The 57,671-nt window shown below is 32.9% G+C and carries 50 protein-coding genes and 1 other RNA gene (1 of these 51 running past the window's edge); 26 read left to right on the top strand and 25 right to left on the bottom strand.

The genetic code is table 11. The features are described from left to right. A protein-coding gene (locus tag GKZ86_RS16430) for a gliding motility-associated C-terminal domain-containing protein (RefSeq protein ID WP_154784162.1) crosses the window boundary here: on the bottom strand, positions 1 to 2,134 show its start. 5,108 nt of this gene lie to the left of the window's left edge; only the first 2,134 of its 7,242 coding nucleotides appear in the window; the start codon lies at positions 2,132 to 2,134; its stop codon lies off the left edge, out of view. Between the two features lie 35 nt (positions 2,135 to 2,169). Next, positions 2,170 to 2,718 carry a hypothetical protein gene (locus GKZ86_RS16425; protein ID WP_154784161.1) on the bottom strand — a complete coding sequence of 183 codons (549 nt, stop codon included), beginning with the start codon at positions 2,716 to 2,718 and terminating at the stop codon, positions 2,170 to 2,172. A gap of 498 nt (positions 2,719 to 3,216) precedes the next feature. Between GKZ86_RS16425 and GKZ86_RS16420 the strand changes: the two genes are divergently transcribed. The 4 genes from GKZ86_RS16420 to GKZ86_RS16405 all read left to right on the top strand — a co-directional run bounded on the left by GKZ86_RS16420 (position 3,217) and on the right by GKZ86_RS16405 (position 7,411). Next, a complete protein-coding gene (locus GKZ86_RS16420; protein WP_154784160.1) occupies positions 3,217 to 3,702 on the top strand; it encodes a histidine phosphatase family protein in 486 nt (161 codons plus the stop codon). A 5-nt stretch (positions 3,703 to 3,707) separates the two neighbouring features. Then, a complete protein-coding gene (gene ppk1, locus GKZ86_RS16415) occupies positions 3,708 to 5,789 on the top strand; it encodes a polyphosphate kinase 1 (protein WP_194632569.1) in 2,082 nt (693 codons plus the stop codon). 37 nt (positions 5,790 to 5,826) lie between these two features. Then, complete coding sequence (locus GKZ86_RS16410) at positions 5,827 to 6,717, top strand: Ppx/GppA phosphatase family protein (protein WP_154784159.1); 891 nt, start codon at positions 5,827 to 5,829, stop codon at positions 6,715 to 6,717. 112 nt (positions 6,718 to 6,829) lie between these two features. Then, complete coding sequence (locus GKZ86_RS16405; RefSeq protein ID WP_154784158.1) at positions 6,830 to 7,411, top strand: TMEM175 family protein; 582 nt, start codon at positions 6,830 to 6,832, stop codon at positions 7,409 to 7,411. A gap of 44 nt (positions 7,412 to 7,455) precedes the next feature. Here the strand turns inward: GKZ86_RS16405 and GKZ86_RS16400 are convergent, their stop codons facing one another. Then, entirely contained in the window at positions 7,456 to 7,872 is a 417-nt protein-coding gene (locus GKZ86_RS16400; RefSeq protein WP_228526607.1) for a DNA polymerase III subunit gamma/tau, read from the bottom strand. Positions 7,873 to 8,144: 272 nt separating this feature from the next. Next, positions 8,145 to 9,230, bottom strand: coding sequence for a DNA polymerase III subunit gamma/tau (gene dnaX, locus GKZ86_RS16395; protein ID WP_154784157.1), 1,086 nt, complete (start codon positions 9,228 to 9,230; stop codon positions 8,145 to 8,147). Positions 9,231 to 9,609: 379 nt separating this feature from the next. On the opposite strand from dnaX, the gene GKZ86_RS16390 reads away from it, so the two are divergent. From GKZ86_RS16390 to GKZ86_RS16355, 8 genes are all read left to right on the top strand, one after another. After that, a complete protein-coding gene (locus GKZ86_RS16390) occupies positions 9,610 to 10,008 on the top strand; it encodes an NIPSNAP family protein (protein ID WP_154784156.1) in 399 nt (132 codons plus the stop codon). 77 nt (positions 10,009 to 10,085) lie between these two features. Next, the gene (locus tag GKZ86_RS16385) at positions 10,086 to 10,337 is read left to right on the top strand and encodes a type II toxin-antitoxin system ParD family antitoxin (protein WP_154784155.1); all 252 of its coding nucleotides are present in this window, start codon (positions 10,086 to 10,088) and stop codon (positions 10,335 to 10,337) included. Then, complete coding sequence (locus GKZ86_RS16380; protein ID WP_154784154.1) at positions 10,330 to 10,623, top strand: type II toxin-antitoxin system RelE/ParE family toxin; 294 nt, start codon at positions 10,330 to 10,332, stop codon at positions 10,621 to 10,623. Before GKZ86_RS16385 ends, GKZ86_RS16380 begins: the two co-directional genes overlap by 8 nt. A 29-nt stretch (positions 10,624 to 10,652) precedes the next feature. Beyond that, a complete protein-coding gene (locus tag GKZ86_RS16375) occupies positions 10,653 to 11,279 on the top strand; it encodes a hypothetical protein (RefSeq protein WP_154784153.1) in 627 nt (208 codons plus the stop codon). Between the two features lie 81 nt (positions 11,280 to 11,360). Next, positions 11,361 to 12,053: a hypothetical protein gene (locus GKZ86_RS16370; protein ID WP_154784152.1), complete on the top strand. Its 693-nt coding sequence runs from the start codon at positions 11,361 to 11,363 to the stop codon at positions 12,051 to 12,053. A 120-nt stretch (positions 12,054 to 12,173) separates the two neighbouring features. After that, the gene (locus GKZ86_RS16365) at positions 12,174 to 12,656 is read left to right on the top strand and encodes a cupin domain-containing protein (protein WP_154784151.1); all 483 of its coding nucleotides are present in this window, start codon (positions 12,174 to 12,176) and stop codon (positions 12,654 to 12,656) included. Between the two features lie 148 nt (positions 12,657 to 12,804). Then, entirely contained in the window at positions 12,805 to 13,284 is a 480-nt protein-coding gene (locus GKZ86_RS16360; protein WP_154784150.1) for a BON domain-containing protein, read from the top strand. 6 nt (positions 13,285 to 13,290) lie between these two features. Beyond that, positions 13,291 to 13,662, top strand: coding sequence for a LysM peptidoglycan-binding domain-containing protein (locus GKZ86_RS16355; protein WP_154784149.1), 372 nt, complete (start codon positions 13,291 to 13,293; stop codon positions 13,660 to 13,662). 171 nt (positions 13,663 to 13,833) lie between these two features. Here the strand turns inward: GKZ86_RS16355 and GKZ86_RS16350 are convergent, their stop codons facing one another. Further along, positions 13,834 to 14,127, bottom strand: coding sequence for a hypothetical protein (locus tag GKZ86_RS16350; protein WP_154784148.1), 294 nt, complete (start codon positions 14,125 to 14,127; stop codon positions 13,834 to 13,836). A 123-nt stretch (positions 14,128 to 14,250) separates the two neighbouring features. Between GKZ86_RS16350 and rnpB the strand changes: the two genes are divergently transcribed. The 3 genes from rnpB to GKZ86_RS16335 all read left to right on the top strand — a co-directional run bounded on the left by rnpB (position 14,251) and on the right by GKZ86_RS16335 (position 16,942). Further along, positions 14,251 to 14,572: RNase P RNA component class A (rnpB, locus tag GKZ86_RS16345), an RNA gene on the top strand. A 27-nt stretch (positions 14,573 to 14,599) separates the two neighbouring features. Continuing rightward, on the top strand, positions 14,600 to 15,853 hold the full coding sequence (locus tag GKZ86_RS16340) for a cation:dicarboxylate symporter family transporter (RefSeq protein ID WP_154784147.1): 1,254 nt from the start codon (positions 14,600 to 14,602) through the stop codon (positions 15,851 to 15,853). Positions 15,854 to 16,024: 171 nt separating this feature from the next. Next, on the top strand, positions 16,025 to 16,942 hold the full coding sequence (locus GKZ86_RS16335) for a ketopantoate reductase family protein (protein ID WP_154784146.1): 918 nt from the start codon (positions 16,025 to 16,027) through the stop codon (positions 16,940 to 16,942). 4 nt (positions 16,943 to 16,946) lie between these two features. On the opposite strand, the gene GKZ86_RS16330 is transcribed toward GKZ86_RS16335, so the two are convergent. Then, positions 16,947 to 17,141, bottom strand: a complete 195-nt coding sequence (locus GKZ86_RS16330; protein WP_154784145.1) for a hypothetical protein — start codon at positions 17,139 to 17,141, stop codon at positions 16,947 to 16,949. A gap of 188 nt (positions 17,142 to 17,329) precedes the next feature. Between GKZ86_RS16330 and GKZ86_RS16325 the strand changes: the two genes are divergently transcribed. Then, positions 17,330 to 17,992 (top strand): hypothetical protein, encoded by a 663-nt coding sequence (locus GKZ86_RS16325; protein WP_154784144.1) that lies wholly within the window; start codon positions 17,330 to 17,332, stop codon positions 17,990 to 17,992. A 3-nt stretch (positions 17,993 to 17,995) separates the two neighbouring features. Here the strand turns inward: GKZ86_RS16325 and GKZ86_RS16320 are convergent, their stop codons facing one another. Both GKZ86_RS16320 and GKZ86_RS16315 read right to left on the bottom strand, forming a co-directional pair. Beyond that, the gene (locus GKZ86_RS16320; protein ID WP_154784143.1) at positions 17,996 to 18,691 is read right to left on the bottom strand and encodes a response regulator transcription factor; all 696 of its coding nucleotides are present in this window, start codon (positions 18,689 to 18,691) and stop codon (positions 17,996 to 17,998) included. Positions 18,692 to 18,703: 12 nt separating this feature from the next. Further along, the gene (locus GKZ86_RS16315; protein ID WP_154784142.1) at positions 18,704 to 20,062 is read right to left on the bottom strand and encodes a sensor histidine kinase KdpD; all 1,359 of its coding nucleotides are present in this window, start codon (positions 20,060 to 20,062) and stop codon (positions 18,704 to 18,706) included. A 137-nt stretch (positions 20,063 to 20,199) separates the two neighbouring features. Between GKZ86_RS16315 and GKZ86_RS16310 the strand changes: the two genes are divergently transcribed. Beyond that, positions 20,200 to 22,314 (top strand): TonB-dependent receptor domain-containing protein, encoded by a 2,115-nt coding sequence (locus GKZ86_RS16310; RefSeq protein WP_154784141.1) that lies wholly within the window; start codon positions 20,200 to 20,202, stop codon positions 22,312 to 22,314. 52 nt (positions 22,315 to 22,366) lie between these two features. Here GKZ86_RS16310 and GKZ86_RS16305 read toward each other — a convergent pair whose 3' ends face one another. Beyond that, on the bottom strand, positions 22,367 to 22,969 hold the full coding sequence (locus GKZ86_RS16305; RefSeq protein WP_154784140.1) for an RsmD family RNA methyltransferase: 603 nt from the start codon (positions 22,967 to 22,969) through the stop codon (positions 22,367 to 22,369). Beyond that, a complete protein-coding gene (locus GKZ86_RS16300) occupies positions 22,966 to 23,787 on the bottom strand; it encodes a DUF3822 family protein (protein WP_154784139.1) in 822 nt (273 codons plus the stop codon). The genes GKZ86_RS16305 and GKZ86_RS16300 overlap by 4 nt, the downstream gene beginning before the upstream one ends. Positions 23,788 to 24,122: 335 nt before the next feature. Here GKZ86_RS16300 and GKZ86_RS16295 point away from each other — a divergent pair, with 335 nt between their 5' ends. From GKZ86_RS16295 to kdsB, 3 genes are all read left to right on the top strand, one after another. Beyond that, positions 24,123 to 25,547, top strand: coding sequence for an ATP-dependent RecD-like DNA helicase (locus GKZ86_RS16295; RefSeq protein ID WP_154784138.1), 1,425 nt, complete (start codon positions 24,123 to 24,125; stop codon positions 25,545 to 25,547). 70 nt (positions 25,548 to 25,617) lie between these two features. Beyond that, entirely contained in the window at positions 25,618 to 26,448 is an 831-nt protein-coding gene (ygiD, locus tag GKZ86_RS16290) for a 4,5-DOPA dioxygenase extradiol (protein WP_154784137.1), read from the top strand. A gap of 116 nt (positions 26,449 to 26,564) precedes the next feature. Further along, positions 26,565 to 27,299, top strand: a complete 735-nt coding sequence (gene kdsB, locus GKZ86_RS16285; protein ID WP_154784136.1) for a 3-deoxy-manno-octulosonate cytidylyltransferase — start codon at positions 26,565 to 26,567, stop codon at positions 27,297 to 27,299. 231 nt (positions 27,300 to 27,530) lie between these two features. Here the strand turns inward: kdsB and GKZ86_RS16280 are convergent, their stop codons facing one another. From GKZ86_RS16280 to GKZ86_RS16225, 12 genes are all read right to left on the bottom strand, one after another. Next, positions 27,531 to 29,942 carry a thiamine pyrophosphate-dependent enzyme gene (locus GKZ86_RS16280; RefSeq protein ID WP_154784135.1) on the bottom strand — a complete coding sequence of 804 codons (2,412 nt, stop codon included), beginning with the start codon at positions 29,940 to 29,942 and terminating at the stop codon, positions 27,531 to 27,533. 188 nt (positions 29,943 to 30,130) lie between these two features. Continuing rightward, on the bottom strand, positions 30,131 to 32,878 hold the full coding sequence (locus GKZ86_RS16275) for an aminopeptidase (protein WP_154784360.1): 2,748 nt from the start codon (positions 32,876 to 32,878) through the stop codon (positions 30,131 to 30,133). A gap of 301 nt (positions 32,879 to 33,179) precedes the next feature. After that, a complete protein-coding gene (locus GKZ86_RS16270) occupies positions 33,180 to 33,908 on the bottom strand; it encodes a TIGR00730 family Rossman fold protein (RefSeq protein ID WP_042564981.1) in 729 nt (242 codons plus the stop codon). Positions 33,909 to 33,918: 10 nt separating this feature from the next. After that, a complete protein-coding gene (locus GKZ86_RS16265) occupies positions 33,919 to 34,056 on the bottom strand; it encodes a hypothetical protein (protein WP_154784134.1) in 138 nt (45 codons plus the stop codon). 60 nt (positions 34,057 to 34,116) lie between these two features. Beyond that, a complete protein-coding gene (locus GKZ86_RS16260; RefSeq protein WP_154784133.1) occupies positions 34,117 to 34,476 on the bottom strand; it encodes a cupin domain-containing protein in 360 nt (119 codons plus the stop codon). 246 nt (positions 34,477 to 34,722) lie between these two features. Next, complete coding sequence (locus GKZ86_RS16255; RefSeq protein ID WP_154784132.1) at positions 34,723 to 35,079, bottom strand: hypothetical protein; 357 nt, start codon at positions 35,077 to 35,079, stop codon at positions 34,723 to 34,725. Positions 35,080 to 35,132: 53 nt separating this feature from the next. Beyond that, the gene (gene uvrA, locus GKZ86_RS16250) at positions 35,133 to 37,964 is read right to left on the bottom strand and encodes an excinuclease ABC subunit UvrA (protein ID WP_154784131.1); all 2,832 of its coding nucleotides are present in this window, start codon (positions 37,962 to 37,964) and stop codon (positions 35,133 to 35,135) included. Positions 37,965 to 38,052: 88 nt separating this feature from the next. Beyond that, on the bottom strand, positions 38,053 to 39,009 hold the full coding sequence (locus tag GKZ86_RS16245; protein WP_154784130.1) for a tetratricopeptide repeat protein: 957 nt from the start codon (positions 39,007 to 39,009) through the stop codon (positions 38,053 to 38,055). 24 nt (positions 39,010 to 39,033) lie between these two features. Further along, entirely contained in the window at positions 39,034 to 39,987 is a 954-nt protein-coding gene (locus GKZ86_RS16240; RefSeq protein ID WP_154784129.1) for a Fic family protein, read from the bottom strand. A 64-nt stretch (positions 39,988 to 40,051) separates the two neighbouring features. Further along, positions 40,052 to 41,836: a chloride channel protein gene (locus GKZ86_RS16235; RefSeq protein ID WP_154784128.1), complete on the bottom strand. Its 1,785-nt coding sequence runs from the start codon at positions 41,834 to 41,836 to the stop codon at positions 40,052 to 40,054. Between the two features lie 84 nt (positions 41,837 to 41,920). Beyond that, positions 41,921 to 43,606: a gamma-glutamyltransferase gene (ggt, locus tag GKZ86_RS16230; protein ID WP_154784127.1), complete on the bottom strand. Its 1,686-nt coding sequence runs from the start codon at positions 43,604 to 43,606 to the stop codon at positions 41,921 to 41,923. Beyond that, positions 43,603 to 44,187 carry an ACP phosphodiesterase gene (locus GKZ86_RS16225; RefSeq protein WP_154784126.1) on the bottom strand — a complete coding sequence of 195 codons (585 nt, stop codon included), beginning with the start codon at positions 44,185 to 44,187 and terminating at the stop codon, positions 43,603 to 43,605. Before GKZ86_RS16225 ends, ggt begins: the two co-directional genes overlap by 4 nt. 273 nt (positions 44,188 to 44,460) lie before the next feature. On the opposite strand from GKZ86_RS16225, the gene glmM reads away from it, so the two are divergent. Next, positions 44,461 to 45,849, top strand: coding sequence for a phosphoglucosamine mutase (gene glmM, locus GKZ86_RS16220; RefSeq protein WP_154784125.1), 1,389 nt, complete (start codon positions 44,461 to 44,463; stop codon positions 45,847 to 45,849). Between the two features lie 80 nt (positions 45,850 to 45,929). On the opposite strand, the gene GKZ86_RS16215 is transcribed toward glmM, so the two are convergent. Both GKZ86_RS16215 and GKZ86_RS16210 read right to left on the bottom strand, forming a co-directional pair. Beyond that, the gene (locus GKZ86_RS16215; protein ID WP_154784124.1) at positions 45,930 to 47,414 is read right to left on the bottom strand and encodes a cellulase family glycosylhydrolase; all 1,485 of its coding nucleotides are present in this window, start codon (positions 47,412 to 47,414) and stop codon (positions 45,930 to 45,932) included. A 179-nt stretch (positions 47,415 to 47,593) separates the two neighbouring features. Next, a complete protein-coding gene (locus GKZ86_RS16210; RefSeq protein WP_154784123.1) occupies positions 47,594 to 48,475 on the bottom strand; it encodes a lysophospholipid acyltransferase family protein in 882 nt (293 codons plus the stop codon). A gap of 111 nt (positions 48,476 to 48,586) precedes the next feature. Here GKZ86_RS16210 and GKZ86_RS16205 point away from each other — a divergent pair, with 111 nt between their 5' ends. After that, positions 48,587 to 49,225 carry a rhomboid family intramembrane serine protease gene (locus GKZ86_RS16205; RefSeq protein ID WP_154784122.1) on the top strand — a complete coding sequence of 213 codons (639 nt, stop codon included), beginning with the start codon at positions 48,587 to 48,589 and terminating at the stop codon, positions 49,223 to 49,225. A gap of 52 nt (positions 49,226 to 49,277) precedes the next feature. Beyond that, positions 49,278 to 49,967 (top strand): SIMPL domain-containing protein, encoded by a 690-nt coding sequence (locus GKZ86_RS16200; RefSeq protein WP_154784121.1) that lies wholly within the window; start codon positions 49,278 to 49,280, stop codon positions 49,965 to 49,967. Positions 49,968 to 50,059: 92 nt separating this feature from the next. Here GKZ86_RS16200 and GKZ86_RS16195 read toward each other — a convergent pair whose 3' ends face one another. After that, positions 50,060 to 51,517 (bottom strand): sialate O-acetylesterase, encoded by a 1,458-nt coding sequence (locus GKZ86_RS16195; RefSeq protein ID WP_228526608.1) that lies wholly within the window; start codon positions 51,515 to 51,517, stop codon positions 50,060 to 50,062. A gap of 366 nt (positions 51,518 to 51,883) precedes the next feature. Here GKZ86_RS16195 and GKZ86_RS16190 point away from each other — a divergent pair, with 366 nt between their 5' ends. From GKZ86_RS16190 to GKZ86_RS16180, 3 genes are all read left to right on the top strand, one after another. Next, complete coding sequence (locus GKZ86_RS16190; protein WP_154784120.1) at positions 51,884 to 52,852, top strand: YheT family hydrolase; 969 nt, start codon at positions 51,884 to 51,886, stop codon at positions 52,850 to 52,852. A gap of 556 nt (positions 52,853 to 53,408) precedes the next feature. Then, positions 53,409 to 54,230, top strand: coding sequence for an alpha/beta fold hydrolase (locus GKZ86_RS16185; RefSeq protein ID WP_154784119.1), 822 nt, complete (start codon positions 53,409 to 53,411; stop codon positions 54,228 to 54,230). A 90-nt stretch (positions 54,231 to 54,320) separates the two neighbouring features. Next, positions 54,321 to 57,332 (top strand): hypothetical protein, encoded by a 3,012-nt coding sequence (locus tag GKZ86_RS16180; protein WP_154784118.1) that lies wholly within the window; start codon positions 54,321 to 54,323, stop codon positions 57,330 to 57,332. The last annotated feature ends 339 nt before the right edge of the window (positions 57,333 to 57,671 follow it).

Below are 57,671 nucleotides of genomic sequence, written 5' to 3'. Positions count from 1 at the left end.
ACACATCTTTCGCAATCCATGTATTGGTATAAGTTCCAGAATTGGCACAAGAACCTGTAACAAATATTCCACTGGTTTTAGTATAAGTTACTGTTCCTCCACAATTATCGGTGGCAACCGGCACTTGATTTTGAGCAGTTGAAAGTCCTGCAGTATCACTACATTGTAAAGTTGTGTTTAGAGAATTTGCAGTCGTTGTCCATGTTGGCGCACTTGTATCCTGAATAGTTATTACTTGTGTGAAAGAAGTAGAAGTATTCAAACACACATCTTTCGCAATCCACGTATTGGTATACGTTCCTGAATTGGCACAAGAACCTGCAACAAATATTCCGCTGGTTTTAGTATAAGTTACCGTTCCTCCACAATTATCAGTTGCAACTGGCGCTTGGTTTTGAGCTGTTGAAAGTCCTGCCGAATCACTACATTGTAAAGTTACGTTTAGGACAGTCGCAGCTGTTGTCCACGTTGGTGCAGAAGTATCTTGAATAGTTATAGTCTGACTTTTGGTAATTGTGCCACAGCCAGTTGTAACTTTAAATGTTCTGTTTACAACAATCGGACATGTTCCGGAAGCAGTATCAGAATATGATATTGTATAAGTTCCGATACTGGCACTATTCGCAAGAGAACCTCCGGCAGCATTTAATTGCGCTAAAGTAATCGTAGTATCTGTTGTTTTGTAAATCAATCCGGTAATTGAAGCCGTACTACATCCCGAAATTGTAGCATTATCTGGCGCAACAAGAGCCGCTGCCGGGCTAATGGTTACGGTAGATGCAGCAGATGTTAATTCGCAATTTGTACTTCCATTTTTCACTTTTACTTTATAAGCTCCGCTTGCAGTTACTAAAAGCGTTGCAGCAGTTTGTCCGGTTATTACAATATCATCTTTATACCAAACATAAGTTGGCGATGCCGCATTTGTAGACGCCGTTAATGTTGTCGATCCGCATGCATTTAATACTCCCGTCACTAAAGGCAAACAAGGAACAAAATAACTCGGGCTTGTAATTGTTTTCGAATCGTTGGTGCAAGATGCATTTTGATAATTAAAAGTGGATGTGCTAACCGTTTGATTTCCACAAGCACTTCCTGTTGGTGTTAATTGATAATTTAATGTAATCGTTTCTGAATTTAAGAAATCGGTATTCCACGTAATTACTTGTCCGGATAAAGAAGTTGTTCCTTTACTTACCGAAATTGAACCTATTGTAAAACCTGGAATAACAGTTTCTTTTTCAATTAAACTTTGAGCAACCCACGAAATTTGAGTTGCAATCTGATTATAAATAGCAGTCAGGTTAGCACCACTTTGGGTAATATACGCAGGACTTCCCTGAATACCGTCTAAAGTATATTTAGCTACGTATTGATCACTTCCCACAGTACTAATATTACCTGAAATTCCGCCAAATAAACCAACAGAAAAAATTTGATTATTATAAGTAACGCTTGATTTTACAGTAGTTTTTGCATTCGTTGCAGCAGTAATAGCAGAAGTAACACATGAAGATGAAGTACTAACGGTACTGCAACTCGAAGTACTTCCAACACTTCCGGTTCGGTTTGCAACTCCATCGGTTAGTAAAATAATACTTCTTCCTGTAGCACAATCAAAACGCCCGTTCGTTTCCAATTCCGTTTCCGCTTTTACGATTCCATCCTGAATGTTGGTATTGTTAGTCGCAGTCAATGCATCAATTTTTGCGTTCAAAGCAGTAACACCCACAGCATTCAAGAAGGTTAATCCAATTTCAAGTTTTGCATTTGTGGTATAAGATACAATTGCAATTCGATTATTAGTATTGGAAGATGCCTGTGTTATAAATGATTTTGCGGCAAGTTTGGCATAATCCATAGATGTTTTTGTATCACCTGAGATTGTATTTCCCATACTTCCCGATACATCAATAACCAAAATTATATCTGAGTTTCGTGTGATTGGGTTAGCGCCGGTAATATCAACTTTTACATTTACAATGCCGCAATTGCTGGTATTTGCAGTAACTGTTTTGTTAGTTGTTACCGTTTGCGCATAGCCTAACGAAGTCAGTAGAAGAAGTAATACACCAAAAGATATTCTTTTTATATCACATAAATAATTGCTGAAAGAGAGTACAGTTATTTCCATTTTAAATTATTTTAAGATAATACTCGATATAAATTTTAATCATTAACCGGGTTAATGACGTAAGTGTGCAAAACAGTATCAGCAGAATAATTGGTACAGTTTTTTGAGGTAGCAGTAATTTGATTGCAAGACCATTTTTCTACAGCCGTACCAACAGGCACGGTAATGTGTACATAAAAATTTATGGTTTGTCCTGCACTCAAAGTGATTTGATCAATAGCCGTTTTTTCAGAATCGATGAAATCAGCAGTAATAATTACATTCGACGTTGCAGTACTATCATCTGTGTTGGTGCACGAAGAATTAATGTTCTTTGAAGTAAGTAGATAAGTATCAGTCGACAAACCATTATTAGTCAGAACCATAGCGTAGTAAGTTCCATCGAGAGGTGTGCTTCTAATATTTCCATTATTCTCAACAATCAAAGTGGCATTACAACCGGATTGCGCAAATGAAATATTTAAGGCTAAACAAAACAGTATAGGGAAAATGTTTTTTTGAAAGATCGCTTTTTTGAAAGAAAAAATAGACTTACAATTTTTTAAAAATTTTAGCGCTTTTCTAAGAGTAGATTTTGTTCTCATAACTTAAGATTTTATTTTGCATTATTTTTAAAATTTTAACATAATCAAAGTTATATAGTCAGTTTAAATTTGATTTTTTTTATCTGTAACTAACCTGAAAAATCGTTGAAATGTCTTTTTTTGTTAAAAATGAGTCTAAAAATTAATTTTTTATGTCATTTATAACAATTAAAAAATCGTCACTTTTTTAATTTTTTTAATGAAAAACAGATTTTATCAAATATTATAAATATTTGATAATCAGTTATTTATATGTTTTTTAATTGATTTATCTAAATCGACAAAGTGATTGTTTTAATGGATGAAGTACATAAAATGTTAAAAAAATGAATTTTTATGAGTTTAAATTTTCTAATAATAGACTTTTCATATTCTTGTTAAAATTCTTTTAATGTTAACAGAATTAAAAAATGGAGAACTATTAGAATTTCTTTTGTAAATTAGAACTTCAATAAATAGAAACTTCTTCTTTTTTGAAGTTTCTAAATCCTTCTGTTTATGAAAAATCTAATTTTAATACGTCATGCAAAATCAAGTTGGGAAGCGCCTTTAAAAGACTTTGACAGGCCTTTAATGAAGAGAGGAATTTTAGATGCACATGAAGTATCAACCAATATTTCAAAATTTCTTCCTAAAACCTATATAATATGGAGCAGTACTGCAGCACGTGCCTCTGAAACGGCAGTTATTTTTGCTCAAAATATTTCCTATCCTATAGAAAGTATCGTTTACAAAGACGATCTTTATACTTTTGATGAAAAACAACTCGAAAAAGTTATCAAATCATGTGATAATAGTTTCGAAAGCGTTATTCTTTTTGGACATAACGAGGCTATTACAAATTTTGTTAATAAATTTGGGGATGTTTTTATCGACAATGTGCCTACTTCCGGATTCGTTTCGCTTAAATTTGACAGCGATGCCTGGAATACAATCGATAATGGCAAAACCCAAAAAACAATTTTCCCCAAAGATTTAAAATAAATAAAGTGTACGAGCAGAAATATATCGATAGAGAGAAAAGTTGGTTAGCGTTTAATGCAAGAGTGCTTCAGGAAGCTGGAGACAATACGGTACCACTTTTAGACAGATTGCGTTTTGTTGGAATTTTTTCGAACAATTTAGATGAATTTTTTAGAGTTCGTTATGCCGCAATCCGGAGACTAAGCCTTTCTGGAATTTCTGGTGAAAAATATTTAGGAGGTGTCTCTGCACATCAATTAATTAAAGATATTACCGAAATCGTAATTCAGCAGCAATCTGAAAGTTTACGAATTTTAGGCAATATAGAGTCTGAGTTAGAAGCTGAGAATATCTTTATTATCAACGAAAATCAAATTACAAAAGAGCAGGAAATATTTCTGAAAGACTTTTTTGTTCAAAGGTTAAGTCCGGAATTAGTGACTATCATTTTGAATGATTTGGCAGAATTTCCGGTTCTAAAAGATACTTTAGGATATCTCGCGATTCGTTTAGAAATGAATACAAACGATGAGGTTCGATATGCAGTTATCGAAATACCTAAAACCATAAACAGATTTGTCGTGCTGCCATCGCACGATGAAAAACAATATGTTATATTAATAGATGATGTTATTCGTCATAACTTAAAAAACATCTTTAATATTTTTGATTATAAAAGCGTTTCAGCGCACATGATCAAAATTACGAGAGATGCCCAGCTGGATATTGACAGCGATTTGAGTAAAAGTATGCTCGAAAAAATTGCAACATCAGTAAAAGACAGAAGAATAGGCGAGCCCGTTCGTTTTATATATGATAGTTTAATCGAAGAAGATACATTACGTTTCTTTTTAGATAAAATGAAAATCGTTGCCACAGACAGTATAATTCCGGGAGGAAGATACCATAATCGTCGTGATTATATGAGTTTTCCAAATTTAGGAAGATACGATTTACTGTATAAAACAAACGATCCGTTACCAATTCCGGGGTTAAGTTTAGGGGGAAGTATTTTGGAGAAAATCAGTAAAAAAGATTATTTATTACATGCTCCATATCAGTCATTTTCATACTTAACCAAGTTTTTGCGTGAAGCAGCTTTAGATCCAAAAGTAACAAGCATAAAAATTACTTTATATCGTTTGGCAAAGAATTCACAAATCATTAGTTCTTTGATTAATGCTGCGAAAAATGGAAAAAAAGTAACCGTACAAATCGAACTTCAGGCGCGTTTTGATGAAGCATCCAATATTTCGTATGCCGAGCAAATGCAAACCGAAGGAATTGAACTTATTTTTGGAATTAAAGGCCTGAAAGTTCACAGTAAAATTTGCGTTATCGAAAGGGCAGAAGAAGGTAAAACCCGTCGTTACGGATTTATTTCTACCGGAAACTTCAACGAAGCAACGGCTAAAATTTATACCGATGTTACGCTGTTTACCTGCAATCAGGGAATTTTGAAAGACATTTCGAAAATATTCGAATTTTTCGATATCAATTACAGAGTACACAGATACAAACATTTAATAGTATCGCCACATTATACAAGAACTAAATTTATTAAGCTGATAGATCGTGAAATTCTGCATGCTTTAGCCGGTAGAAAAACGCATATCAAACTTAAAATGAATAGTTTATCAGATTTTAAAATGATCGATAAATTATATGAAGCCAGTAATGCCGGAGTAAAAATTCAGCTTCAGGTAAGAGGAATTTGCTCTTTGATTCCAGGAATTCCGGGAATGAGCGAAAATATCGAAGCCATAAGTATAGTCGATAATTATCTGGAACATACAAGAGTTTATATTTTTGGAAACGCCGGTTTAACCGAAGTGTATATTTCATCTGCCGATTTTATGACCAGAAACCTGGATGGCAGAGTTGAGGTAACATGCCCGATTTATGATCTTGAAATCAAAAAAGAGTTAATAGATAATTTTAATATTGCATGGAAAGGGAATGTTAAAGTGAGATATCATTCCTATAAATTAGACAATAAATATAAGCCTAGAAATCATCATGCCCCATTTAGAGCTCAATTGGAAACCTACAAATATTATCAAAACAAGATTTCGATGTTAGAAGAGGTTCCGCAGAAAATAGAGTAATAAAAACCAAAAAATCAATTTCAAATCATAAGTGAGCATGATTAATATAAAGAAATTTGCAGCAATAGATATCGGTTCAAATGCCATGAGGCTTCTGATATCCAATGTTGTAGAACAAGACGGCAAAGAGCCGCAATTTAATAAAAGTTCACTTGTTCGTGTACCGATTCGTTTGGGACAAGATGCCTTTACGGTTGGTGAAATTTCAGAAGAAAATATAGAACGAATGGTTGATGCCATGAAAGCATTCAACCTTTTGATGAAAGTACATAAAGTAGAACGCTACATGGCGTTTGCAACTTCGGCAATGCGTGAAGCCTATAATGCAAAAGAAGTTGTGGCTTTGATTAAGAAAAAGGCCGACATAAAAATCGAAATTATTGATGGTAAAAAAGAAGCAGCTATTATTGCTTCGACAGATTTACATCATTTATTAAAATCAGACGAAACCTATCTTTTTGTAGATGTGGGCGGTGGAAGTACCGAATTCACATTGTTTTCTGATGGGAAAATGATCAATTCAAGATCGTTTAAAGCAGGAACCGTTCGTTTATTAAATAACATGGTTCATGACGTAGTTTGGGATGAAATCGAAAAATGGATTAAAACCAACACGGCAGATTATGATGAAGTTACATTAATTGGTTCTGGTGGAAACATTAATAAATTGTTTAAAATGTCAGGAAAGCAACAGGAAAAACCACTTTCATACATTTATATCAATTCACAATATGCATTTTTAAATTCTTTAACTTACGAACAAAGAATTGCCGAGTTAGGTTTGAACTCTGACCGTGCCGACGTTATTATTCCTGCAACCAGAATTTACCTGAATGCAATGAAATGGAGTGGTGCGCGTCAAATTTACGTTCCAAAAATCGGACTTTCTGATGGAATCGTAAAAGCAATGTATTACGGTAAAATTTAATTTTTTTGCCAGGAATTTCACGAATTAATACTAATTTTTTATGTGCAAAAACAGAAAAAATAATTCGTGTAAATTAGTGAAATTTGTGGCAAACTCTATAACTACGCAATAAATGAATAAAACAAGACTTGAAGCTTTTAGTGATGGTGTATTAGCAATTATAATAACCATTATGATTTTAGAAATTAAAGTACCTCATGGAGTTGAGTTTGCTGATTTAAAACCATTAATTCCTAAGTTTTTAAGTTATATCTTAAGTTTTATTTACGTTGGAATTTACTGGAACAACCACCACTATTTAATTCATGGTTTAAGCAAAGTCAATGGAAAAATCCTTTGGGCAAATTTGCATTTGCTTTTTTGGTTGTCTTTAGTTCCCGTTTCAACAGGCTGGATGGGAGAACATAATTTCTCAAAAGCAGCTATGGCTTGCTACGGAATCATTTTGTTGCTTTGTGCAATTGCCTACGTGATTCTTCAAAAAACCGTTCTTGATGTAGAAGGAAAAAATTCAGTTCTAGCAAAAGCTTTAGGAAGGGATTTAAAAGGAAAAGTATCTGCCGTTTTATATATTGTTGGAATCGTTACTTCGTTTTTTAATGAATGGGTTTCCGGAGCTTCTTATTTTACGGTAGCCTTATTATGGCTTATTCCGGATAAAAGAATTGAAAGAGCTTTTACATCAAAAAAGTAATATTTGCAATAAAGTTTGCCGTGATTTTTTTGAAGAAAAAAAAATTATCCTTGTAAATCCAATCCAAAAGTAGAACGTAAAAGTTCAATATTTGGGTTGATTTCTAATAAACGATTGTATCGGTCTTGGTCGTTAAAACTTCTTTTAGCCTCAATTGTTTCATTTACTATAACTTCAATTGTGATATCATGATTATGTAAATGTCCTTTTAAATGACCTAAAAGCCCATTAATCTGACTTTCAAAATCTAGTTTAGAACCTTCGTTTGGTAACTCAAGCGTAATTACAGTTCCGTTCAAAGTTGGATCGTTAATTAATAATAACGATTCCATGATTTTCAAACCTTTATCTCCTAAACGCTGTGCATATTTATTCCATTGCACTAACATTTCGGTTTCCGTAAATTCTTCCGTAGGCAAAACAGTAGAAGGTTTTACAAAAGATTTGCTGCTTTCTTCCATCGCTTTTTTCGCGCGAATACTCGCCAAAGAAAATGCAGAGACTTTAGTTTCACCGCCTATTTCAGCACGTGGAGTAGCAGGAGTTTCAACTTTTGGGGTTTCAATTGCGGCAGTTTCAGTTTTTACTTCAACATTGTCATTTTGAGTGACATTGTTATTCTGTTCCGCATTTGAAATTTGGGATTTAGTATTTGAAGTTTCAAGACTTTCAACTTTCGCCTTTGGACTTTCAACTATAGAGTAACCACCTTTTTTAAAATAAGTAGGCGGAATTATGAATTGTTCAACTTTTTTTTTTCTCCATCAAAGTTGATAGAGGCCAATTGCATCAAACATAATTCGACCAAAAGACGCTGATTCTGGCTCAATTTATATTTTAAATCACAATCGTTTGCAATGTCAATTCCTTTTAATAAAAAGTCTTGCGAACATTTTTGAGCTTGCACGCCATACATTTGCTGCGCTTGCTCGCCCACTTCAAGCAAACTTAAAGTAGCAGGAGTTTTGCTGACCAATAAATCTCTAAAATGTGAAGCTAAGCCGGCAATAAAATGATGTCCATCGAATCCTTTTGACAGAATATCGTTGTAAGCCAATAAAAGCTCCGGAATTTTATTTTCTAAAAGTAAATCTGTAACGCTGATATAAGTTTCGTAATCTAAAACGTTTAGGTTTTCGGTTACAGCCTGACGTGTTAAGTTAGTTCCACAATACGAAACCACACGATCAAAAATAGATAAAGCATCACGCATTGCACCATCAGCCTTTTGAGCGATAATGTGCAAAGCATCGTCTTCAAAATTAATTCCCTGACTTGTTGCAACTTCAGCTAAATGTTCTTTAGCATCTTTTACCGTAATTCTTTTGAAATCAAATATCTGACAACGTGATAAAATCGTTGGAATAATCTTGTGTTTCTCTGTTGTTGCTAAAATAAAAATAGCATGTTTTGGCGGTTCTTCTAATGTTTTCAAAAAAGCATTAAAAGCTGCCGAAGACAACATATGAACCTCGTCAATAATATAAACTTTGTATTGCCCGGTTTGTGGCGGGATTCGAACCTGATCAATAAGATTACGAATATCATCAACCGAGTTGTTTGAAGCGGCATCTAACTCAAAAACGTTAAAAGCAAAATCTTCATTTGGATCGTCATATCCGGGCTGATTTATCTTTCGAGCCAAAATACGTGCGCAAGTTGTTTTTCCAACGCCACGCGGTCCGGTAAATAAAAGGGCAGAAGCAAGGTGATTGCTATCAATAGCATTCAGCAAAGTGTTGGTAATGGCTTTCTGGCCTACAACATCCTTAAAGGTCTGTGGGCGATACTTACGAGCCGATACAACAAATTGTTCCATATTCTTTTTATTCGATAGCAAATATAGTCTGAAAATTACCAAATCACAAATCTGAAAACAACAATTATGATCGTGATTTTTGAGTGATTTGAATATGAGAAAGTAAGCTGTTTAAATTAACAATTCTTAATTATTGATAGATAGAATTGAACACTCATAAAACGGATTCGCTATCGCGAAAACGCAGATTTTAACGGATTTTTTTCTTCGTAGAATTGTCTTCCTGAGCGTCACGAAACTTCGGGTAAAGGAAAGCAATCTAAATATTGACCTGATAAAGAGGTATTATTTTAATTCATATTTTTGTTTATCTTAAAATGCTTGTTTTCAATGCTTAAAATAATTTCACTTGAAATATTAACCAAATAAATTAACCGCTATGAAACTATTTTTATTGACTTCATTACTAGTTGCTACATCTATTGTAAAATCTCAAAATGTAACGCAGACAACTCCGGTTTATCAATTGCGTATTTATGAAATTTTTGAAAACAATAAAAACCATTTTCATGAACGTTTTCGCGATAATGCGATGCGTATTATGAAAAAATATAATTTCAAAATTACTTCTATCTGGGAATCAAAATCAGATAAGAAAACCGAATTTGTTTATTTTTTAGAATGGCCGGATGAAAAAACCATGAAACAAGCGTGGGAAGGTTTTAAATCCGATAAAGAATGGATTGAAATTAAAAAACAATTTACTGCAAAATACGGCGATGTTGTGGGGAATGTTGAAGATCGGGTTTTGACTAAGGTTGATTATTCTCCGAATTGAAAAACGTATAAAGTTTAATTAAGTTGTAGAATTACCAAAAAATGGTAACTTTACAAATGGAAATATAAAAAAACATTATGGGAAAGAATACATCGATATCTTTAGGAACTCATTTTGAAAATTTCATTGATTTTAGTCTTTCAGAAGGAAGATTTAAAAATGCAAGTGAAGTTGTGAGGGCTGGATTACGTTTACTTGAAGAAGAGGAAAACCGATTAATACTTCTAAGAAAATCTATTGAAGACGGACTTAATAGCGGAAGAGCTGAAAACTTCAATCCAGAGAAACATCTTGAAAACCTAAAGAAAAGAAAAAAAGGAAATGGCTAAATATCATCTGACTAATAAAGCTGTAGAGGATTTAGCTGAAATTTGGGATTACACTTTTGAAGAATGGTCAGAAAATCAAGCTGACAAATATTATCGCTTGCTTTTAGATTCCTGTCAGGAAATTGCTGATAATAATAATTTAGGAAAGAAATATGATATAGTAAAAGAAAAATTATTAGGATATAAATCAAATCAGCATATCCTTTTTTATAGAATTCTTTCAGATAGCGAAGTTGAAATTGTTAGAATTCTTCATGGCAGAATGGATTTGAAAAGTAAGTTCTAAAAATCACTATTAGTATTGAAGAAAAATCGATGATAGCATACTTAGCAAAAAGAAATTTTCATGAACCGATTATTTGGGAGGGAGATTTAAATGATGATTGCACTGCAAATTGGGCAGGATTGATGCTTCGTGCAGAATGGATAGATGAAGATCATTGGTGGTGGTGTGTTTACGATATGCTCGATGAAGATGAAATACAAATTGACAGTTCAAATGAATATGAAGAAAGTTTTATTGGAGGAAAAATTGCCAGAGAAAAAGCAGAAGAAATTTCAAAAAAATACCTTAAAAATAAAATCATTGAGGGAGCATTAAATTTTGATAATTATAAAACTTCTAATTTGATCTATGACTTAAAAGTGTTGCAAGTTTCACCAATACAAACTATGCTTTTTTTAAATAAAAACTTAAATATAGAACTTTCACAAGCAAAAGATTTAGTTTTTGATTCTGAACATTGGGAAGGTTTAAGGGAATCATCCGAAAGACTTACACAGGAATTTTTAAATGCTGGAGCTGAATTGGCAGATGAAGTAGAATATGTAGATGGGGAAGTGGTATCATTGACTTTTGATTTAACCAAAGATAAAAGTAAACCGATAAATAGCAATGATGATTCTTTTTGGAGTAAAATGAAAGCGAAATTTAAAATATAAACTCTTACGATTTTGCGAGTGTCCCGCTGGTAAACTCAATCAATATTAAATTTCTAATTATAAAAATCTTATTTAATATAAATGAAAGATAATTTTCTTAAATTTTGTTCTGAAATTCCATGGTTTTTTAATGAAACCGATGATATAAGTATTTATGATATCGAAATTACTTTTTCAGATAATTTCATAACACTATTTCCAGATTTATACAAACTGTTAAGCAGTGCAAACACCGATTTGATAGAATTAGATAGAGATAAAGAAATTTCAAAATTTTACTTATTTACCTGGAAGAATACTAATGGTGAGGCATCAGGATGGCTTTGCAAAATTGAAGAAGATATGCAATTGGATATTCCGAAAGATTTAGAGATTTTAATCAAAAACATGGGTGGTATTCAGGAATCGTATTCCGAAATTTTGGATGATGAACAACGATTTACAGATAATCAAAACTTTCTTTTTGTAGCCTCAGAGTTTAGAAAAAATCTCGGATTATGGGAAGAATTTTATTTAGAATTGTGTAAAGACGAAAATAAAATTCCAATTGACACTCGTGATTTAGTAAGAATAGCAGAAGAAGCGAATGGAAACGAAACTTTTTTAAATTTTAAAAATAATCAAATTTTGCTTTTTGCTCCCGATCATGATTTTAAATATGTTACTATTCTTGAAAATCAGCCAGAATACACTTTTTATAAAATAAAAGATAGTAATAGTATTGTTGAATATGCTGAAAAATTAGCAAGACAATGGATTCCAATAACCAAATAACATAATATTGCTAAAGTATAATGTTACGCTGCTAATCCTCAATGTTGGCGCGAGCAACCCGCTCGTGAACGCATTCAAAATCAAAACAACAACCAACGAGAATTAAAACAATCTCAAAAAATGAAACCAGCAATCATAACCGTCGACGAAACCGAAGGTCAAAAACTTAAAATTGCCGGAGGTAATTACCGCATTATAATCTCAGGTAAACAAACCAATGGAGAATATGCCGTAATCGAAATGTCAGTTCCACCGGGTGCGGGACCAAACCCGCATTCGCATGCAGATTTTTTGGAGACATTTTATGTGTTGGAAGGCGAAGTTAGTTTTAAGTCTGAAGATGGAACTTACATTGCCAAGCAAAACTCTTTTGTCAATATTCCCAAAGGCGGAATCGTTCATGGTTTTAAAAACCTGAGCGACAAACCGGCTAAATTATTATGTACCGTAACTCCAGCCGGTTTAGATGATTTATTTGAAGAAATCGCCGGATATTTAGAAACAAATTCAGATAATGAAATTGAAACAAAAGAGAAAATAAATTCCATTTTTGAAAAGTATGGTCAAAAAATGTTTTCTCCAGATTATTTAGACAGAATCTAGTAAGTTTTTAACTACAATGAATACAATATCTTAGCACTCAACCCAAATCTTTTAATGGGAAAAATATAAAAATTGTAGGATTATTTTGTAATATTTGATTAATTAATTCGTTTTAACTTTAGTATAAATTAATTAAAAAAATATCATTATGAAAGTTAAATCTATTTTATTAGGAACGGTTCTGGCCTTTTCAGTATTGGCCTGTGGCCCGAAAGATGCAGATATTCAAAAAGAGATTGCTGCTAAAATTGCAGATACTCCAGAAGTACAAGTAACTGTTGTTAATGGTGTTGCTACTATTTTAGGTACTTGCAAAGACGATGCTGTTAAACAAAATGTTGAACGCGCTGTACAATCAGTTAAAGGAGTTAAATCAGTTGTAAATAACTGTGAAATTCCGGCTCCTGAACCTGTAGTTACAACAGCTCCGGTTGAAATTAATGCTGATAGTGTTTTAACTACTTCGGTTAATGAAGTTGTAAAAACGTATAATGGTGTAACTGCTACAGTTGCAAGTGGAGTTGTAACACTTTCAGGAACCATAAAAAGAGATCAATTACCGAATTTAATAAAAAGCGTTCAGGAATTGAAACCTAAAAAAGTCGAAAATAAGTTAACCATTAAATAAGAAGCCATGAGTTTACAAGATAAATACAAAGAGTTAACAGATTTGGCTACTAACTTAGGAATAGCAAATTTACAAGTAAGAGAACAAGATAATGTTTTGTATGTTGACGGGACAGCAAAAACTGCAGACGATAAAGAAAAACTTTGGGATGCTTACGGAAAAATAGATCCTGAATTTAGATCAGCAGATGTTGTAATGAATATTGAGGTTTCTCAGGGAACAACAACAGATTATACCGTTAAAAGCGGAGATTCTTTATCAAAAATTGGAAAAGAACACGGCGTTTCATGGCAGGCAATTTATGAAGCCAATAAAGACGTTATTAAAAACCCGGACCTCATTCAGCCAGGTTGGAAATTGAAAATACCAACAGCATAATTTTAGTTGTGTTGTTTTTAAAGCCTGTCCTTGTGATGGGCTTTTTTGTGTGTTTTTGTGTCATTTCGACGAAGGAGAAATCACATAAAGTTTATCACGCACTGTTGTCGAATACTGAATGTGATTTCTCGTCCCTCGAAATGACACACATTTGGAATAACTCCTAAAAATTTACCTTCCCTTAATACTCAAAGCAAATAAAAACTTTGCAGTTTCCTGATCTGAATCGGCGGAGAAACCTGCTACATAAACGCCTTTTTTACCTGATGTTGATTTAATTCCGTATACAACTGCCTCATCGCCTGGGTCTGAATCCCCTTCGTATCGATACACATGTACAATTTCAAATTTCTCAGGATTTTTTTTAATGATATCCGAGTTAATGTTAAAATCGCATGTAAACCCTTTTTCATGCAATTCATCTAAAGCTTTTGAAACAGTTGCGTAATGATACATTTTAGTCATAATAAAAGAATTTAAAATTATGGATTTTAAAGGTAACTAATTTAAAATTAAATTGTTATGAAAAATTTATAAAAAACAGAATTTTAAATACTCGTTTCTTCGTTCATAAATCGCTACTTTTGCCGCGCAGACCGCCTTATCGTCGCTCAATTCGTTGAGGGGAGGAAAGTCCGGACACCACAGAGAAGCATAGCGGGTAACACCCGTCGGTCTCGTCTTTACCGACGAGATTAGGACAAGTGCAACAGAAAGTATGTACAGGTAATGCTGTAGTGAAACCAGGTAAACTCTATGCGGTGAAATACCAAGTATATCAGCATTTAAGGGCTTCTCGTCCGTTGTTGAAGGGTAGGTAGCTTGAGTCATGCAGTAATGCATGATCTAGATAAATGATAAGGCCCTGATTTATCAGGGACAGAATCCGGCTTATAGGTCTGCATTTTTTATATATTTGTGAAACTAACTTACTTTCATGAATATAACTTCTACTCCAAATCCCGTTATCAAACCTAAGAAAAGCACTTTTCAGGCAATAATCACAAATCTTACTTTTTGGGTTTTAATTGCCATTATTGCTGGCGTTTTACTCGGGCATTTTTCCCCTGAAAACGGCGTTAAAATGGAAATTATCGGGAAAACTTTTGTCGATATTATCAAACTATTTATCGGGCCAATTATTTTCCTGACGATTGTTTTGGGAATTTCCGGAATGGGAAATCTTAAAAAAGTAGGCCGAATTGGTATAAAAGCGTTGGGTTATTTTGAGATAGTTTCAACAGTTGCTTTGGCAATTGGAGTTGGCGTAGCTTATTTTTTTCAACCTGGAAAAATAGACAGATCTGGTTTGGCTTTACAAGATCCAAGCAAATACACCAATAGTACAGCAGAACATTTTTCGTGGTGGCATTTTTTCCTTTCCAATTTTACATTGCAGGTTTTATTGGCGGCAATTGTTTGTGGTATTGCATTGAATTTTTATCACAAAAGAGAACAGACAATTTTGGTTTTAGAACGATTTTCGAAAGTAGTTTTCCTTGGTTTAAAATATGTAATGTATCTCGCTCCGCTTGGTGCTTTTGGCGGAATGGCTTACACAATTGGTAAATTCGGATTAGAAACTCTGATTCCGCTTGGAAAATTGATGTTATGCGTTTACCTCACAATGGCTTTATTTGTATTTTTAGTATTAGGAAGTATTCTGCGCTATTTTAAAATCAATATTCTTTCGATTTTAAAATACATTAAAGAAGAACTTTTATTAGTTCTCGGAACTTCATCTTCTGAAGCTGCTTTGCCAAGTATTATGGTAAAACTCGAAAGAATGGGTTGTAGCAAATCAGTTGTAGGTTTGGTGATTCCAACAGGATATTCTTTTAACCTTGACGGAACTTCTATTTACTTGTCGATGTCAGTAATATTTCTGGCGCAATTGTATGATGTTCATTTGAGTTTTTTCGAAATCCTGAGTGTAATCGGAATTTTAATGATTACATCAAAAGGTGCTGCAGGCGTAACCGGAAGCGGATTTATTGTTTTAGCATCAACTTTAACAGCGTTGCATAAAATTCCGGTAGAAGGTTTGGCTTTTTTATTGGGAGTTGATAAATTTATGAGCGAAGCAAGAGCGATTACCAACTTAATTGGAAATACGGTAGCAACAATTATAATTTCGAAAACAGAACATGATTTTACGGAGTTGAATCTGGATGCTGTTGTGGAGGAATAAATTTATAGAATGCGGATGAAACGGATTCGCTAAAGCGAAGACGCGGATTTAGATGGATTTTTATTCTCATTTTGTGTCATTTCTAGTCTTCTTCGTCGAAATGACACAACTTTATGGTTACTTAATTTGAATTTGTGCAAATTCGTGCAATTCGTGGCAAAAAAAATAAAAATGAAAACAAGAATAGGAATTTTAGGACTCGGTGGAGTAGGTGGATATTTTGGCGGACTTTTAGCAAAAGCATATTACAAATCAACAGAAGTTGAAGTCATTTTTATTGCCCGTGGTGAAACCCAAAAAGCAATCAAAGAAAACGGTTTAAAAATTATAACAGATGATTCTGAAACCGTTGTTTTTCCTAAAATAGTTTCAAATAATCCCGAAGAAATTGGCGTTCTGGATTATTTAATTTGCGCCACAAAAACCTATGATATTGCCGAAAGTTTACTTTCACTAAAGCAATGTATTACACCAGAAACCGTAATTCTGCCTTTATATAATGGCGTTGACGCGCCGGAACGCATACAGAAAATTTATCCTAAAAGTACTGTTTTGCAAGGATGTGTTTATATTGTTTCGATGATTTTTTCACCGGGAACAATTCGTAAAATTGGTTTTTTCGAAAAGTTATTTTTTGGTTCAACAACAGCTTCAGCTTCTAAATTAGAAGAATTGAATGCCATTTTTCATAAAGCCAAAATCGAAAGCCATTTAGTAGAAAATATTGAAGAAACCGTTTGGGAAAAATTCATTTTTATTTCTGCGCTGGCTTCTGCAACTTCTTATCTAAACCAAAATATTGGAGAAATATTAAACAATCCAAAATCAAAACAAATTTATATCGAATTGCTAAAAGAAATTGAAGCCGTTGCAATAGCAAAAGGTTTACAATTACCGGACGATATTGTAAACCAAACTATTTTAAAACTAGAAAAATCGCCTAAAGAAGCGACTTCATCTATGCACAGAGATTTATTGGCAGGCAAAAATATCGAAGCTATTTCGCTGACGCAATTTGTTGTAAACGAAGGAATAAAGTATAAGGTAAAAACACCGCTTTACGAAAAAATCGCAAATACTTTATTATAGCTATCTACGATTCGTCTTTTGTTGTACGCACTAAACTAATGCCAGACATAAAGAAAACGATTCCTAAAATTCCGTAAATAATTAGTGATTTAATATCTCTGGTTGCTCCTGTTGTGCCGGCAAAAATTACAGCAGTGTAAATAAGCCCCACGATTCCGAGAATTGTCAACAATCCTCCGAAAAATCTTTTTAGGTTCATGATAAATGTTTTTATGGTTTAGATCAAATTTACCTCTCAAATAGTTTTAAACTGTTATACAATTGTTTATGAAACTTACATGATTTGCAGTATTTTATTTATCCAACTATTAAGAGTAACATTCTTATAAAAAATAAATTATTGAATTTAATTTTAAGTATGTTTGGTAATAATAAAATTTAGTATTTATGCCGCAATTATACAGGGAATTTAAAAAAATCTTTTTTATTTTTTTTATTTTGGTTACCGCTTCAAATAGTAATGCACAAGAACTCCGTCCTTTTGTTGGAGCTGGATTTCTTTTTCAACTGTATTCGTTTGAAAAAGATTTAGAAACTTCACCTGCTATTAGTTTTTCTGCCGGTTCAGAATATAGGGCAACTGATTTTTTAATTCCGGAAATAGAAGTGAATTACATGTTTGGAAATTTAAAAGACAATCCCGGCTCAAATACCTCAATTACTTCTGAAAAATCTTTTTCTAATTTTAATTTTAGTTTTTGTTCCAAAATAGTTTTGGGCGATTATCATGACTCTGGTTACATACAAATACTTCCTAAATATATTTATTCATTAATTGATGTTACAGAAACTAAAGGTAATAATGCATTAGGCTCAGTTCAGACAAAAAGAAGTTTGTCAGCCTCGCAGCATAATTTTGGATTGGGATTGGGATATGTTTTTAACTTTGATTCGTGGTATTCCAACTCAATGGCGATCAATCTATACTACAACACAATCAGGGTTTCTGATGTTTTTAATCAATTGAACCCAGGTACAGAAAAAGCTGATAATGTAGGTGTTTTTGGATTAGGGTTTAATTATTATTTTGGTGTTAAACGAATTAAATAGCGTTTAAGTTGATGCATTTTCTATTTTAAATTCAAGCCCAATATTGCGCAGACTTTCAATGCTGATACTTGAATCAAGTTTAAGATATTTTCTAATCTTACTAATATAAACATCCATACTTCTGCCAGAGAAAAAATCATCATTTCCCCAAATCGCTTTCAGGATTTGTTCTCTTTTAAGTAATTGGTTTTGATGTAAATAGAAGTAATGAATCAACGCCGCTTCTTTCTCGGTAAGTTGTTGCGTTTGATCGTTTATTTTTAATGAAAGACGTTTGGTATCAAAAGTATATAGACCGATTTCAATAATGACGTTTTCCGTCAAAACAGCATTTCTCTGGCTTCTTTTTAAGATGTTTTGTAAACGTAAAATCAATTCTTCAGCTTCAAAAGGTTTCACGATATAATCATCCGCACCTAATTTTAATCCAATGATTTTATCTTCCTTTAATTTTTTGGCAGTCAAAAAGATAAAAGGAATATCGGGATTTATTTTGATGATTTTTTCAGCCAGCGAAAACCCGTCAAGTTTGGGCATCATAACATCAAAAACACAAATATCAAAAGTTTGATTTTTAAAATATTCCAAAGCCATTTCGCCATCTTCAGCCCAAATAACTTCATATCTATAAAGCTCTAAATATTGCTTTAAAACATGCGCAAAATCAGTATCGTCTTCGGCTAAAAGAATCTTTTTCAATGGTAAAATCAATTAAACTTTAAACATAAAAGTAAATTCAGCACCTTTTCCTAATTCGCTAATAACAGCAACCGAACCCTGATGTGCTTTTATAATCTGGTCGACATAATAAAGACCCAATCCAAGCCCTTTTGTATTGTGAAGATTACCTTGTTCAACACGATAAAATTTTTCAAAAAGAAGCGATTGTTTATTTTTTGAAATTCCAATTCCATCATCTACGATGCTTACAGAAAATTGATTTTCAATAGTTTTAGTTTTTACAAAAATGTTATTTGAACCGTATTTTACAGCATTTTCCAATACATTTAAAATTGCCGTTGTTAAGTGAAATTTATCCAAAACCAAAATCGTTTTTTGAGTCTGAAAATCGGTTTCAATTGCAATTTTCGGATTTGCCAATCTAAAATCTTCAATAATAGAAAGTAAAAAAGCTTCTGTATTTATTTTTTCTTTCTGCAATTCGATTTCATTTTCAGCCAATGAATTTGCCATTACCTGATCGATTAAATGCTGAAGTCGATTGTTCTGACGGGAAATTGTATTAATAATAGCATTGAAATTTTCATCGTTTTCACGAATATCTTTCTGTTCTAAAATTTTGGTTGAAATGCTTAAAGTTGCCAAAGGCGTTTTGAGTTCGTGCGTAATATTATTGATAAAATCAGTCTTGATATCGCTTACTTTCTTCTGTTTTATTAAAGCTTTTAGTGCGATCACAAAAAGCGTTATAAGCGTTACAATAGACAACAAAGACAAAACGAGAATAAAAGCCATTCGTTTTAAAATAATCATTTCCCAATCGATCACACAAACGTACATCGAATCTTCTGTCAATAATTTATAATCCTGATTTTGATACGTTACATTCGTCGTTCCAACATAATTTCGAACCAGAAAAGCATGGTTTAATGAAGCTAAATTCCCGTATAATTTGTTTTGGATAAAAGGCTTTTCAGAAAAAATAGTATCTGTTTTTTTCGTGTTTTGATACAGGATAAATTTATTCAGTACAATCGCAAAATCAATTTTAAGATTAGGAAGTTCCCTTTCAAACTTCTGCTGAATTTTTAGTGTCAGCGCATCTCGATATGCATTTTCAAGAACACCTTTTTTAATATCAGATTTCGAGTTTTTTCCCTGAATATAATTCTCTGTCAATTGTTTGTAAAGCGCTTCTTTTTTAGAAACAATAACCGAATCAATATCGCTGTAATTATTCGAGATTTGACCAATTTCATTTTTTATTTCAGTATGAAATTGTGCCACTTTATAATCGTAAGTCGTTTTTACCAAATAACATTGAACAGTCGATAAAACGATCAGGGCAATAACTGAAAAAGCGATTAATAAATTGATTCTTTGTTTCATACATCAAGAAATTCCATTCAAAAATAAAGCTTTTATGATACAATTAATGCATTAACTCCGCATTAACCTCCAATTAACTTTCGCAACACTTTTTTAGAAGCATTTTTGCAGCATCTCAAACCAAAAACACTTTTAAAATGAATGTTTATTTGCCTCTTAAACTTTTTCTGATTGTATTACTTTTTTGCTTTTCATTAGTCGCAAACGCACAAAATGAAACACCAAAAGACAGCATTTCAAATCAATTGAATGAAGTTGTCATCAACCAGAATAAAAAAGTATTTTCAAACCAAAACGGAACTATAAAATTAGACGTTGCGAATTCGATTTACAATTCAATTCCCAATACTTTAGATTTATTATCGAAATTGCCGACAGTTCAAATTAGTTCTGATAAAGAAAAAGTTACCGTTATCGGAAAAGGAAATCCACTCATTTATATTGACAATCAAAAAGTGGGAATCAACGATTTGAATGCTTTGGCTGTCGCCGATATTAAATCCATAGAAATTATTCAGAATCCGTCTTCTAAATATGAAGCCGAAGGTCGTTCCGTGATTCTAATTACAAGAAAATTTAGCAAAAAAGATAGTTTTAGAACTGAAATTTCAGAAGTTGCTTCTTTCAAAAAAAACTACAATAATTACCTCGGATTCAATTCAAATTTTAAGAAAAACAAGCTCGAATTGAAAGCAAATTTCAATTATAATAAATTGCAGCCTTGGGAAAGCCACAGTATTAAATATCAAATTCCGCAGGCCAATATTGCTTCAGATTATGATGTTAGTGCTTCTACCAAAAGAAATCAGTTTGTTTTTGGCGGAGGTTTATTTTATAAAATAAATGAAGATGATTATTTTTCAATTAGTGTAAATAGCAAACTCCAAAATGATTCTTTTGACATTAACACACTCACTTATAATAAAAATAATGATGAGATAAATAACGTTCTGACTTTGACTGGAAATGAAAGTAAAAAGAATTTTGTAAACTCATTTTTAAATTATCAGAAAAAAATAAAGTCAATTGATACACAGATTTTTACAGGTTTGCAATATTCTAATTTAGATCAGCGATTGTTTACGGTAGTAAATGATAATTATAATGATACAGAATTTGCATTATCACAAATCAGGGATCAAAAATTTCAGGTTAATTATTTTTCGGGAAGAATTGATGTGGAGAAAAAGTTTAAAAATGAAATGAAATTTGAAGCTGGAGGATTGTATTCATCTGCAAATTCAAAATCTGATGTTAGCATTTTTTACAATGAAACCAATCAAAATGAATTAAGCTTTTATGATTTTAAAGAAGAAAATGTATCAGGATATACGCAATTGTCCGGAAAACTTAAAAAAGTCGATTTCTCGCTTGGTTTTAGAGTTGAAAATTCAAATATATTAGGAAAATTTAAAGCAGATGAATTGCCATTACTCGATAAAAACTATACTAATTTCTTTCCGAAAATACAGCTTACATTTCCAATCGACAGCACCAAAAGCATTTCTGTAAACTATGCTAAAAGTATTTCCAGGCCTAATTATTCTTCTCTAAGTCAAGGCGCGACGTATATAAATCCGTATTTTTTATATGCAAGAAATATTAATTTAGGACCAACAATTACTGATGAAATTTCGACCACTTTTCAATATCATGATAAATCGGTTAAGTTTTCTTATTATCAGGCGAAAAACCCAATCTACAACAGTTTTTCTTTTGATGATCAAATAAATGTAATGACATTTAAAGACATAAATTTTGATAAAAGTTCTGGATTTACAGCTGATTTTACGCTGCCTTTTACCTATAAATTCTGGACAACAACCAATTCGCTGGTTTTTATTTTAGAGAAAATTGAAGATGAATCTGCTGTAGTTTTGGCTTCAAAACCATATTTATATTATACTTCAAATAATGAATTCAAACTTCCGAAAGAATATTCGTTTATATTGAATTTTTGGGGATTAACCGAACAAAATACAGGTATTTTTAAAACAAATCCCAGATTTAAAGTTGATATGGCGGTCTCTAAAACGTTCTTAAAAAAATGGAATTGTACTTTGAGCTGTAATAATGTTTTTAAAAATAGTATTGAAACGGAAAAATTTACCATTAATAATATTAATTCTAAAGCACGATATGTTGTTGATAATCATGAAATTTCATTCTCAATTCGTTATTCTTTCGGAAAAATAAAAGAAACCGAATTCAAAGAAAAAAATGCCGATGAAAATTCCAACAGAATTAGATAAAACAAAAAATCCCTTGAATTTCAAGAGATTTTTTTATGTGTGAGAAAGAAAATTATCCTTCGTCTTCTTCTGTAGCTTTTATTGATAAACCATCAAGTTCTTCGTCATCATCAGTAGAATTCAGTTCGAAGAAACTAAAAAATGAACCGCCGTAACTTTTCTGAAAAGAGAAATTACTCAAATGTTCCATTTTGGTATATTTTGAATGTTCGATAATCATCATTCCGTCTTCATTCAATAATTCTCTTTCAAAAATCAATAAAACAATTTTTTCAAAAGTGGCCTGATCTAATCCGTATGGAGGATCGGCAAAAATAATATCGTACGTTGTTTTGCAGTTTTCAAGAAATTTAAAAACATCACTTTTGGTTGCTGCGATATCAAAATCATATTCTGATGAAACTTGTTTGATGAATTTTACGCAACCAAAATCGCCATCTACAGACGTGATTGGAGCGCTTCCGCGTGAAGCGAATTCAAAACTAATATTGCCGGTTCCCGAAAATAAGTCTAAAACCTTTAAGCCGTCAAAACTAAAATGATTATTCAAAACATTAAATAATGCTTCTTTACTCATGTCAGTCGTAGGTCTTACAGGAAGGTTTTTAGGCGGAAAAATGCGGCGTCCTTTGTATTTTCCTGAAATGATTCTCATGATTGAAATAAGATATAATGTTTTTGATTCTGAGCAGTTGAAAAGCTGTTTTTTTGTTGTAAAGCGCTTACATCCAAAAAAGAAACATTACGAATGTATTTGTATGCAATGGCATAAAAAGCATCGTTTTTTGTTATTGTGCCTAATAATTCGAGTGGAAAACTTTCTGGGTTTAAACTCAATTGTTCAGCTGTAAAAAGTAAATAATAGATAAAATCTTCCGGTGTTTGATATTCGAAAGAATTAAATAACAGTAACTTTTGATTTTGAACAACGATAATTTCAAAATGACCAATATTGAAATTGACAATCATTTTTTTATCGTCATTATTTTTTGAACTTTCTAAAATTTTCTCAATCAAAATACTGTTAGAATGTTTATAATCAAACGAACCAACCTGATCGATCAGGAAATTATTGATATTTACATACGGAATGTAAACGGAATTCATCTGGTAATTTGAAATTTGATCGTAAGTAAAAAAATCAGTTTCAAAAACTTTAGTGTTGTATTGTAAATAACTCCCAAGATAATCCTCATCAAAAAGCGCTGTCGGTACAAAAGTCGAAAGATTGTTATTATGAATTACCATAATATCGTCGTAAGTATCCTTTAATTCAGCATGTTTTTTGAAATTATCATGATACAAATCTTCAATTTTTATGTTTTTTTGCAAGGGATCAAACAGCACTTCATTAAAAGAAGTAATTGTATTGTTAAGCGTATCAAAACAACAAAAAGAGAATCCGCTCAGCGAAACCTGAATCGAAAGTTTTTTGTATTTTTTTGATGTAATATTGGTATTGTGTAATGACATAATTTGATTTACAATTCGTTACCTGCTTTAGCGTAAATAAGGAATTTAATTCGAACACAAACTTACAAATTAAAAAGGAACAATAATAATTGCGGGAAAAATATCAATAACAAAAGTCAAAATTCAAAAATCAATTGCAATTTCGAAAATCAATTTTAATTGCATTTTAATGAATAGTTAAGAAAAAGTTTTTTTTAAGTTTCACAATATGAGAGATGTAAGTTTATTTATAATACGCAGCCGATACTTAAATTTACTTAAAAAGCTTATATGGTTTAATTATTAAATTGCCATTGCCATTAAAAAAGCCGAACTTTGTATTTCAATTTTTCCCTATGAATTCATCCCTGTTTTACGGCGTTTTACAAAAAAGATTTCCATTTGCACCAACTTACAAACAAGATATTTTTTTTCAAAAAATTGCTATTTTTTTAACTGATACTCATAACGATACAATTTTTGTATTGAAAGGATATGCAGGAACAGGAAAAACGACTGTCATTTCTACGATTGTAAATAATCTGGGCGATATTAATAAAAAATATGTTTTGCTGGCACCAACTGGTCGCGCCGCAAAAGTAATTGCCAATTATTCGCATACGGCGGCTTTTACAATTCATAAAAAAATATATTTTCCTAAAAAATCGGCTGGCGGTGGCGTGGCGTTTACCAAACAAATCAACAAGCATAAAAACACCATTTTTATTGTCGATGAAGCGTCTATGATTTCAGACAGTAATTCTGACTCGAAATTGTATGATAACGGATCGCTTTTAGACGATTTGATTTCGTACGTTTATTCGGGAACCAACTGTAAAATGATTTTGTTGGGAGATACAGCGCAGCTTCCTCCTGTAAATTTAGATATTAGCCCGGCGCTTGATACGCATACTTTGGGTATTCATTACGGTAAAGAAATTGAGCATATTGAACTTGATGAAGTAATGCGTCAGGAAGAAAGCTCAGGAATTTTGTTTAACGCGACTGAATTACGCGAATTGCTTAAAGAAAGTTTTATTACAGAGTTTAAATTCAACGTAAAAAAATTCAAAGATATCGTTCGTTTAACCGATGGTTATGATATTCAGGATGCGATAAATACGGCTTACAGCAATTATAGTATTGAAGATACGGCGTTTATTGTTCGTTCGAATAAAAGAGCGAATCAGTACAACGAACAAATCAGAACCAGGATTTTGTTTAAGGAAAGTGAACTTTCGGTTGGTGATTTTTTGATGGTGGTAAAGAATAATTATTTCTGGCTGAAAGAAACTGATGAAGCCGGATTTATTGCCAACGGTGATATTATTGAAGTTTTAGAGCTTTTTGGAATCAAAGAATTATACGGTTTTAATTTCGCCAGAGTAAAAATAAGAATGGTCGATTATCCGGAGCAAAAACCTTTTGAAACGGTTTTGTTATTAGATACGATTAAAAGTGAATCTCCATCATTAACGTACGAAGAATCAAATCGTTTGTATGAAGAAGTAATGAAAGATTACGAAAATGAAAGCACAAAATACAAGAAATTCCAGAAAGTAAAAGAGAATGAGTATTTTAATGGTTTACAGGTAAAATTCTCTTATGCCATTACGTGTCACAAATCGCAGGGAGGGCAGTGGGATACTGTTTTTATAGAACAACCATATTTACCAAACGGAATTGATCGCGATTATATCAGGTGGCTTTATACGGCTATGACGCGTGCCAAAAATAAATTATATTTGATAGGATTTAAAGACGAGAGTTTTGAGGAATAAAATTTTTCCGCCACGAATTCACAAATGATTTAAGTAAAATTCGTGAATTCGGGGCTAAAAAAATCAGCAAATGACAACACTAAATGACTTACATTCGATTTCGTCTACGTTTTCGAATACAGATAAAATGCCGGTTTTGTTTTTAGGGCACGGCAGCCCGATGAATGCTATAGAAGAAAATCAGTTTGTGGCTGGTTTTCGCGATTTAGCTAAAACATTGCCACAGCCAAATGCTATTTTGTGTATTTCGGCACATTGGTTTACAAACGGAACCAAAGTGACTTCGATGCAAATGCCGAGAACAATTCATGATTTTGGAGGTTTTCCGCAAGCACTTTTTGATGTTCAGTATCCTGCAAAAGGAAGTCCTGAATTAGCTTATGAAACCAAAAAAATATTAGAACCTGTTCATGTTGATTTAGATGAACATTGGGGTTTAGATCACGGCGCGTGGAGTGTTATTAAACATTTATATCCCGAAGCTAATGTTCCGGTAATTCAGTTAAGTATTGATTATACAAAATCAGGTCAATATCATTTTGAGTTGGCTCAGAAGTTGCAATCGCTGCGCCATAAAGGTGTTTTGATTATTGGAAGCGGAAATATTGTTCACAATTTACGTTTGGTTGATTTTAGAAATTTCGATAAAGATAATTATGGTTTCGATTGGGCGATTGAAGCTCGTGAAACCGTTAATAATTATTTGTTAGATGGAAATTTTCAGCCTTTAATTGATTTCGAAAGAATGAATAAAGCGGTTCAATTGGCGATTCCGACACCAGATCATTATTTGCCTTTATTATATACTTTAGGTTTAAAGCAAGAATCTGAAGAACTGAGTTTATTTAATGATAAATTATTGGCCGGTTCGTTGAGTATGACTTCAGTAAAAATAATGTAGAAAACTCCGCGAATCTTTGTCTAATCTTCGTGGATCTCTGTGAAAGAATTATGACACAAAACCACGCAAAGATTTTCACAAAGTTTCACAAAGTAAAAAATAAAAATAGATTTAAAATGAAAATAATAGCGGTAATTCCGGCACGATATGCTTCAACACGTTTTCCTGCAAAACTAATGCAGGATTTAGGAGGCAAAACAGTAATTCTAAGAACGTATGAAGCTGCTGTTTCAACAAAATTATTTGATGATGTTTTTGTAGTAACCGATTCTAATTTAATATTTGATGAAATTGTTTCAAAAGGTGGAAAAGCCATTATGAGCATCAAAGAACACGAATCAGGAAGCGACCGAATTGCTGAGGCTGTAGCGAATCTTGATGTTGATATTGTGGTGAATGTTCAGGGTGATGAACCTTTTACCGAAGCAGGGCCTTTAGAGCAGGTTTTGTCTGTTTTTAGAAATGATGAAGATAAAAAGATTGATTTGGCTTCGTTGATGAGAGAAATCACAGATGAAGACGAAATCAATAATCCTAATAATGTAAAAGTTGTGGTTGACCAATCGCAATTTGCTTTGTATTTTTCAAGATCTGTAATTCCGTATCCAAGAGATGCGGCTGCTGGTGTACATTATTTTCAACACATCGGGATTTATGCTTTTAGAAAACAAGCTTTATTAGATTTTTATAGTTTACCAATGAAATCATTAGAAGCTTCTGAAAAACTGGAGCAACTAAGATATTTAGAATTTGGAAAACGTATTAAAATGGTCGAAACAACACATGTTGGAATTGGAATTGATACGGCAGAAGATTTAGAGAAGGCGAGGGCTATTTTGGGATCTAGATAGTACGATTGCGATAAATTGAACACGGATAATACGGATTCGCTAACGAGAAAACGCGGATTAATGTAGATTTTTGTTCTCGCATTTTGTGTCATTTCGACGGAGGAGAAATCACATCCAGAGAGCAACGAACCGGAATTCCGTTATGTGATTTCTCCTCCGTCGAAATGACACATAAAAAAACTCCAAATTTTATTTGGAGCTTTTTTTTTATATCTAAAACATTCTAAATCCTTAATACAATCCAGGAAATTTAGAAGGATTAACTTCATTCATCATACCGTAAACCTTTTCAAAAATATCTTCTGCAGAAGGTTTAGAGAAATAGTCTCCATCAGTTCCGTATGCAGGTCTGTGTGCTTTTGCAGCAAGTGTTTGCGGTTTACTGTCTAAATATTTGTAAGCATCTTGCTCTTCAAGAACTTGTTGCAGAATAAAAGCTGAAGCTCCACCAGGAACATCTTCGTCGATTACTAAAAGACGATTTGTTTTGGCGATACTTTTTACAATATCTTTATTCACATCAAAAGGAAGTAAAGATTGAATATCAATAACTTCACAGTCAATTCCTAATTCTTGCAATTCAACAGCAGCTTGTTCTACCAATCTTAATGTAGATCCGTAAGAAACTAACGTAATATCTGAACCTTCTTTTAGCGTTTCAACAACACCAATTGGCGTTTTAAATTCACCAAAATTCAAAGGTGTTTTTTCTTTTAAACGGTAACCATTCAAACATTCAATTACTAAAGCCGGTTCGTCAGTTTCTAAAAGAGTATTGTAAAAACCTGCAGCCTGAGTCATATTTCTCGGAACCAAAACGTGAATTCCGCGAATAGCATTGATAATCATTCCCATTGGAGAACCAGAATGCCAGATACCTTCTAAACGGTGTCCGCGGGTTCTGATGATTAATGGAGCTTTTTGTTTTCCAACAGTTCTATATTGTAACGTAGCCAAATCATCACTCATGATTTGAATAGCGTATAATAAATAATCTAAATACTGAATTTCAGCAATTGGACGTAAACCTCTCAAGGCCATTCCAATTCCCTGACCAATAATAGTAGCTTCACGAATACCAACATCGGCAACACGAAGTTCACCGTATTTTTCCTGCATGCCTTCTAAACCTTGGTTTACGTCGCCAATGTTTCCAACATCTTCACCAAAAATTAAAGTTTCAGGATATTTAGTAAACAAAGCGTCAAAGTTGTCACGAAGAATCATACGTCCGTCTAAATCAGCTTTTGCATCATCAGCATATTCAGGAAGTACTTTTTCTACTGATAACACATTTTGTTCTGATTCAGAATGTAAATTACTGCTGAATTTTCCTTGTGTTTCATCAATATAGTTGGTAATCCAGTTTGATAAAAGAACCTTACTGTTTGGAACTTCAATAAAACGAAGAATCTTTCTTGCAATTACAAGCATTTCTTTTTTAAGAGGCGATTTAATAGCACTTAATTCAGAAATATATTTTCCAATTCTTTCTTTATGATTGATGCTTGCTTCAGCAATTTGTTCTAATAAAACCAAAAGATTTTTTTGATCTTCAATTATTGGATTAATGAAAGAATTCCATGCATCTTTTTTAGCTTCAAGGACTTCTTTTTTCAATTCAAAATCAATTTCAGCCAATTCTTCAGGCGATGCAATATTGATGGCAATCATCCATAAACGCATCTGACGAATACAATCATAATCTCTTTCCCAAGCCAGTCTTTCTCCATTTTTGTAACGTTCGTGAGAACCAGAAGTTGAGTGTCCTTGCGGCTGTGTTAATTCGTTTACGTGAATTAAAACAGGAATATGTTGTTCGCGGGCAATTGCAGCAGCTCTTTCATAAGTAGAAACCAATTCTGCATAATCCCAGCCTTTAACTCTAAAAATTTCATACCCGTTTGAGTCTTCGTCGCGTTGGTATCCTTTTAGAATTTCAGAAATATTTTCTTTAGTAGTTTGATGTTTGGCGTGTACCGAAATTCCGTATTCATCATCCCAAACACTCATTACCATAGGAACTTGTAAAACTCCGGCAGCATTTATAGTTTCAAAAAACAAACCTTCAGATGTACTTGCATTTCCAATAGTTCCCCAGGCAACTTCATTTCCGTTTACAGAGAATTTGTCTTTGATTTTAATGCCATCAACATTTCTGTAAATTTTAGAAGCCTGAGCCAATCCCAATAATCTTGGCATTTGTCCTGCGGTTGGCGATATATCTGCGCTTGAATTTTTTTGTTTTGTTAAGTCTTTCCAAGATCCGTCTTCGTTCAAACTGTGCGTTACAAAGTGTCCGCCCATTTGTCTTCCCGCAGACATCGGATCATATTCTAAATCCGTGTGACCGTATAAACCTGCGAAAAATTGCTTTGGTGTCAATTCACCAATCGCCATCATAAAAGTCTGATCGCGATAATATCCTGAACGAAAATCTCCGTTCTTAAAAGCTTTTGCCATAGCAAGCTGCGGTACTTCTTTTCCGTCACCAAAAATTCCAAATTTGGCTTTTCCCGTCAATACCTCTTTACGACCTAAAAGGCTACATTCTCGGCTAGTTACAGCAATTCTGTAATCGCTTAATACTTCTATTTTGAAATCTTCGAATGTTAATGTAGTATTGTTTTTTTCTGTAATCATAATCTGGAATGGGTCATGTTATGCGGCAAAATTACTTAAAAAGTATCAATAATCATAATTCATTAAAATAAATATAATTTAATTATTTACAAGTAAATTGCTAAAACTACGTATATTTTTTATTGAATATTTAAGTATTTTCTGTTTTAATTGAAAATAATTTACGTTTTTATTTAAAATTTATTCAATTAGAACCATTTTCGGGTAAAAAGTGTGACTAATGATTTAGGAGCAAAAGTTATCACAAATCGTATTTTTTCGTTATATTTATTTTGAGAAATTTCCCAACCGTTATTAGAATATATAGGAAAATAGAGTTCAAAGTAGTCAGGAACAAAATTTAAGCGGATACCGCTATCATAAGCAAAATATTCTTTTTCGTGTTTATTCTTCATTAAACCAATGTCCCCATAAGCCTCAATCCAGTCCCAAATAGCATAACTTGCGTTTAGAGTTGTCATCCATTTATTTGCATACGAAGGTTCTAATTTTGATTTAAAACCACCTTCAGCCATTACAAATTGCTGACTAAAAATTCCTGTACTTTCTGATCTTCCCAGAAAATTATAATCAAAAAGATAATCCGTTGGTCGGTCTAAACCAAAACTAAAATAGTCTGAATTTGTTGTGTTGAATAAAAAACTTCCTGCGTAAAGTCTTAAATTCAATTTATGATTGTTCTCAAATAAATGCCTGTATTCTATTTCTGCGGCCAGTTTTCCAAAATTCCCGCCAAACTGAATATCACCCATAAAATTAATATGATTAATCAATTCAGTCTTTGTATTCATATATCGCGCATTAAAAACAGAATAATTAGGTTTCGAATTATCTGTTATAAAGGCACTTGCCTCACGATTTACAATAATCTGACGAAATAATATCAGCTGTTTTCTATTATCCCTGAAATTTTCTTCACGAATTCGAAATTGAACCATCGGATTCAATCTTAAATAAGTAGCATCAGGAGCATAATGGTAATAATTCTCGCTTATAGAATATCGTACATTATATAAGGTACTATTTCTATAAAACTGACTGTATGAAAAAGCAGAAGAACCTGAAATTGAACCCGTTTTTAAAGAATACGCAGGATTTATATCAAAAGTAAAAGGTTTATCTAATATCGTTTTGTTGTGAAAACGAAATCCTGGCGTAAATCCATCATAATAATTATACGTAAGTGTCGGGATATATAATATCTGGTTATAATATGGATCTTCTAAATCTTTGGCAAAATTAAATTTTATCGGACGTTCCGTAATTACCAGATTTTTTAATGATTTCCAGTTATTTCTCTGATTGTATTCCGGAACTTCGTTATTGTAATTCAGAACAATTTTGTCTGCGTTTTTTCGATCAAAATGATATACAGAATCTGCTGTTTTGGGTTCAAGCCATTCCTTAAAAACAATCTGATTTTTTTTAAGTCCATAAACCGGAATCGGAGCATAAATTCCCGTTTTGTTTTTAATAGAAAACTGTATGCTGTCTTTTGTTCTCGAAACATTCGAAAATTTATAATCGATTATTTCGCGTGAATCAATAATGGTTTCAAAAAACCAATCGATATTTTTGGTTGTGTTTTTATTCAGTATTTTTTCAAAATCATAACGACTTACCTGTTCCGTTTTATTTAAAGTATAAAATTCCTGAATACTTTGAGGCACAATATTCTGGTCTAAATAATCATCCAGATAACTCAAACTTAAACCCGCTCTATATTTGCTTGCAATTTGCTCGTTGAATTTTATCAGCGTATTTTTTGGGTCACCAAGCGGCTGATCGAGGTTTTTTCGAGCCATCAGCATATAATAATAACTGTATTGCTCGTTAAAAGTTAGATTAGTAATATTATAACTCTTAAAGAGTTTCCACTGCGAAAGCCTGCCAAGCATTTTTTTATCAAGATGATTTTCTTCCATGTATTTCATCATGGTAAAAATCTGAATTCCATCATAAACCCAATTGTCTTTTCTTGGATCTAAACGAAGACTTGACTTTAAATAATTATTTAAATATGTTTTTAAAAATGTAATTTCAAAGATAAAATCATCTGGAAACGGACTAAAAAATGAAGGCAATTGATTTAATCCATAAAACGGATTTCGATCATAATCTGCCTGAGAAATTATGATTTTTTGATGCGGATATTTTCCAATAAAATCATTCGCAAAAGATATAACCCGATTTATAATTATTGCTCTTTGAATTTCAGTCAGTTTTTTAGCTTTCAAATCTGACAGAACTTCTAAAGATCCGTTATTATAACTTCTGAAATTATTCTGTTTTTCGATAATCAAATTAAAATCATTTCTGTTGCTTCCTGAAAAAGAAAAAGTGCTAAAACTAGCATTTATATCTTTTGAAACTGAATCTAAATCTGTTGTTACAGAATAATTCGCAGGAACTTTTATCTCAACTTCATAATCTGTATTTGCGTTTGCAATATCATCCAGATTAAAATTATTGTATTTTGTAAATTTATGATTGTCGTAACGCGCCGGAGTCAAAAACCAGTTTTTCAAATTCATTCCTCCATTTTGCGTATAACCATAATGAGTAAATTTATCACTCGGAATTTTAGCAATGTAAGTAAGGTGAATATCGAATTTTTCGCCCGGAGCTAATTTTTGCTTTAATCGTATTACAATAAAATCAGGATTTCTATCTGTTCTTTCCCATTCTAAAGCTGAATTATCTGAATCCGACAAATTTAAAATTGTCGTATTTCCTCTTTCTTCGTCTTTAGCCAAATGAAAACCACGATAAAATTCATCTGAAAAACGTTCTGCCAAAGGCGTGTTTTTAGCAGAAAAAGCATTGTTCCAATCATTCAGAACAATCGAATCCAAAGAGTCTGTAGAAGTGTTATAAAATGTAAGATCTTGTTTTACATTCAAAGTTTTAAGTTCAAGATTTACCGCAACTTCCATCTTAGACTGATGTTGCGCGTACTGTTTTATTGAACTCAATAAAACTAAAATGAAGAATATAATTTTATAAAATGATTTCAAGGATGGCTTAAAAATTAATGGCATAACTTAAGTTACGAGCATAAAGTTGTTTTGGTTTTTTGTAAAAATACTACAAAAAAAGCTGTTTTAAAAAACAGCTTCAATTTTTTGTAAGATTTAATGTAATTAACCATGTAAGTGATATAAATTCATATTATTTTAAGTGTTACAAAACATTAACTTAAATTACCTTATATCATTTATATGGTTAAAAAAAACATTAGAAATTCGGACTTAAATCGTATTTCTTGTAGAATTTATCCAAAACGTCAACAACTTCATCTTCAGTATCTACGATCTTGAATAAGTTTAAATCATCAGGACTAACCGTTTGCATTTTTTCAACCAAAACCGTTTTAACCCAATCAATCAATCCAGACCAGAATTCAACTCCAACCAAGATAATCGGGAATTTTCCAATTTTCTTTGTTTGAATTAAAGTAATCGCTTCAAACATTTCATCCAGCGTTCCAAAACCTCCCGGCATAACCACAAAACCTTGAGAATATTTTACGAACATAACTTTTCTCACAAAGAAATAATCGAAATTCAGGTTTTTATCGTGATCGATATAAGGGTTAAAATGCTGTTCAAAAGGCAATTCGATATTTAAACCAACCGAAGTTCCGCCTCCTAAATGTGCACCTTTATTTCCGGCTTCCATAATTCCTGGCCCTCCGCCTGTAATTACGCCATAACCGGCTTTACTAATTTTATAAGCAATTTTCTCAGCCAATAAATAATATTTATCCTCTGGTTTTGTTCTCGCTGATCCAAAAATAGACACACACGGACCAATACGTCCCATACTTTCATAACCGTTTACAAACTCGGCCATGATTTTAAAAATCGCCCAGCTGTCATTGGTTCTAATTTCATTCCACGTTTTTTGTTTTAAACGGTCCTGAATTACTTTATCCTCATCATTATCAAAATCTTCTAATCTCATTTTAGGTATTTTAATTATTTATATTTTTATTTCTAGCTGTGTCGTTTTTATTATTGTCATCCTGATCGTAGTCGAAGGAAGGAGCTATTTCCTGCTGTTCACTATATCTTTTATGGTGAACCCCACCATAAAAGGATGCCGTTCCCATCAGGGCTAGGGCATTTGGTTTTCAATTGAACTTTAGGTTTATAAAAAGAAGAATCCTTTATTAATACGTTTGCTCTTCGATTGATTTAGTAATGTTGCTTTTTACTTTTCCGGTATGTTCCGTAGTTTTAGATTCGATCAACATTATAGAACATTCTTCAACCGATGAAACTCTGTGATTTACGCCTTTTTTCACAACGAATAAATCGCCTTTTTTCATGGTAAATGATGGCTTGTTTTCAATTTCCATCAAAAGCTCACCGTCGACAATGTAAAATAATTCGTCTTCATTCTCGTGGTTATGCCACGGAACTTCCTGACCTTTTATTTTAGCCACTTTAATATATTGATCGTTTACTTCATCAATTATTTTAGGCGAAAAATATTGGTCTACATTACTGAATTTTTCTTTTAGATTCATAGATTTTATCTTAACCTTTATCAAAATCAAAAAGCTTTGACAAAAAGGGCGTACTAAATTAGTGCTTTTTTTAAGAATTGTTACAAAAATGCAGATATATTAATTGAAATGTAACATTTCTTTGTTGGTTATTTTACTTGAAGATTCATAATCAAGAGATTAAAATGATGTAGAAATATGAATCGTTTTCTTGGAATTAAATTGAGAAACTTCTAAAATGTCAACGAATTAAAATCCGTTGACATTTTAGAAGTTTTTTAAATTTATTTTAATAGGTAATTTTACTGATCGCTTTTTGCTATCACAAGGATAGTTCCTTAACCATTCACGAATAATAATATCTGAATCTTTTTTTGCCCATTCAGTAAATGATTTTAGTTTACCCTGTGAAACTGTAAAATCATGAATCTGACATTTTTCATCTATATTAAAAATGATAATAATACAATCAGTATCTATGTTTTGTTTTTCAGCTTCTTCATAAACGACTTCTGCAATGTTGAAATTAAAAACTGGAGGTTTAATCCATTTTGTTTCGCCTCCTTGTCCATGTACTTTTAAACAAGAAAATAAAACTAAAATTAGAATTATGATGTTTTTCATCTATTTACATTAAGCAATTTTATAATCTAATTTCAGTTAAAGCTGTTTTTTTATTAAGACAACTCTTTTTTCAGAAACTTCGCCGTATAGCTTTTTTTATTTTTTGCTACTTCTTCAGGAGTTCCTTTGGCGATCAATTGTCCACCGCCTTTTCCTCCTTCAGGGCCAATATCAATAATATAATCAGCTAGTTTGATAACATCCATATTATGCTCGATAATTAAGATTGTATTTCCTTTATCGACCAATTTATTGATAACATCCATCAAAACACGAATATCTTCAAAATGTAAACCTGTAGTAGGTTCGTCAAGAATATAAAAGGTATTTCCGGTATCTTTTTTAGACAATTCTCCGGCTAATTTTATACGTTGTGCTTCACCGCCAGAAAGAGTTGTACTTTGCTGACCAAGTGTAATATAGCCTAAACCGACATCCTGAATCGTTTTTACTTTTCTGTAAATCTTTGGAATCATTTCAAAAAATGGAACTGCTTCATCAACCGTCATATTCAACACATCAGAAATTGATTTTCCTTTGTATCGAATCTCCAAGGTTTCTCTGTTAAAACGTTTTCCCTGACAGGTTTCGCATTCTACATAAACATCCGGTAAAAAATTCATTTCGATAGTTCTAACTCCGGAACCTTCACAGGTTTCGCAACGTCCACCTTTTACGTTAAAACTAAAACGTCCGGCTTTGTAACCACGAATCATACTTTCAGAAGTCATCGTAAACAAGTTCCTGATTTCGGTAAAAACTTCTGTATAAGTCGCTGGATTTGAACGTGGCGTTCTTCCAATCGGACTTTGGTCAATATCAATTACTTTGTCGATATGTTCAAGACCTTCAATTTTTTTATAAGGTTGTGGTTTTTTAACGCCATTAAAATAATAAGCATTTAAAATAGGATAGAGCGTTTCATTAATCAAAGTAGATTTTCCACTTCCTGAAACTCCCGTAACACAAATCATTTGTCCTAAAGGCAATTCAATAGAAACATTTTTTAAGTTATTTCCAGTTGCTCCGCTTAATTTTAAAAATTTTCCGTTTCCTTTTCTTCGCTCTTTCGGAATCTCTAATTTCATTTTACCATTCAAATATTGAGCGGTAATCGTGTTCGATTTTAGAGTTTCTGCAGGAGTTCCAATACTAATGATTTCGCCTCCATATTTTCCTGCTTTTGGTCCAATATCAATTACATAATCTGCCGTTTCGATCATGTCTTTATCATGTTCAACCACAATAACCGAGTTTCCGATATCACGTAATTGTTCCAGAGATTTAATTAGTTTTTCATTATCTCTTTGGTGTAAACCAATACTTGGCTCATCCAAAATATATAAAACACCAACCAATTGCGAACCAATTTGCGTAGCCAGACGAATACGTTGCGCTTCACCACCAGAAAGTGATTTTGAACTTCGGCTTAAAGCCAGATAATTCAAACCAACATTCATCAAAAAATTCAAACGATCTTTGATTTCTTTTACAACTTCTGATGCAATCAAAAGCTGTTTTTCTGATAAATGACTATTTAAATCCTGAAACCAGGCCGTTAAATCAGAAATATCCATATCACACAATTCGGTGATATTTTTTCCATCAACTCTAAAAAACTGAGCTTCTTTTTTTAAACGTGAACCATCGCAAACAGGACAATTCACTTCATCCATAAAATCTTTTGCCCAACGTTTTATAGTTGTCGAAGCGCTTTCGTCATATTGATTTTTGATGAAATGTGAAATTCCTTCAAAATCTATTTTATAATCGCGTGTTACGCCTAAATCTTTTGAGTTTACAGTGAATTTATCTTTTCCGCCATGTAAAATCATATTCATGGCTTCTTCTGAAATTTTCTCGATTGGATCTGTGATTTTAAAACCAAATTTCTCTCCAATAACTTCTAATTGTTTGAAAATCCAGGATGATTTATATTCGCCAAGTGGAGCAAAACCACCACTTTTAATCGATAATTTAGGATTTGGAATAATCTTTTTAATATTGATTTCGTGAACGGTTCCTAAACCATTACAATGCGGACAAGCTCCTTTTGGTGAGTTGAACGAAAATAAATTAGGTTCCGGATTTTGGTACGAAATTCCGGTTGTAGGACACATCAAATTTCTACTAAAATAGCGTACTTCATTCGTATCCTGATCTAAAATCATTAATACATTTTCGCCGTGATGCATTGCTGTATTAATACTTTCAGATAATCTTTTTTGATTGTCTTCTGTATTTTCGATCAGCATTCTGTCGACTACAATTTCTATATCGTGCGTTTTATAACGATCTAATTTCATTCCTGAAACTAAATCCTGAACTTCACCATTTACACGGACTTTTAAAAAACCTTGTTTGGTAATTTGCTGGAATAATTCAGCATAATGACCTTTTCTGGCTCTAATAATCGGAGCCAAAATATTAATACGTTTTCCATTAAAATCCTCCATGATCAAATCTTTAATTTGTTCATCAGAGTATGAAACCATTTTCTCGCCAGTGTTATAACTGTATGCATCAGCGCCACGAGCGTAAAGAAGTCGAAGGAAATCGTATATTTCAGTAATAGTTCCAACAGTAGAACGCGGACTTTTACTGGTTGTTTTTTGTTCAATAGCAATAACCGGCGAAAGTCCGTCGATTTTATCAACATCAGGACGTTCTAAGCCACCAAGAAATTGTCTCGCATAAGCCGAAAAAGTTTCAACATAACGACGCTGACCTTCAGCATAAATGGTGTCAAACGCCAAAGAGGATTTTCCCGAACCGGAAAGACCTGTAATTACTACAAGTTTTTCTCTCGGAATAGAAATATCGATATTTTTTAGATTATGAACTCTTGCGCCAAGAACTTCAATAGTATTGTCTTTATCTAGCATAAATTTGAGCAAAACGCAAAGTTACCACTTTGATTTGTTCTTTTAGTACTAGAGTATAGAAGTTTATGTTAAAAATTGTAACAAAATTTTAATTTGAATTAAGGTTATTTGCTTTTAAAATCTCAGTAAATTTATCTTCTTTGCCTTCTTTTTTCATATTGGCATAAATCAGCTGTATTATTTTTTCAGCATCTGTTCTATAGGGCGATTTTTGCTCAACATATAATCTATAAGCCTGACACATATTGTTTAATGCCTTTTCGTTATCGTTTAAATAAAGCGCATACATTTGTCCAATACCGTAAAAAACTTCAGGATCGTTAGCATCAATTCCTGCCAGCTTTTCGTATGCTTTTACTGCTTTCTTATAATTTTTCTTATAAGCATATGCGACGGCAATGTTTTGTAATGGCATTTTGCCGTTTGGATCTATTTTAAGCGATTTTTCATAAGAATCGATTGCCAGGTCATATTCTTCTAAACGTCTATAACATATTCCCATATTGTCATACGCAAATGCAAAATTGGGATCAAATACGACCGCTTTTTTGTAATACTCAATAGCTTTTTTAAAGTTCTCTTTTTTACCTTCCTCAATCCCTAAATTATAGAAATCCATTGCGTCTTTGTTCGAAGAGATAGAATGGTCGTTTAGTTGGTCTTTAGAAGCTATTTTATCTTTTAGGACCACACAATTGTCCATAAGATAATGTTCAAATTTATAATAGATATCTTTATATTCTTTTGAATTTTTGTCCAGATTTAACGAAACATTAATCTCTTTTTTTCCACCCGAAGGATTGGATAAATCGATATTGGCAAGTTTTTCGGTTATTTGATAAGAACTAATTTTTTCATCAATACAAGAACTGATATTTGCATTAATTGAATCTTTACTGCGATTAAAAGTTTCTACAGAATCTATACATGCACAAGCTTGATCGGCTAATTCTTTCAATAATTTTGTTGTATCAATTTTTGCTGTTGTTTGCGCTTTAGAAATAAAGCTAAAGAATAAAAAAAAGTAGGTTAGTGATTTTTTCATTTTATAGTGGTTTTGGTTGGTTGATTAGCGTTTTCGTTTTCTGGTTGCCATATATTCTTCGATTGCTTCTTTGGTTGTATACCAATTTCGGCCTTCTTTGTAAGCATCTATTTTTCCTGTTCTGGCTAATAGACTAATATATTCCTGACCGTATGGAGTTTCTGGTTCGCTTACAATATCTATTATAGATTGAAAATCATAGCTACTTCCCGGCATTGAACTTAAATAAATATTAAGTGTTCGTTCAAGTGCCTGGCACATCAAAAGTGTTAGTTTTTGATAATTGCCATTATTGGCCTGATTAAGCGCTTCATAATATTTTTTTCTATCATTTTTTAGAATAATAGCCGGCGGAAAACCACAACGCATTAATAACAAATTCATACTTAAACGAACTGTACGGCCATTTCCATCAAAGAAAGGATGAATCCAGACTAATTTATGATGGTAAATTGTGGCAAGTTCGATATCGTTTAAACCTAAAGGATTTGTATTGATGAAATCAATAAGTTCATCTAGATAATCTGAAACTTTATTGGCGTTTGGGGGCATAAAATTAGCTCCCGAAATTCGAACTCCTCCATTTCGTAATCGTCCTGCAAAATCATCTTCGATAGAGCGCAAAACCAATCCGTGAAGCGAAAGAATATCAATACTTCGCAAATTGTAATTTTCATCAACAATCGAGTATAAATAATCGATAGCTTTATCGTGATTATGAGTTTCAAAATGTTCCCGAAGTGATTTCCCTTTAATTGTAATTCCTTCCTGAATAACCATTTGGGTTTCACGCAAACTCATCGTATTTCCTTCTATACTATTAGAATTATAAGTCCATTCTAGCGATAAGCTTTCGCGAATTTTATGCAAAGCAATATTGGGCAATGGTCTGCTGTTTTGCAAATCGAGCCTTTTTTGGTACAATCGATCAAATGTTGATTGAAATTCTGTTCTGTATGTTAGGTCTGTATTCCACATAATACCACAAAGATACTTCTTAATATCGGATAATTCAAATTTTTAACCTATCCGATATTAAGCCTTATTCGATGGTCATAGAACGCAGTTTCATTCGATAAGCTTCGAGCGCTATAGATTTAGAAATGAAGCCGTAATACTTTTCGTTTCGTATAACGGGAAGAAATGCTGATTTTGATTTTTCGAATTTGCTCATCACAATTTCCATACTGTCAAAAGATGAAATTGTTGCCGGAGGCGTTTTCATGACATCTTTTATCAAAGTATACTTTACGCGATAAGAGTTAAAAATAATTTCTCGGATATCATTAAAATGAACAATACCAACAAGTTCTTTTTCATTATTTACAACGGCAAAAACAACTTGGTTAGAATGCGAAATAAGATCGACTAATTTATTTAAATGTTCGTCAGGGTGAACCGTTAAATAATCACATTGAATGATCGTATCAATATCTAAAGTCGAAAGTATGTTAGAGTCTTTATTGCTGGTAAAAGCGTGGCCTTTTTTAGCCAGATTTTTTACATCAAGGGAATATTTTTCAAAACGTTTTGAAATGGCAAAACTGATGGAAGAAACAATCATAAGCGGAATCATTAAACCATAACCACCCGTAATTTCTGCAATAAGGAAAATAGCGGTAAGCGGCGCATGAAACAATCCACTTAAAATACCGGCCATTCCAACCATTGTAAAATTGCTAATTGGTAGTTTTGCCAAACCAATCAAAGTGATAAATTTCGAGAAAAAATAGCCTAAATAAGATCCCATAAATAGGGATGGCGCAAAGTTTCCTCCATTTCCTCCGCTTCCAAGTGTTAATCCTGATGCAAAAACTTTTACCATCATCGTGCATCCAACAAAAAGAAGTAAAATCCACTGATTGTTTCTAAAACCGGCAAACAAAGTATTGTCTAATAATTGTCCCGGATCATTTTCAGATAAGGTTTTAATACTCTCATAACCTTCTCCAAAAAGTGTTGGGAAAATAAAAATAAGCAATGCTAATAAAGAAGAGCCGATTAGTGCTTTTTTATAAGGACCCATTTTTAATTTGGAAAAATAATGCTCAACTCTTTGAAAATTTCGGGCGTAATAAACCGCTATAAAACCAGTTAAAATTCCTAAAAGAATATAAAAAGGAATATTATGATAGTTGAATGTTTGTTGTTGTTTGAAGGATAACAAAATGCTTTCATCTAATAAAATAGCAGAAACCAAAGCACCTGTTGCAGCCGAAATCATAATAGGAGTAAAGGCAGAAATGCTAACATCAACCAATAAAACTTCAATGGCAAATAAAACTCCGGCAATAGGAGCATTAAAAGCTGCTGAAATCCCAGCTGCAACTCCGCAACCAATAAGTAAAGTACGGTCTTTATAAGCTAATTTATAGTTTTGGGCATAGTTTGAACCAAAAGCTGCACCCGTAATTACAATTGGGCTTTCAAGTCCGGCAGAACCTCCCAAACCAACGGTTAAGGAACTGGTAACGATTTGAGCATACATTTGTTTTTTCGGAATTATACTTGCTTTTTTGGCAACTGCATATAAAATTTGAGAAGTTCCTTTTTGAATACTTCCGTTTAAAACTTTTTGAACCACAAATACAGTCAGTAGAATACCAATTATCGGCAAGATACCATTAATGAAATTTAATTTTAAAAGACCATTAATATAACTCGCAAAAGAAAAAACACTATGCGCAAATGTCTTTAGAATAATTACGGCAAAAGCGCAAGAAATACCAACTAAGACACTCGATAAAAAAATAAACTGCTTTGGCGTCAATATAGATTGTGCCAAAGCAATAATGCTTTCTAGTTTCCGAAAAAATTTTCTTAACATTATCTTTTTAAAAAGTTAGGGAATTTGCAAATTTAGCTTTAAAAATTCAAAATTGTACCATTTTTCGGGTGTTAATGTTTTATTTTAAAATCCGACAGCTTTGTCATCGCCACGAAAATCAGCACCTCCTTCAAGTTTATTATCCGGTAAAACTAAAATACAGTCTAATTTACCAATTACAGGAGTAGTTTTTTCATTAATCAAATACCCTTTTGCTTTTAATTTGTCAATTGTAGCATTGTCAAACGCATTAGGTTCAAATGTAATTAAATCCGGTAACCATTGATGGTGAAAACGTGGTGCGTTTACAGCTTCCTGCATGCTTAAATTATATTCATAAACGTTTAAAATTGCCTGCAAAACAGTTGTTATAATCGTTGAGCCGCCGGGAGAACCAACGACCATAAACAGTTTTCCGTTTTTTTCGACAATTGTAGGCGTCATTGAACTTAACATTCGTTTTCCGGGCGCAATGCTGTTGGCTTCATTTCCAACAAGCCCAAACATATTTGGAGATCCCGGTTTCGCACTAAAATCATCCATTTCATTATTTAAAAAGAAACCTAGTTCATCACAATAATATTTAGAGCCAAAACCATCATTTATGGTTGTTGTAGCGGCAATGGCATTTCCCTGCGCATCAACAATCGAATAATGGGTTGTTTCAAGGCTTTCATTATACGTTACTTTTCCTTCTTTTATTTCAGATGATAAACTGGCTTTGTTTAGATCGAAATTAGACATTCTGCCTTTTAAATACGCATCGGCTAATAAAGCTTTAATCGGAATTTTAACAAAATCCGGATCGCCTAAAAACTGACTTCTATCGGCGTAAGCTCTTCTTTCTGCTTCAACAATAACCTGAATAGATTCTTCAGAATTATGTCCCATTTTTGATAATTCATAAGGCGCAATCATTTTCATAATTTGAGCCAGACAAATTCCGCCGCTGCTTGGAGGCGACATTGAAGTAATTTTTAATTCCTTATAATCAAATTGAAGAGGTTTTCTCCATTTTGCTTCATAATTCGCTAAATCTTTCAGCGTAATAATCCCGCCTTTTTCTTTTAGATAATTGACTAAAATTTTAGCTGTTTCGCCTTTGTAAAATTCATCTTTTCCGTTTTTCGAAATTCGTTTTAAAGTTTTGGCAAGGGCAGGATATTTAATAGTATCGTTTTCTTTAAATTTTCCTCCCATAAGAGTGTTCGGTCCATTTACTTTTACAATTGCATCATGATAGGCTTCAAGTTGTTTTTGTTGTTTTATAGTTACGATTACACCTCTTTCTGCAAGCGCAATGACAGGTTTTAATATTTCTGACATTGGCAGAGAACCTAATTTTTTATGTACAGCAAAAACTCCGGCTATAGTTCCCGGAACGCCAATTGCCAAAGCCGTTTCAGTACTTTTTCCTTTTATAACATTTCCATCTTTATCAAGATACATATCTTTTGTGGCTGCCAAAGGCGCTTTTTCACGATAATCTAAAGATCCTACTTCGCCATTTGCTTTTCTGTAAACCATAAAACCGCCGCCGCCAAGATTTCCTGCAAAAGGAAAAGCCACTGCCAAAGCCAATTCTGTACCAACCATTGCATCAAACGCATTTCCGCCTTTTTGCATGATTTCTGCGCCAATTTTAGAAGCTTCTTCCCGTGCCGAAACAACCATTGCTTTCGTTGTAACTAATCCAGTTGGTTTTGATACTGATTGCTGTGCTGTGCAGCTTAAATATATAAGGGAAAATAGAAGTGAAAGTTTTCTCATAGCGTAAGTAATGTTTGTTTTGAATGCTGTTTTAGATCTTCAAAAAAGGTGGTGAATTCATGCTCAAATTCAGTATAAAACTCTACTAATTCTTCGTTTGCAAATTGCATTTTTGATGCATTCTTAGACCTTCGGTCCATTTGTGTCAAAATTTGGTGAATTCCTTCAACCGTTCGATAACTTAAAAGCCAGTTTCTTTCAATCATATATGGCATGATACTTTGCGTTTTTTCACTCAGAATGCCATAGTTTTCATGCAATGATTTATAAAATCGGTTAATGAAATCTTCAAGTTTTTCATCAGAATAGGAAGTCCAGTTTTTGGCTAAAAAATGATCGTAAATAATATCTACAATCACGCCCGAATAATGATGATATCTTTCATGTAAACGCCTGGTACTTTGTCTGAAAATATCGTGAGAATCTGTGTAAGTATCTATAGCGCGATGCAAAATAATTCCTTTTTGCACATCGGGAGGAAAGTGTTCAAACTGTTTTCCGCGAATTCCATCGGCCATAAAATTGCCAATTTTTATTAAATCATTATCGCCGGAAAGATATATATGGGCTAGGAAGTTCATTTTTTTTAAGGTGCTAAGGTTCTAAGGCACTAAGTTTTTTTAGTTGCTGAGATTTAGAGCAACTTCGTTATTTTAGTAAAAGTATGAAAAGATTTTCATATCGTTTTAGTGAAGTATCGATAGCTTTTAAAATTAATTATTAAATCTTAGTCCCGAAACTTCGGGATAGTACCTTAGCATCTTAGCACCTTTTTTTAAAATCTTAGTAACTTAGTACCTTAGAACCTTAGTAACTTTTCTATATTTGTAATAAAATAACCATAACTCATTAAAATGACTTTAATTAAATCAATTTCAGGAATACGTGGAACTATTGGAGGTAAAGTAGGAGATAACCTGACTCCTGTTGATGCTGTAAAATTTGCATCGGCATACGGAACCTTTCTGAAAAATAATACTTCAAAAGAAAAATTAACGGTTGTAATTGGTCGTGACGCCAGAATTTCAGGCCCAATGATTCATAATCTTGTTGTAAATACTTTAATAGGTTTAGGAATTAATGTAATTGATCTTGGACTTTCGACAACGCCAACGGTTGAAATTGCCGTACCGTTAGAAAAAGCAGATGGTGGAATTATTTTAACCGCTTCTCATAATCCAAAACAATGGAATGCCTTAAAATTATTAAATCAAAAAGGTGAGTTTTTGAGCGGTGCTGAAGGAGCAAAAATTCTTGAAATTGCTGAAGCAGAAGCTTTCGATTTCTCGGATGTTGATAATTTGGGAGAGATTACAATAAATGACGCTTATATGGATATTCATATCGACGAGGTTTTAAATTTGCCTTTAGTTGATGTTGAAGCTGTAAAAGCAGCAAAGTTTAAAGTAGTTGTTGATGGCGTAAATTCTTCTGGAGGAATTATTATTCCGAGATTATTAGAATTAATGGGCGTTGAAGTAGTAAAATTATATTGCGAACCAAACGGACATTTTCCTCATAATCCGGAACCTTTAAAGGAGCATTTAACGGATATTTCTGAATTGGTTGTAAAAGAAAAAGCTCATTTAGGAGTTGTTGTAGATCCGGATGTAGATCGTTTGGCGTTTATTAGCGAAGATGGAGAAATGTTTGGTGAAGAATATACTTTGGTGGCTTGCGCAGATTACGTTTTGAGTAAAACGCCAGGAAATACGGTTTCGAATATGTCATCATCTCGTGCTTTGCGCGATGTAACTGTTGGACATAAAGGAAATTATGAAGCCAGCGCTGTAGGCGAGGTGAATGTGGTAGAATTAATGAAAAAAAATAATGCTATTATTGGTGGTGAAGGTAACGGTGGAATTATTTATCCTGAATCGCATTACGGACGTGATAGTTTGGTTGGAGTAGCTTTGTTTTTAACGCATTTAGCAAACAAAAAAATATCAGTTTCGGCATTGAGAGCTTCATATCCTGAATATTATATGAGCAAAAATAAGATTGAATTAACGCCTCAAATTGACGTTGATGCAATTCTTGTTGCAATGACTGAAAAATATAAAAACGAAGATATTTCTACTATCGATGGTGTAAAAATTGATTTTGCTACAGAATGGGTTCATTTGAGAAAATCAAATACAGAACCAATTATTCGTATTTATACAGAAGCTCCATCTCAGGAAAAAGCTGATGTATTGGCACTTCGAATTATCGACGAAATAAAAGCAATTGCAGGAATTTAATTTTCAGCATTTTCAATATAAAAAAGCCGCTTTCAAATTAATGAAAGCGGCTTTTGTTATTTGTAGAATTTATTAAAAGTTTAATTTTTAATGATTTTGATTGATTTTATAATCGAACCATAAACCGCTGTTACAATATAAACTCCGCTGGATAATCTTTCTCCAATTTTAATATCTTCATTAGTGTAGAAACGATCAGAAGAATAACAGATGCTTCCTTTCATATCAACTATTTTCAACGTAACAGCTTCTGTATTTGAAGATTTAATATGAAGAACAGATTGATTTTTAATCGGATTTGGATAAACGGTAAAAGAATCTTGTTCAAAAGTTGGATCGTTTACACCTAAATTCGAAACAGCAACATCAATAAAATTAAAACTCATATCGTTCGATTTGAATTTAATTTTCAATAAAACTTCTCCTTTTGGTAAAGTAACTCCGTTTACGATTTTATCTGTAAAAGTTTGCAATCCGCCAGTCGCATTAAAAGTTTCATCTGTTTTTACGGTTACGCCATTTACATTAATATCAAATTTCCCCGCAGTAGTTACTGAGGCCACTCTAAAAGTAAGTTTGTATGTTCCTGCATCAGCAACATTAATCAGAAATTCATTCCAGTCTCCGTCATTTATCAAACTTACGTTTTGAGTTGTTCCGGAATCTGTTGTGTTTTGGAGGCTTGTACCTTTTCTGCGATAATGTTTGTTGGCTGTAATTCTGCCGGGAACATTCATTTTTTTAGAAGTATAAGGCGTATTTATATATTCAGTTCCAATAGGTCTCAAAACACCACTTTGAGGAGCTAACAATGGTCCTTCTGCCATATCTAGCCATGTTGGATCAACCCTTCCTGTAAACCACGAATAGCGATAAATATCCGGATCATTTTCAAAATTAGTTATGATTTCTTTCATAAACGTAATTTTTTGGTCAGCAGTCTGAACTACTCTGTTGGCGAATTCAGTTACCCAAACAGGTCGGTTGTATTTTTTCAGAAGACTTGTAACGCCTATAACAGAACCAGAGGAACTATCATACGTATGAAAAGCAATATAATCGACTTTGCAAGTGGGACATAAGAGAAAAAAATCATCATGCCACGCAGTCGGACTCGAATAACCACCATAATTATCAGGACCATTAAAAGCCGGTGATGCGCTGACAATTTCTAAATTTTTTGCAGCAGCAATTTTCTCGACATTCTTCCATGCATTTACAGCGTCTTGAGGAGTCAGTCGGGAACCATCATTAAAATTTGGTTCGTTGAAAGCCAGTAAGTATTTTGCACCGGGCTTTATTCTGTTTATAAAGGCCTGCACATCGGTATCATTAACTTCCCGCCAAGCCATCGGAACATATTCTACTCCAATAGATTCGTAATTGGCATTTGTGTCATTTTCCGGAATTGATCCCCAGTTGTACCACCAGGAAATTCCGGGTTTTAAGGCTAATAAATCGGCAGTAGAATTGTTAACATAAGCTATTCCGCGTTTTGGGCTTTGCGCAGAAGAAGTTATTGAAAAACAAACTACTAAAATTGAAAAACATAGGTTTTTAATCATAAGTAGGTAAAATTAGATTTGGGTTAATTTTAATTTCAAATATATGTTTTTATACAATCTATAATATAAATCCTATCAAAAAAAAATATTACAAAAACCCATCAAAATCTATTTTTAGGCTTTACCTAAAATTAAAAATCCAAAAAACAACTAGTTGTTTTTTGGATTTTTAATTTCTTTTAAGAATTATTTTCAATTCTGTGTTTCCATCTTTTATGAGTCCATAAATAATATTGAGGAGCTTCAAGAATTTGTTTTTCAACTTCTCTCAGATATTTTTCTGTAATTTCAAAATTTCCGTAATCTTTAGGATTATCTGCAATAGGAATAATGGTTGCTTCGTAATAACCTCTCGCAACTTTTTTTACCTTAATAAAAACAACGCTCAAATCATATTTTTTGGCAAGCATTTCGGCTCCTGTATGTACAGGAACTTCAATTCCCATAAATTTCATCGAATGAAAAATACGATCTAATTTAGGAGATTGATCACTCGCTAATCCGTAAAGACTTAAAATCCCGTCGCGTTGGTTTTGAGCCATCATCGGAATCGTTTTTTTGGTTTCGACCAATTCAGCATCATACTTAGATCTGATTTGTCGAATTAATTTATCAAAATAAGGATTTGCTATTTTTTTATAAACACCAATTCCTCTAAACGGTATACGTTTATTGATTGTTAAAAGCCATTCCCAGCTTGCATAATGCGAAGCTACAAGAACAACACTTTTACCTTTCTCGGCATATTCCTGAAGAATTTCAATATTCGTTACATGAAATCGTTTTTCCATTTCTTCCGGAGAAATACTCATGGTTTTGATCATCTCCAAAAACATGTCGCACATGTGCTGATAAAACTTTTTTTCAATGTCTTTTCTTTCAGCAGCACTTAAGTGAGGCAAAGTCAATGCTAAGTTTTCGCGAACCGTTTTTTTACGATATCCTACAATGCGGTAAATAATAAAATATACGAAATCTGAAAACCAATAAAATACTCGGAAAGGAAGAATTGAAATAAGCCAAAGAATAGGGTAGGCCAGTATATAAACAAGAAATTGCATCTAAATTTTTTTACAAATATAAAAGAAAAATGAATAACCATCGATATTTTGGATGGACGCTAACATATCTTTAAGAATGACTATATTTACATTTCACATTAAACATTTTTTATGAATACCATTTTAATTGGGATTATTGTCGCCAATGTATTGATTAGCTGGAAAGGTTTTGAAGATCTGTCTTTTTTTAGAAAATACGAATTTCATGTAGGAAGTATTCGTTCCGGAGAACAAATCAGAATGTTATCATCTGGTTTCCTGCATGTTGATATGATGCATTTAATTTTTAATATGCTGACACTTTGGTTTTTTGCGCCCGTTGTTTTAAATTGGTTAGGCAATTTCTCTTTTGTTTTAGTTTATTTTGGAAGTTTGATTTTTGGAAGTTTACTGACAATGTTGTTTCACAAAAACGATTATAGTTATAGAGCAGTTGGCGCTTCAGGAGCTGTAACCGGAGTTTTGTATTCTGCAATTTTATTACAACCCGATATGATGTTAGGAATTTTTGGAGTTATTCCAATCCCGGCTTACCTTTTTGGAATTTTGTATTTATTATATTCAATTTATGGAATGAGAGCCAAAAATGATAACATTGGTCATACAGCACATTTTGGAGGCGCTATAGGCGGTTATTTAATTACTTTGATAAAAGATCCTTCATTAATTGTTGATCATAGTTTAATGGTAATTCTATTGGCAATTCCAATTGTGATACTTTTTGTAATGTCAAAATTGGGGAAATTATAATGCTGGCATAACTTTTGAAAAGCCTTTATCAAACAATTTAAATATAACAAAAATGAAAAAACTAGTATTATTTTTAACAATCATGTTTATGACTATGTCTTACGGCCAAGAAACCAAACAAATTCCTCAAATCAATGTAAATGGAGAAGGAAAAGTAAAAGTAGCGCCTGATCAGGTTTGTATTTCAGCTACTGTTGAAACAAAAGGAAATAATGCTAAAGACGTCAAAAAACAAAACGACGAAAAAATTGACGCTGTTTTAAAATTCATCAAAAAAATGAATGTTCCAACAGCAGATTTCAAAACAAAACAAGTTGCTCTTAATCCACAATACGATTATGAGAAAAAGAAAACAAGTTACAATGCTACTCAAACCGTAGAAATTGTATTGAAAGATTTATCAAAATATGATGAATTGATGGAAGGATTGGTTCAACAAGGAATTAACCGCATCGACAGAGTTTCTTTTGAAACCTCTAAATTAGCTCAACTTGAAACAGAAGCTCGAAAATTAGCGATTAAAGACGCTAAATTAAAAGCAGAAGATTATGTTTCGGTTTTAGGACAAAAAGTAGGTAAAGCGTATACAATTTCAGATAACACTCAGGTTTATCATCCACAACCAATGTATGCTATGAAATCTATGGCGATGGATAGCAACGCAGGTGCTTCAAATGAAACTTTAGCAATTGGAGAAATTGAAGTTACGGCAAACGTAAGTGTTAGTTTTGTTTTAGACTAACGAGATATAAAAATCAAATAAAAATCCCAAATTCCAACGTAATAATTGGAATTTGGGATTTTTTTATTTGTAATTTAACTTACCCAGTTTGATCAAAAAAGTTTTTCCCACGGATTATCACTTCTGAAAGGAACGGCTGGAAGTCCTTCTTTATTAATAAAATTAGATTGAGCGGCTTCGTTCCAGCTAAAACGGGCCGAAACGGGATTTGGGACTTCGGGTGCGGAAAGGATTATTTTATTGTCCTTTATTTCTGCTTTTGCCGTTGTAAATTTTCCATCAGATCCAGCTATGGTAAACCAGTTAAGCGGCTTTCCGTCACGACTTGCCAAATCGCTTCCAGTATTAAAAAAGGAGATTTCAATGGTGCTGCCTACTGTTTTTATTTTTTTATAGACAGGTCCTGAACAAACGACATTTTTTTGTCCGTAAGCTTTATTTGCAGCAACAAGACTCAATCGGCGTCCTACTTCCCATTTGTATCCCGGATGCAGATCGGCGATACTGTCGACCAAATCCGTAATGGCAATTGTGCTGGTATTTTTTAAACGCAGGGCAAGTTGTTGTGCTTCCCAGAATTCAGGAAGATTTTCGGCATTATGAGGACGATCATCTTTGGCAGTAGAATAAGCATAAGGAGCAATTTGTACAAAATAAAAAGGCATTTTTTTGTCGTTCCAGTCGTTTCGCCAACTTTCTATTAGTGTTTTAAATTTATATGCATAACGAATATTTTCATTTAGAAAACAATTCGATTCTCCTTGATACCATAGAATTCCTTTTAATGTAAAGGGAATTAGGGGTTGTATCATAGTATTATAAAATTTCCCCGGATCGCCACCATCCGCACTAAGTTTATCCAGTGTTTTTCCATTTTTCATTTTAGGAGATATTTCCATTTTCGAAGCCTCAATCCAGGGCTCAATCCTACTGCCTGGCACAGCAGCAGAAATCATCCCGATAGGCACGTGCAGTTTAGAATATAAATCTTTCGCAAAATAATAACCCACAGCCGAAAAATCAACTAAAGGTTTTCCCATTGCAGCGTCCCAACCCAAATGTTCAGGATTTGGATCCATGTATTTTCGGCGGTCGAGAAAGATTCGGATATTTGGATTATTGGCCTTATTCAAATCATCTTCCGGAGGTTTGTATCCTTTTACTGCCGATTCGAATTTACTGTATTTTCGCATGGCATATTCCATGTTTGACTGACCGGAACAAAGCCAGACTTCTCCAATCAATATGTTTTTCAGAACAATTGTATTTGTTCCTTTAATAGTCATTTCGCGTGGCGTAAATGATGCTTTCATTGGTTTGAGTTTCACTGACCATTTGCCAGAATTGTCAGCAAAAGTTGTTTTGTTTTGTCCAGCAAAATCAACCGATATTTTTTCGCCAGGGCTCGCGGTTCCCCACACCGGTACATCTTTTAGTTGCTGTAAAACCATGTTATGTCCCAATATTTTTGGGAGTGTAACTTGGCTAAAAAGATTTAAAGTACATAGAAAAATACTTAATGATAAGAAAGTCAATTTGTTTGAATACATCTTTTTCTGTTTTTATAAAGTAGCGGTGTAGAAAAATATCCGATACCATTTTTCTTATGCTAAAGTAAGAGAGCGTACAGTTTGTTTACAATTAACTATTTTTTCAATAGATAATTTCAAAAATAATAAAATACCATGCTGTATCTATCCTGTTGTATCCTGAAGTACTTTATTAAAACTACAACACCTAAAAATTTGTATCGGAATCTAATATTTGTACAACATATACAACTCTAGAAATTTAATAAATAGACAATCGGAAAACAAACATTTTTTTTTGAATATTTTAGTGAAATAATAATCAGTTTTAAATTACATATTGATTGATTTCTTAAATTTGTATAAACACCACAAACTTTTCAAATCATGCCAGTAATTGAACAATCAGAATATAGTTTTCCTTCGATTATTCATCGAAACAAGCATGTTTCTACTATTTATGCTGCTTTGTTTAAAAAGTTTGAAGTTCCGGGATACACTAGGGAAAAACATGAATTGAATGATGGAGATTTTATCAATATCGATTTTATTATAAATGATCCTAAAAAAGCAGTGATTTTATGTCATGGTTTAGAAGGAGATTCGCGCAGAACTTATAATAATAGCTGTGCAGATTATTTTCAACAAAAAGGTTTTTCAGTTTTCGCATGGAATAACCGCACTTGTGGCGGAGAAATGAATCGCCTGCCAAGACTTTATCATCACGGTGCAGTTGATGATCTGGATGAAGTAGTTCAGTTTGTTTTACGTAAAGGATTCGAAGATGTTTATTTGATAGGATATTCAATGGGAGGTGTACAGCTTTTGAATTATTTAGGCTGGACAAAAATTGATAAACGTATAAAAGCGGCAGTCTCGATTTCTGTTCCAACACATATCGCAACAAGTGCGGCTGAACTCAAACAAGGCTTTAATAGAGTTTATTTAAAGAATTTTACAATAGACATTAAAAAAAAGCTCAAATACAAAGCGGCACAATTTCCTGATTTTATAAACCGTGATCAGATCGATAAAATTTCTTCTTTTGATGAAGTCGATCATTATTTTACAGCACCTTTACATGGCTTTGCAAGCCGGGATGACTATTATCAACGTGTTTCTCCTGAATTTTCCCTTAAAAATATTACCACTCCGGTTTTAATCATTAATTCTCTTGATGATCCTTTTTTAGGAGAAAGATGTTATCCCAGAGCCATAGCTCAAGACAGCGCATTTGTTTATCTAGAGACCCCAAAATATGGAGGACATTGTGCTTTTCCCTTACGTAATTCAATGCATTCCTATGTAGAGAAAAGAGCTTATGAGTTTTTTGAATCTTGCAAAAAAACGGTATAGTATTTCTTAAAAAGAAAGTAATAACAATGCTGTGGTAAAGATTGCTATATATTGCTTTTTATTCAAATTTTAGTCTTTAGTTATTTGATTTTTAATAACTTATGTTGTTTTGTTGATTTTTGCATTTATCTTTGAAATACTAATTTATTTTTTTGTTTTTAAATTGAATATACTAATTGTTTAAAGCAAAAATGAATATGGAAAACTTAATTGCATTACTGAAAGCTGTTGACAATCTATTTGTAATGAAGATATAAAAACGAAAAGTCCTTGCTCATTCAGTCCTGAAATAAACATACAGTTTTTCCATTATAAGTAATTTTTATATTTCACGATCTGTCGCAAAAATTAACGAAATACAGTTAATTAAATAAAAGCTGTAAATACTCATTGCCTTGGTAATTAAGGGTTTTCTGCTTTAGCATAATTGTTGCTCATCGAACTGAGTTCGTACAAATTTAAGTAGCAGATTATAATATGTATTGATAAATGCTATGGATATCAGATAGGACAAATTCAATTATAAAATCATTATTAACAACTAAAAAAAAGCAAAATGGCAAAGATTACAGTAAAAGACGGAACAGAGATTTATTATAAAGACTGGGGAACAGGGACACCTATTTTTTTTCATCATGGATGGCCATTATCGGCAGACGACTGGGATGCACAAATGCTTTTCTTCCTCGATCAGGGATTTAGAGTAATTGCGCATGACAGAAGAGGACATGGTAGATCTTCGCAAACCTATACAGGTAATGAAATGGATACTTATGCGGCAGATGTTGCTGAACTTATAGCATTTCTGGATTTAAAAGATGCTATTCATATTGGGCATTCAACCGGAGGCGGTGAAGCGATTCGTTATGCAGCAAAATACGGCAAAAATCGTGTGTCAAAAGTAATATTAATTAGTGCAGTGACGCCATATATGATTAAAGACGAAAATAATCCGGACGGAGTTCCTTTAGCTGTTTTTGACGATATTCGTAATAACACGGCTAATAACAGACAACAATTTTATCAGGACCTTACTTTTCCTTTTTACGGATACAACAGAGAAGGCGCAAATGTAAAAAAAGGAATTCAGGACAATTGGTGGCGTCAGGGAATGGCGGGTGGTATTAAGGCACATTTTGACTGTATAAAAGCCTTTTCTGAAACAGATTTTACCGAAGATCTAAAAAGTGTTGATTTTCCTGTACTTATTTTACATGGCGAAGATGACCAGATAGTACCTTATAATGTAACTGCACTAAGAGCGATCAAACTGTTGAAAAACGGAAAATTGATAACCTATCCTGGATTCTGCCATGGTATGCCAACAACAAATGCGGCTGAGATCAATTCAGATGTACTTAATTTTATTAAATCCTGAGATATTTCAATTTTAAAGAACTGGAGTACTTAACGAGATTTCTATTGTGAGATTCTATTTTTGTTTTTAGAAGACTAAATTATAGGTATTATGAAAAAGACTGTGATTTTATCTGTATTTATTTTATCATTATTTGAAGCCTGTGCTGTTTTTAAAGAACAATCCAGCGATGAAACTGCAACTAAGCCAGAGAAAAAAATCACTCATTCTGTTTATCTGACAGGAGGTTATGGACAAAAAGGAAAAGGGGAGAATTATCTGAAGCAATTTCAAAAAATAATAGAAAACGCCGATCAGAACGCCACAGTTTTATTTTTGGGAGATGCAGTTTCATCACAAACAAGAGATAGTCTTTCTGATCCGAAAATGCTGCAGGAACAATTAGGAAGCGTAGGGGATTTCAAAGGCAGCACTTATTTTATTCCGGGCGACTATGAATGGAAATATAAAGACACCCGAAAAAGTAAAACAGTTCAGAGTTTAATAAAAAACACAGCAGATAAATCAGTTCGTTATTTACCTGAAAACGGAGGCCCTTTAGCCAAAGTATCAATTAATGAAGATCTTGAAATTATTTTTATAGATTCACAATGGTATATTTCTAATTGGGATGATGTAAAATACATCAATGAAAATTCACCGGATATAAAAACAAGAAGACGTTTTTTGGAAGAATTGGAAAGTATGATACGTGATGCAGCATTTAAAAATGTAATAATTGCCATGCATCATCCTATTTTTACAAACGGAAAGCATGGAGGAAAATTCAGTTTTAATGATTACCTCCATCCCTTTCCTGTAATTGGTTTTGGAGATAAAGCCGTAAGGAAATTAGGAGGCAGTAACCCACAGGATATTGCTTACAGCAGATACAGAGAACTGACAAGTTTTGTGGCCACCCTGGCCAAATTATCAGGCAATGTCACTATTGTATCAGGACACGAAGCCAACCTGCAATATTTAGAAGGCGGAGGAATTCATCAAATTATCAGCGGTTCACTTTCAGCAAGCGAAGCCACTAAATTATCAAAAGGAATTATTACTGCTCCGGGAGGAAAATTAAGTTACAGAGGCATTTACAATTCAAGTGAAAATGGATACGCAAGACTTAATTATTATCAGGATGGTTCCTCTGATGTTGAGTTTCATTCTTTTGAAAATAATCAATTATTATACCGCCATGCCCTTACTGCACCGTTGCCGGTTATTGAAAAAAAGAAGTCCGCTGACCTAATAGCAACTTCTTTTGCTGCTACCTCAAAAGCACAGATACTCACTGATGAAGAGACATCTAAATCAGGATTATACAAAGTATTATGGGGCGATCACTATAGAAAATATTATGCTACGCCGGTAAATGTAAATACTGCTTTATTAGATACCTTGCATGGAGGACTTACTATTATGAAAGAAGGAGGCGGGCATCAGTCACAGTCTTTAAGATTAGAAAATCAACAAGGCCAGCAATATGTTATGCGTTCCCTCAGAAAAGATGCTCTTAAATTTCTTCGGTTTAAATTAAAAGGAATTGCTTTTGACCAAAATGCTTATGACGATACTTATGCAGAAAATATGGTATCTGATTTTTTTACCACTGCTCATCCTTATGCCCAGTTGGCAGTAAGTGATATTGCAGAAGCGGCGCGCATCAATCATTCAGATACAAAATTATATTATTTTCCCAAGCAGGCACAATTTGGAGATTTAAACGACAAATATGGTGATGGTCTTTATTTTATTGAAGAAAGACCTTCGAAAGGGCAAAAAGACTTTAAAGGATTTCAATATTCATCTACAGATAATAAAGGACCCATAATTGATTTTGCAGGAACAACAGAAGTTCTTGAAAAACTGCGTAATAGTGAAAAATACAGTATTGATAAACGACAGTATATTCGTTCGCGAATTTTTGATATGCTTTTAGGAGATTGGGACCGCCATGAAGATCAATGGAGATGGGCATTAAGAGAAACAGGAAATAAAACCGGAATATATGCTCCGATACCTCGTGATCGTGATGCCGCTTTTTCCAAATTTGATGGAGTGGGTCTGGCTGTTGTAAAACAAATTGTTCCCGAAACCCGATTCTGGCAAACGTATGATGAGGATCTTCAGAATGTCAAATGGTTTAATTCAGAAGCCTATAACCTTGATAAAATTTTTGTATCCCAGTTTGATGAATCTATTTGGATAGAGGAGGCAAAGTCCATCCAAAAAGGCATTACCGATGCAGTTATTGATAAAGCCTTTTTAAAACTACCTTTAGAAATGCAGGATCAGTCTTTAGAAAATATCAAAAATAAATTAAAAGGCAGACTTAAAAACATCGATAAAATAGCAGAAGAATACGCTGGTTTTATTAATAAAAAAGTAATTGTTTACGGTACAGATAAAAAAGATATATTTCATATTACAAGACAATCCCAAGGAAATACTACAATAGAAATTTTTACAGAGAAGAATAGTACTGTTCCTTATTACAGTGCTAAAATTAATTCAGATCAGTCATGTGAAATATGGATTTACGGACTCAATGGAGATGATGATTTTATTGTAGAAGGCGAGGGAGATCATGAAGCGCTTGTGCGTATGATTGGCGGTTATGGAACAGATCATTATACAATTCATAATAATACAAAGGCCAGAATTTATGATTACGATTATGAGAAAAGTATAATTGATGCAGAGAAACCTTCTAAAAAACAGTTTTCTTCATTATATGAAACCAATAATTTGCACTTCAGGTATTTTCTTCCCAATAATAACGTGCTTCTTCCAGCTTTGGGATTTGCCACTGATGACGGCTTTTTTCTGGGAATAAAAGATAAATACATCTATAACGATTTTAATGGAAACCCTCATAAGCAGATCCATCAGATTTTTGCCAATTACTATTTTACGTATCAGTCTGCCGAGGCAGGCTACAGCGGTACTTTTTTTAATATTTTCCCTCATGTCAATTTGCTTGCCGAGGCTTATTTTTCAGGAGCCAAATTCTCGAACAATTTCTTTGGTTATGGAAATGAAACAGTAAAATTTATCACTGTGTTTGTGCCAACACTGAGAAATATATTTTGTCTGCTAGGAAAACGAATAAGGTGATTTTAATGTATTACATGTTTTAAAAGAAACCCATTTTATATAAAATTGATGTTAAACGATAAATAATGTTGTAGACTTAATAAAAAGCTAGGTTATTCAAACACTGAAATTGAGATAAAACTAAACTAAGTAAGAAAATTCTCTTAAAATGTAAAAAATAATTAAGATCTAAATTTAATGTTATCAGAAAGTTAAGAAAAAATTTAAAAAAAGATTGTAAAAAATCGATAAAAAGTCTTGTAAATGTAGATTAAAGGTCTACTTTTGCACCCGCTTTGAAACACAAGCGAAACAAATTGAAACACGTTCGTAGACATATTGAATTGACAGCCGTTTTAA

The sequence above is a fragment of the Flavobacterium sp. LC2016-13 genome (assembly GCF_009707955.1).
GTDB lineage: Bacteria > Bacteroidota > Bacteroidia > Flavobacteriales > Flavobacteriaceae > Flavobacterium.
This window is presented reverse-complemented; position numbering and strand designations above follow the sequence as displayed.

Bases quoted from the DNA above. Each gene is read 5' to 3' on its own strand.
- GKZ86_RS16360 (WP_154784150.1), top strand. From the start codon at position 12,805: ATGAAAGTTAAATCTATTTTATTAGGAACGGTTCTGGCCTTTTCAGTA.
- GKZ86_RS16245 (WP_154784130.1), bottom strand. From the start codon at position 39,009: ATGAAAAAATCACTAACCTACTTTTTTTTATTCTTTAGCTTTATTTCT.
- GKZ86_RS16270 (WP_042564981.1), bottom strand. From the start codon at position 33,908: ATGAGATTAGAAGATTTTGATAATGATGAGGATAAAGTAATTCAGGAC.
- GKZ86_RS16200 (WP_154784121.1), top strand. From the start codon at position 49,278: ATGAAAAAACTAGTATTATTTTTAACAATCATGTTTATGACTATGTCT.
- GKZ86_RS16380 (WP_154784154.1), top strand. From the start codon at position 10,330: ATGGCTAAATATCATCTGACTAATAAAGCTGTAGAGGATTTAGCTGAA.
- GKZ86_RS16300 (WP_154784139.1), bottom strand. From the start codon at position 23,787: ATGTCATTACACAATACCAATATTACATCAAAAAAATACAAAAAACTT.
- GKZ86_RS16210 (WP_154784123.1), bottom strand. From the start codon at position 48,475: ATGCAATTTCTTGTTTATATACTGGCCTACCCTATTCTTTGGCTTATT.
- GKZ86_RS16180 (WP_154784118.1), top strand. From the start codon at position 54,321: ATGAAAAAGACTGTGATTTTATCTGTATTTATTTTATCATTATTTGAA.
- GKZ86_RS16185 (WP_154784119.1), top strand. From the start codon at position 53,409: ATGGCAAAGATTACAGTAAAAGACGGAACAGAGATTTATTATAAAGAC.
- ygiD (WP_154784137.1), top strand. From the start codon at position 25,618: ATGACAACACTAAATGACTTACATTCGATTTCGTCTACGTTTTCGAAT.
- GKZ86_RS16255 (WP_154784132.1), bottom strand. From the start codon at position 35,079: ATGAAAAACATCATAATTCTAATTTTAGTTTTATTTTCTTGTTTAAAA.
- GKZ86_RS16425 (WP_154784161.1), bottom strand. From the start codon at position 2,718: ATGAGAACAAAATCTACTCTTAGAAAAGCGCTAAAATTTTTAAAAAAT.
- GKZ86_RS16330 (WP_154784145.1), bottom strand. From the start codon at position 17,141: ATGAACCTAAAAAGATTTTTCGGAGGATTGTTGACAATTCTCGGAATC.
- uvrA (WP_154784131.1), bottom strand. From the start codon at position 37,964: ATGCTAGATAAAGACAATACTATTGAAGTTCTTGGCGCAAGAGTTCAT.
- GKZ86_RS16280 (WP_154784135.1), bottom strand. From the start codon at position 29,942: ATGATTACAGAAAAAAACAATACTACATTAACATTCGAAGATTTCAAA.
- GKZ86_RS16350 (WP_154784148.1), bottom strand. From the start codon at position 14,127: ATGACTAAAATGTATCATTACGCAACTGTTTCAAAAGCTTTAGATGAA.
- GKZ86_RS16310 (WP_154784141.1), top strand. From the start codon at position 20,200: ATGAATGTTTATTTGCCTCTTAAACTTTTTCTGATTGTATTACTTTTT.
- GKZ86_RS16370 (WP_154784152.1), top strand. From the start codon at position 11,361: ATGAAAGATAATTTTCTTAAATTTTGTTCTGAAATTCCATGGTTTTTT.
- GKZ86_RS16400 (WP_228526607.1), bottom strand. From the start codon at position 7,872: ATGGAAGAAAGCAGCAAATCTTTTGTAAAACCTTCTACTGTTTTGCCT.
- GKZ86_RS16390 (WP_154784156.1), top strand. From the start codon at position 9,610: ATGAAACTATTTTTATTGACTTCATTACTAGTTGCTACATCTATTGTA.
- GKZ86_RS16295 (WP_154784138.1), top strand. From the start codon at position 24,123: ATGAATTCATCCCTGTTTTACGGCGTTTTACAAAAAAGATTTCCATTT.
- GKZ86_RS16205 (WP_154784122.1), top strand. From the start codon at position 48,587: ATGAATACCATTTTAATTGGGATTATTGTCGCCAATGTATTGATTAGC.
- GKZ86_RS16225 (WP_154784126.1), bottom strand. From the start codon at position 44,187: ATGAACTTCCTAGCCCATATATATCTTTCCGGCGATAATGATTTAATA.
- dnaX (WP_154784157.1), bottom strand. From the start codon at position 9,230: ATGGAACAATTTGTTGTATCGGCTCGTAAGTATCGCCCACAGACCTTT.
- ggt (WP_154784127.1), bottom strand. From the start codon at position 43,606: ATGAGAAAACTTTCACTTCTATTTTCCCTTATATATTTAAGCTGCACA.
- GKZ86_RS16305 (WP_154784140.1), bottom strand. From the start codon at position 22,969: ATGAGAATCATTTCAGGAAAATACAAAGGACGCCGCATTTTTCCGCCT.
- GKZ86_RS16410 (WP_154784159.1), top strand. From the start codon at position 5,827: ATGATTAATATAAAGAAATTTGCAGCAATAGATATCGGTTCAAATGCC.
- glmM (WP_154784125.1), top strand. From the start codon at position 44,461: ATGACTTTAATTAAATCAATTTCAGGAATACGTGGAACTATTGGAGGT.
- GKZ86_RS16265 (WP_154784134.1), bottom strand. From the start codon at position 34,056: ATGGGAACGGCATCCTTTTATGGTGGGGTTCACCATAAAAGATATAGT.
- GKZ86_RS16235 (WP_154784128.1), bottom strand. From the start codon at position 41,836: ATGTTAAGAAAATTTTTTCGGAAACTAGAAAGCATTATTGCTTTGGCA.
- GKZ86_RS16190 (WP_154784120.1), top strand. From the start codon at position 51,884: ATGCCAGTAATTGAACAATCAGAATATAGTTTTCCTTCGATTATTCAT.
- GKZ86_RS16405 (WP_154784158.1), top strand. From the start codon at position 6,830: ATGAATAAAACAAGACTTGAAGCTTTTAGTGATGGTGTATTAGCAATT.
- GKZ86_RS16375 (WP_154784153.1), top strand. From the start codon at position 10,653: ATGATAGCATACTTAGCAAAAAGAAATTTTCATGAACCGATTATTTGG.
- GKZ86_RS16325 (WP_154784144.1), top strand. From the start codon at position 17,330: ATGCCGCAATTATACAGGGAATTTAAAAAAATCTTTTTTATTTTTTTT.
- GKZ86_RS16275 (WP_154784360.1), bottom strand. From the start codon at position 32,878: ATGGAAGTTGCGGTAAATCTTGAACTTAAAACTTTGAATGTAAAACAA.
- GKZ86_RS16355 (WP_154784149.1), top strand. From the start codon at position 13,291: ATGAGTTTACAAGATAAATACAAAGAGTTAACAGATTTGGCTACTAAC.
- GKZ86_RS16315 (WP_154784142.1), bottom strand. From the start codon at position 20,062: ATGAAACAAAGAATCAATTTATTAATCGCTTTTTCAGTTATTGCCCTG.
- GKZ86_RS16420 (WP_154784160.1), top strand. From the start codon at position 3,217: ATGAAAAATCTAATTTTAATACGTCATGCAAAATCAAGTTGGGAAGCG.
- GKZ86_RS16365 (WP_154784151.1), top strand. From the start codon at position 12,174: ATGAAACCAGCAATCATAACCGTCGACGAAACCGAAGGTCAAAAACTT.
- kdsB (WP_154784136.1), top strand. From the start codon at position 26,565: ATGAAAATAATAGCGGTAATTCCGGCACGATATGCTTCAACACGTTTT.
- GKZ86_RS16240 (WP_154784129.1), bottom strand. From the start codon at position 39,987: ATGTGGAATACAGACCTAACATACAGAACAGAATTTCAATCAACATTT.
- GKZ86_RS16340 (WP_154784147.1), top strand. From the start codon at position 14,600: ATGAATATAACTTCTACTCCAAATCCCGTTATCAAACCTAAGAAAAGC.
- GKZ86_RS16195 (WP_228526608.1), bottom strand. From the start codon at position 51,517: ATGTATTCAAACAAATTGACTTTCTTATCATTAAGTATTTTTCTATGT.
- GKZ86_RS16385 (WP_154784155.1), top strand. From the start codon at position 10,086: ATGGGAAAGAATACATCGATATCTTTAGGAACTCATTTTGAAAATTTC.
- GKZ86_RS16215 (WP_154784124.1), bottom strand. From the start codon at position 47,414: ATGATTAAAAACCTATGTTTTTCAATTTTAGTAGTTTGTTTTTCAATA.
- GKZ86_RS16260 (WP_154784133.1), bottom strand. From the start codon at position 34,476: ATGAATCTAAAAGAAAAATTCAGTAATGTAGACCAATATTTTTCGCCT.
- GKZ86_RS16335 (WP_154784146.1), top strand. From the start codon at position 16,025: ATGAAAACAAGAATAGGAATTTTAGGACTCGGTGGAGTAGGTGGATAT.